Raw genomic sequence first — 55,812 nt, 5'->3', positions numbered from 1 at the left:
GAGGTCGACGAGCACTCCCGGCTCACCGAACGGGCCGAAAGGCGGCAGATAGACGGCATGGCGGACCGTGCTGCCGGTCAAGTCGATCATCTCCCCAACGTCATCGTCGAAGTCCCCGGACGGCCGCTTGTTTACACCGTTCACCCACGTTAACGTCCGGAAGATGGCGGACGACGGTGAACGATCGACGAAGTGGCCGGAGCATCGGAGAAGGTTACGCCGGGTGTTGTCGTCGGTGGTCGCCGTCTCACTATGCGCGACACTTTCTGCCGTGAACGCGTCCGCATCGCAGGATGACGACTGGTCCCGGGACTTCTACTGGGGTGTCGCGTCGTCGGGTTACCAATCCGAGGGCCACGCCCCGGACAGCAACTGGAAGCGGTTCGTGGACCGCTCCGCCGGCAAGGACGGCGTCGACGAGTACCGCGACTCCGTATACTTCCGGCACCGCTACGCCGACGACATCCGTCTCGCCGCCGGTCTCGGCGTCAACACCTACCGCTTCGGTGTCGAATGGGCTCGCGTCGAACCCTCGCCCGGCCGGTGGGACGAGACCGAACTGGCCTTCTACGACGACGTGTTCCGGCAGGTCCGCGCCGCGGGCATGACGCCGATGATCACGCTCAACCACTGGGTCTACCCGGGCTGGGCGCTCGACCAGGGCGGCTGGGCCGAGACGCGGACAGCCGACGCGTGGCTGGAGTTCAGCCGGAAGATCGTCCAGCGCTACGCCGGGCAGGATGTCCTCTGGGTGACGTTCAACGAGCCGCTCATCTTCCTCCGGAACGAGCAGAAGGTCGGCGCCCTGGACGCCACGCGGTACTTCGCGGCGCAGTCCAACGTCGTCCAGGCGCACCGCCGGGCCTACGACCTCATCCACGAACTCGACCCGACCTCGAAGGTCACCAGCAATCAGGCCTACATCACCGGGGTCAACGGAATGGCCGACTGGTTCTTCCTCGACCAGGTCAAGGACAAGCTCGACTTCATCGGCATCGACTACTACTACGGCCTCAGCATCGACAACTGGACGGTGTTCGCCGCCGCCAGCGACAAGTTCTGGGACGTGAAACTCCAGCCAGAAGGCATCTACTACGCGCTGCGCAGCTACCACAACCGCTTCCCGCGCATGCCGCTCTACATCGTCGAGAACGGCATGGCGACCGACAACGGAAAGCTCCGCGACGCGGACTACACGCGCGGCGATCACGTACGCGACACCGTGTACTGGCTCCAGCGGGCGAAGGCCGACGGGATGAACCTCATCGGCTACAACTACTGGAGCCTCACCGACAACTACGAATGGGGCAGCTACCGCGCCCGATTCGGACTGTACACAGTGGACGCCCTCGCCGATCCCGCGCTGACCCGGCGCCCCACGGACGCCGTTCCCGCGTACCAGGATCTGGTGACCGCGGGCGGCGTACCGCAGGGCTACCGGCTCAAGCGCGGGCCCGGACTCTGCTCGCTCGTGGACGGGCTGAACAGTTGCCTCAACCCGGCCAAAGTGGACGGACCGCTCACGCCGCTGAAGTGACCAGTTCCAGCCGCCTGCCCTCGAACGTCCGCCGCATCCGGCGGTCGTGGGTGACGACCACGAGCGCGCCGGCGTACGTCGCGAGCGCCTGCTCCATCTCCTCGACCAGATCCGGGGAGAGATGGTTGGTCGGCTCGTCGAGCAGCAGCAGGTCGGTCCTGGCCGTCACCAATCCGGCCAGTTCCAGCCTGCGCCGCTGCCCGATGGACAGCTCCCGCACCGGTTTGCGCAGATCCGGCGCCCGGAACAGCCCCAGCGACAGCAACCGCTCGGCCGCCTCGTCCTCGTCGCCGTTTCCGGCGAAGACCGTCAGGACGGTCCGCGCGTCGGCGGCCAGCCCGCCGTTCTGGTGCAGGAACCCGACCCGGCCCGCCCGCTCCGCCGATCCCGTCGACGGCGCGAGCTCACCGGCGAGCACCCGCATCAAGGTCGTCTTGCCCGCCCCGTTGGGACCGGTCACGAGGATCCGTTCGCCGGGCAGCACGCTGAGCGACGTCCGCGGCAGACGGCCGTCGACCGACACGTCGTCCGCCTTCACCACGTACTGACCGGCCTCCGTCTCCCCCGCGGCGATCCGCGCGGTGAAGCGGAGCGGCTCCGGCGGACGCGGGACCGGGTTCGTCTCCAGCCGCTGGATCCGCTCGCCGGCCGACCGGATCCGGCTCATCGCCCCGTGCGCCCGGGAGCGGGCCCGGAACGCGCCCGCCCCGCTGAAGGCAGCCGGGGCCTTGCGCGGGATCGCCGAGAACCGGTCGATGTTGACGTCCGCCATCCGTTCGTAGCGGGACTTCTCCAGCCGCCACTCCTCGTATTCGCGGACCCATCGGGCCCGAGCGGCCTCCTTCGCCGCGAGGTAACCCGAGTACCCGTCGCCGTGCCGCTGCACGGAACGACGGTCGGCGTCGACCTCGAGGATCGTCGTGGTGACCCGGCTGAGGAACGTCCGGTCGTGCGTGATCGCGACGATCCGGCCGCGATGCCCGCGGAGATAATTCTCCAGCCAGGCGACGGCGTCGTCGTCGAGATCGTTGGTCGGCTCGTCCAGCAACAGCAGTTCGGGCGACGCGGCCAGGGTGGCAGCGAGCGCCAGCCGGGAGCGCTGGCCGCCGGACAGGCTCCCCAGCGTGCGGCCGCGATCGAGGCCGGGCTGTCCGAGCCCGTGCAGGGCGACCTCCACCCTGGCGTCGGCCTCGTAACCGCCGCGGGCTTCGTACGCGGTCATGAGGTCGCCGTACGCGGCCAGGTCTTCGGCGGTTTCGAGCGACTTTTCCGCCGTCCGCAGCCGGGATTCGAGCTCCCGGATGTCGGCCAGCGCGAGGTCGATCGCGTCGCCGACCGTGGCGGTGGCGGGCAGGTCCAGCGTCTGCGGGAGATAGCCGACGCCTCCGGGCGCGGTGACGGTCACGGTGCCGTTGTCCGCCCGGTCGCGGCCGGCGATCAGCCTGAGCAGGGTCGACTTGCCCGAGCCGTTGTCGCCGATGACGCCCACCTTCTCCCCCGGTTTGACGGTGAAGGAGATCTGGTCGAGCACGACGTGGTCGTCGAAGCGTTTGGTGACACCGGAGAGCACGAGTTGTGTTCCGGGATTTCGATGCGGGGTACGCACAGGGGCGTCCTCCTGATTCTCGCGGGGAAGAAGAGCAGACGAGGAAGGACGCGACCCGGCGGAGCGAAGGCTCTACGCCAGGGCCGCGTCGAAGGCGAGAATCACAGAGTGAAGAAAATCCCCATGCCGAAGACGGTAGCGGGAGAACCCGGACGGGCAAAACGAATAAAAGGTTGTGTACGGGTTCACAGAGTGGTCTGTGTCCCCATACCGCGACAGCGGCGCCCCGGTGAACGAGAATCGACGACGGAGGTATTTCGCGGTCTGAGGGAATGGGGTTCCTCGTGCACGGGTCCAGTGGTCCGATCGCCCGCTTCCGGCGACGGCTCTTCCCTGGTCACAATTCGCTGGCTCGTGGCTCCGACCGGTTCGAAGCCCTCCTCCTCAAGCTCGTGATCCTCGCGGCGGTGCTCGCCATCCCGGTCGCGGCCGCCGTCGGCTCGGCCAACCACGGCAGGCAGGTCGCCGCGGCCGCCGCCGACTCGACCGGACGCACACCCGCCACCGCGTACCTGCTGGAGGCGGCGCCCGTGCGCATCGTCGACAGCGAGAGCGTCGGGACCGACACCTCCACCACCGAGGCGACCTGGACCGACTCGCGCGGCGCCCGGCACACCGGTGGCGTCCTCGCGGCGCCGGGCAGCCCCGCCGGATCGGCCATGCCGATCTGGATCGACGCCCGCGGTGAACTCACCACCGCCCCGAGGAACGCGTCGACGGCCGTGTTCGATTCCGTGCTCGTCGGCCTGTGGCTCTGGTTCGCGGTGGTCGCCGGGCTGGTCCTGGTGCAGCGGGTCGTCCGGCTGGTGCTCGACCGGCAGCGGGCCGCGGCCTGGGAGCGCGCTTGGGCGGCCTACCCGCGTTCCGGTTCCTGGCCCTGATCCCGGCGGCGGGGGCAAAGAGCCTCGGCTAGGGTGCCCCGCATGCGCATCATGATCTCGGCGGACATGGAGGGCGCCACCGGCGTCACCTGGACCGACGACGTCATCCCCGGCACCGAGCAGTGGCAACGATTCCGCCGCCTGTTCACCGGCGACGTCAACGCCACCATCGCGGGCCTGTTCGATTCCGGCGCCACCGACGTGCTGGTCAACGAGGCGCATTCCTCGCAACGGAACCTGCTGCTCGAAGACCTCGACGGCCGGGCGCGCATGCTCACCGGCAGGCACAAGCCGCTCTCGATGATGCAGGGGATCGACAGCGGCGTGGACGGCGTCGTCTTCCTCGGCTACCACGCCGGCGCGGGTTTCGACGGCGTCCTGTCCCACACGTACCTGGAGAACCAGATCACCGGCGTGTGGCTCGACGACGTCCCCGCCAGCGAAGGCAGGCTCAACGCGGCGATGGCCGCCGAGTACGGCGTCCCGGTGCTGGTCGTCTCCGGTGACGACAAGGCCTGCGACGACGCGCAGGACTACGCGCCCGAAGCCGAACTGGTCACGGTGAAGGAGTGCGTCAGCCGCTACGCCGCGATCTGCCTGCCACCCGCCAGGACGGCCGAACTGCTGTCGTCGGCGGCGGCGGACTCGATGAACCGGGCGGGCCGGGTCGAGCGGTACACCACTCCGCACCGGATCGAGGTCGAGTTCGACGCGAGCCATCTCGCGCAGGCCGCTGCGGTGATCCCGACGGTGGAACAGATCGGCGTGCGGCGGGTCGGCTTCGACGCGCCGGACATGACCGAAGCGATGAAGGCGTTCAAGATCGTCACGGCGATCGCGGCAGGGGCGGTGCAGGGTATCTATGGCTGAGCTTGATGTAGTCGAGGTCTGTTCTCGGTTGATCCGGTTCGACACCACGAACCGGGGCAACGGGGACTCCGAGGGCGAGCGTGAGGCCGCCGAGTACGTGGCATCGCTGCTGTCGGGGCTCGGGATCGACTCGAAGATCATCGAGTCCGCGCCCCGCCGCGCGAACGTGATCGCCCGGGTCCCTGGCACCGATCCGAGCCTGCCCGCGCTGCTCGTGCAGGGGCATCTCGACGTCGTCCCGGCGGACGCCGCCGACTGGTCGGTGGACCCGTTCTCCGGCGAGATCCGCGACGGGTTCCTCTGGGGCCGCGGCGCCGTCGACATGAAGGACTTCTGCGCGATGGTGCTCGCCGCCCTCGCCACCGGAGTCCGGCCGCGGCGGGACATCGTCCTGGCGTTCGTGGCCGACGAGGAAGACAAGGGCGAGTACGGCGCGCACTGGCTCGCCGCGGCGCACCGGGACCTGTTCGACGGCTGCGCGGCCGCGATCAGCGAATCGGGCGCGTACACCTACCACATCCCCGCCGCCGACGGCCGGATCGTGCGCCTCTATCCGGTCGCGACGGCCGAGCGCGGCACCGCGCACCTACGCCTGACCGCCAAGGGCCGCGCGGGACACGGCTCGCGGCCCAACGACGAGAACGCGGTCACCCGGCTGGTCACCGCGCTCGGCAAGATCGCCGCGCACCGCTGGCCGGTCCAGCTGACCCCGACCGTCCAGGCCTTCCTCGAACGCACCGGGGAAGCGCTCGGCGTCTCGGTCGATCTGTCCGATGTGGACGGAACGATCGCGCGGCTCGGGCCCGCCGGGGCACTCGTGGTGCCGACGGTCCGCAACAGCACGACGCCGACCATGCTCGACGCCGGCTACAAGGTGAACGTGATCCCGACTTCGGCCGAGGCGCAGGTGGATGTCCGCGTCCTGCCTGGCGCCGAGCCGGAGCTGCTCGCCGAGATCGACGCGATGCTCGGCGAAGGCGTCACCCGCGAGTTCGTCGCGCACCAGCCGCCGGTCCAGGCGCCGGTCGATTCGCCGTGGTTCGACGCGATGGCCGACGCTCTGCGTTCGGAGGACCCCGAAGCCGTCGTCGTCCCGTACTGCATGGGCGGCGGAACGGACGCGAAGGCGTTCAGCCCCCTCGGGATCGACTGCTACGGCTTCGCGCCTCTGCTGCTGCCGGAAGGCTTCCCGTACCGGGCGATGGCGCACGGCGTGGACGAGCGGGTCCCGGTGGAGGGACTGAGGTTCGGCACGCGGGTGCTGCGGTACTTCCTGGAGAACTGCTGAGCCGCAGCTCGGTACCTGGCCGCCTTGGTCGCCAGGCCGTGAAGGCCTCCTTGAGAGACTCTGGGTCTCTCAAGGAGGCCTTCACGGCCTGGTGTGGCGCCACACGAGCCCTATGAAGACCAGCAGTCACAACGGCCGCGCGTGAAGGACCCCTTCCTTGCGCCTGGCGCCTGGGCCCCGGCAAAGTGGTCTATCCACTGGTCAAGCGGGCGGCAGAAGGGCTTGCCAGGTGACCTGACGTCCATGGGGGACACTTTCGGGATGATCGTGCCCGATTCGGGCGTTTCCCGAGGGGGTCGTGAGTGATAAAGAGCGTTCTAACGCTCTTTATCACTCACGACCCCCTCGAAAACCGCACCTATACGCATCAAACGGACACCTACCTGCCAACTTGTGTCCTTTGTGGACCCCGCCTATGCACGCCACCCGACCTTTGCCCCGTTCCGAGATCCAGGCGCAAGGAAGGGGGCCTTCACGTACTTGGCCCGCCCCACGGAGCTTTTCATTCGAATTTCATGAAGGCCGCTTAGCGTCGCGACCGTGAGACCTTCGACTTCGCGCGCCCGCGCGTGCGTGCTCCTGATCGGCCTCGCCATCGCGCTCTCCGCGTGCCGCGGCGGCTTCCCGATCTCCCGTTCCGACCTCCCACCCGAAACGTCTCCCCCGCCAGAGCCGCACACCGTGACCGTGACGACGTCGGCACCGACAACGTCGTCCACGTCCTCCGCTCCGGGCCTCGAACCCGCCGCGATCGACCGCGTCTTCCAGGTCTACATGAACGGGCTGGCCAATCACGACATGACCGCCCTGCGCAGCGGAACCTGCCCGCGCCTGCGGTCGACGCTGCTCGGCTTCGAACTCCACGGGCATTACGTCGAGCGCTGGGAGATGCTGCCGTACTCCGTCCCGTCGGGACAGGAGTTCGTGACGGTCCAGGCCAAGGTCACCCAGCGGAACGCGCGCACCGGCAGACTCGCGGGTGACGTCGTCTATTCCTGGTACGTCGAGCGGAACGAGGACACGAACTACTACGTTTGCGGGTGGCTCGACTACGAATGACCACAGGAGGCCGCCGATGAAAACGGTCGCGCGACTCGCCAGGGACGAGCGGGCGGATTTCGCCGCGTTCCTCCGAACGCTGTCCCCTCGCCACTGGGACGCGCCGACCCTGTGTTCGGAGTGGACGGTTCGCGAGGTGGTCGCGCACGTCGTCGACTACGACGCCCAGCGTTTCCGCGATCTCGCCGGCCAGGCCGTCCGCGGCGGGCTGCGGCTGAACCGGATGAACGCGCTCGGCGTCGCGCGGAAGCCGGACAGGACACCGGAGGAGCTGATCGCGAGGATCGAGCGACACCTCGAACCGCGCGGCCTGACGTCGGCGTTCGGCGGACGGGTGGCGTTGCTCGACGGGCTGCTCCATCACCAGGACATCCGGCGTCCCCTCGGGTTTCCTCGCGAGGTGCCGCCGGAGAGACTGCGTCACGCACTGGCTTTCGCCCGCTACGCGCCGCCGGTCAAGGCGGGCAAGCGCGCACGCGGACTCCGGCTCGTCGCCACGGACCTGGACTGGTCGGCCGGATCCGGGCCGGAGGTGCGCGGCCCCGGCGAGGCGGTCCTGCTGTCGATCGCCGGCCGGGACGTGGCGTTGGACGAACTTTCCGGTCCCGGCGCGGCGATCCTCGCGTCCAGAATGGACGGTTGAGCCGCGGTCAGCCGACGACCGCGACGGGAACCGTGGTGGCCATCCGGCGCCGGACCGCGTTGCCGAGCAGCAGCTGGCCGACGGCCGCGGCCAGGCACAAGCCCAGGCAGACGGTCCACAACACGGGCGCGCCCAGTACCAGCAGCTGGGTGCCGCCGAGCGGGGCGACGAACGCGGCGAGGCCCGCCGCCGTGCCGTACGCGCCGTTGTACCGGCCACGCAGATGCGGAGGGGCGAGCTCGGCCACGATGGCCACGCCCACCGACTGGATGACGATCTCGCCGAGGGTCCAGAACACCGCGCACGCCGCGTACGCCGGTGTCGTCGACGCGAAGGCGGTGGCCCCGAAACCCAGGCCCGTCAACAGGATCCCGAACGTGAGCACCCGCGACGGATCCCACCGGCCCAGCCGATGCCCCACCAGCGGCTGCACGACCACGATGACGATCCCGTTCACCGCCATCACCAGCCCGTACCCCGCCGGGGAAAGACCGTCCTCGCGCATCGCCAGCGGCAACGTGGCCAGGCTCTGCAGGAACACGAACGCGACCACCAGCGAGACCAGCATCAGCCCGGCCATGACCCGGTCGCGCAGCACGACGGTGAAGCCGCCGCGCTCCCTGGGTCCGCCCCCACCGCGGGTCTCCGGCACCGCCCGCCACACCAGCAGCCCGAACAGCACGCACGTCGCCGCGTCGACCCAGAACAGCGTCGTGAATCCCGCGCGGGCCAACGTGCCGCCCAGCACCATCGCGATCGAGAAGCCGAGGTTGATCGCCCACAGGAGCAGCCCGAAAGCCCGGGTGCGATCGGCGCCGGGTACCAGATCCGCCACGATCGACTGGGTGGCCGGACGGAACACGTCGAGCGCCAGCCCGAGCAGCAGCGCGGCCACCGCGATCAGTTCGAGCCGTTCGACGTACCCCAGCACCAGCATGATCGCGCCGGTGGCGAGCATGCCGCCGGTCAGCGTCGCCCGCCTGCCGATGCGGTCGGCCAGCATGCCGCCGATCAGCTGCGAGAACACCTGGCCGATGCCGAGCAGCGCCAGCACGGTTCCCGCCGTCGCCACCGAAAGGCCACGTTCACTGGTCAGGTACAGCGCCAGGAACGGGAGGACCATCGTGCCGAGCCGGTTGACGAGCGTGCCCGTCCACAGCACCCAGAACGATTTCGGCAGCCCGCCGAGCCGGGTCCGCAGGAACCCCGGCGCCGTCATGGTTCGAGCTCGTAGCAGCCCACGCCGTCGAGATACCGCAGCGTGCCGAGATCTCGCTGGACGTACTCCTCGATCTCGTGCATGAACGTGACCACCACCGGGAACGTCGTGTCGTCGACGGTGCGGCGCAACGGTTTCCCCGGCCGGGTCAGCACGAACATCTCGTGGAAACTCTCCAGCCGCTCGATCTCGTCGAGCACCGTGTACCGGCGGAGCGTGCCTTCGACCGGCGAGAGCAGCGCGGACCAGGCGTAATGCCGCCGGATCCGGTAGTCCTCGCCCCACCGTTCGCGGAACCGCTCCGGCCGCAGCACCGCGTCCGCCATCCAGTCCAGCTGCGACTCGCCGATCGCGAGCCGCGCCAGATGCGGCAGGTCGCCGCCCGAGAGGCGGGCCCCCACCTCGATCAGGCGCGGGCCCTGTGGGGTCCGCTTGACCTCGACGTGCGCGGCGCCGTGCCGGATACCGAGCGCGTCGAGCACCGCGAACGCGTAGTTCACCAGTTCGTCGTGGCCCGGTCCGCGCCTCGGCACGATCTGGCAGGCACCGAGCAGGTCGGACACGCCGTTGATGGCGAAACGCGAGGTCTTCCAGATGTCGCACACCTGGTGCAGGCCGTCCATGCTGACCGTGTTGATCATGTACTCGGTGCCCGCGAGGTATTCCTGCGCGATGACGAGGTCGTTGTCCTCGGAGAACACGTTCTGGCGGCCGGTGATCGTGCGCAGCGCCTCGACGGAGCGCTCCGGAGTGTCGCAAAAGGACACACCGTCGCCGCCGGCGCTGCGGTTCGGTTTGACGACGATCCGCCCGCCGACCTGCCGGTGCCATGCGGCGAGTTCGGCCTCGTCGGAGGTCGAGAGCTGCCGCGCGACGGGCAGGTCAGCCGCGGCGACGGCCTCGCCCATGGCGGCCTTGTCGCGCCTGGCGAGGGAAAGCGCGGTTCCGTTCGACGGCACTCCCAGCGCCTCGCTGAGCTCGTCGGTGAACGCGACGGCGTACTCGCCGCCTGCCACGACCGCGACCGGCCGGTGCGCCGCCAGCGCGTCCACGGTCTTCGCGAGGTCGCCGTCGTGGACGATGTTCTCGCGATAGTTGCTCATGGTGGGTGCGGAATTCCGGTACTGCCCCGGTGCGTCGGGCGCGCTCTGCACGCGCACGCACTCCGCGCCCAGCGCCAAGAACGTCGGCGCGATGTGCCGGGCGGTCTGCGGCAACCCGTGGTCGGCCGTTTCGTAGGTGTCCACGAGCACGACACAGGGCTTCGTCGACAAGAGGTTCACCTCTCAACCGGTGGATCGGAACACCGACGGTCCCAGCACCGCGATCACCGGGCATCTCCACGCTTGCGCTCCCGTGCCGGGCTTCTTCCGGCGGGCGATTCAGCGCACGAATGGAGAGGAAATGACCTTTTCGAAGATGCGACGGTTTTCGGCACCCGCCCCCAGTGCCCCAGAACCGAAGTGAGGTCACATGACGTCGACGTCCACCTTGGAACCTTGGGAGAGAAACGCGGTAAAGCACTCCGACGAGCGGCTGAACGGAGCCCGCGATCCACAGTGGTGGTACACCGGGGTCCGTCCCGAACCCGGCCGCTGCCCTGGCGTGGCCGAATCCGGCGAGATCCGAGCGCTGCCGCTGCCCGACCTCTCCGTCTGCAGCCGCGAAGAGGTGCTGGACTACTTCGACAACGCGTGGACGCTGCACGAGGTCCTCTTCGCCGGGTTGAAGGGCGCGGAAGCGTTCTACCGCCCGCCGGACCACAACCTGCGGCACCCGATGATCTTCTATTACGGGCATACGACCGCGCTGTACGTCAACAAGCTGCGGGTCTCCGGACTGCTGGACGCGCCGATCGACGCCTATCTCGAGCACGTCCTGGAAATGGGCGTCGACGAGAACTCGTGGGACGACATGTCGAAGAACGACATGGTGTGGCCGTCGGTTTCGGAAGTGAAGGACTACCGCGCCGAGGTGTACCGGACGGTCGTCGGCATCATCGAGAGCACCCCGTTCGCCCCGGATCTCGGGCGTCCGGTGACGATGGACGACCAGGCCTGGGCCCTGCTGCTGGCGATCGAGCACGACCGCATCCATCTGGAGACCAGTTCGGTGCTGGTCCGTGAGATGCGGTCGAGCCTGGTGGAGCGGCCCGCCGCGTGGCCCGCGCCGTCGCCGCTGCGGCGCACCACCGAGACCGGTAAGCCCGAACAGGGTTCCGTGCCCGCCAACGGAACCGTCACCGTGCCCGGCCGCACGGCCCGGCTCGGCAAACCGCATTCCTTCCCGTCCTACGGGTGGGACAGCGCCTACGGTTCACGCCGTCAAGAGCTGCCGGACTTCGAAGCGGCCCGCTGTCTGGTGAGCAACGGCGAGTTCCACGGTTTCGTCGCCGACGGCGGCTACCGGCGGCCGGAGTTGTGGTCGGCGGAAGGCGAGGCGTGGCGTCGTTTCCGCAACACCAAGTGGCCGCGGTTCTGGGTGCCCACCGGGCCGACCGGCCTGCACGCGTTCCGGCTGCGGACGCTGTTCGACGAGATCGACATGCCGTGGGACTGGCCGGTGGTGGTGAACTACCACGAGGCCAAGGCCTTCGCCGCCTGGCGGTCCGAAAAGGACGGACGGGAGTACCGGCTGCCGACCGAAGCGGAGTACTTCCTGCTGCGCGACCTTCCGGAACGTCCTGGCGTCGCGGACGACGTCGTCATGCGGCTCGACGGCGCACAGCTGCGGGAGACCGGCATCAACCTGGGTCTGGCCTGGGGTTCGGAAGGCCCCGTCGACCACTCGCCGACGACGTCGCAGGGCCTGCACGACGCCGGCGGCAACCTGTGGGCATGGAGCGAGGACACCTTCAACCCGCTCGAAGGTTTCACCCCGCATCCTTACTACGAGGACTTCTCGGTACCCAGTTACGGCGGTCAGCATCAGCTCATCCTGGGCGGCGCCTACATCAGCACCGGCGAGCTGGGCAGTATCTGGGCGCGACACTTCTACCGGCCGCATTTCCTGCAGCAGGCGGGAATCCGGCTGGTCGTCGCGCCGGAGTCCACTCTGGACGGTGAGGCCCGAACGGAGCTCGACCAGGCCCTGCTCAGCCAGTACGGCGCCGCCGAACAGGTCTTCGGCCGGGCCGGTCATCCGCTGGCCGCGACCGTCGGCCATCCGGAGCGGCTGGCCAGGACGCTCTTCGAAGCCGCCGACGAAGCCGGGGTCGAACTGCGGCGGGTCGCCGATCTCGCCACCGCGGCGGGCGGGTTGGCGTTCTCGCTGGCCGGGCGGCCGATCGACGTCGTCGGCCTCGACGACCGGCCGACGTTCGTCGCGACGGCGAAACGGCTGGCCGAGGGCTGGGACGTCGGATACCGGGTGCCGGGGCGCGGGGAGCCGCACGCGCGGCGGCCGTCGATCGCGCCGGACGGCGACGTGTCCTTCACCCTCGCCGAGGCCGGGCGCCCACCCGCCGCGCTCGGCACGTTCGACGGCGTGGTCGTGGCGGACGCCTTCGACCGGCTCGGCGGCGCGGCGGGCTACCTGCGCCCGCTCGCCGGCCCGGAGACTTTCCTGCGCGCCGGAGGGCTGCTGCTCGTGGCGCTCCCCCGGGCGTCGGCCGTCGAGCTCGCGAACGTCCTCGGTGAGGCGTTCGAGCTGCTGTCGGAAAGCACGGAGCCGAGCCTGACCAAGGCCGACGGGCACCGGTACGAGATCACCGACCTGGAGGTCTCCGTCTGGCGCAAACGCTGATTCAGAGGGCGGTGGAGCGGCTAAGCTCTTCCCAGGCGGCCAGTTCCGCCGCCCTCGCCTCGTGCGTGGCACGCAGCCCGTCGACAGCGTCGTCGCCGAGCGCGAGCCGGAGCGGAGCGTCGTCGCTGTCCAGCACCTTCAGGATCGCGGCGGCGGCCTTCGCCGGGTCGCCGGGCTGCGAACCGTCCATCCCTTCGACGAAATCCCGGATTTCGCCCGTGGATTCGCGATAGGCGTCGATCACCCGGGAGCGGTGCAACCGGCTGCCGCCGAACTCGGTCCGGAACGCGCCGGGCTCCACGATCAGCACCTTCACGCCGAACGGTGCGACTTCGGCCGCCAAAGACTCCGACATCGCCTCCAGCGCGAACTTCGCCGAGCAGTAAGCCCCGAAGCCGGGCGGGCTCTGCTGACCGCCCATCGAGCTCATCTGCACGATCGCACCGCTTTCCCGCGCCCGAAGATGCGGCAAGACGGCTTTCGTCACCTCGACGGCGCCGAAGAACATCACGTCCATCAGCGACCGCAGCTCGGCCATGGTCAGTTCCTCGACCGCGCCGACCGAACCGTGGCCGGCGTTGTTGACCAGGACGTCGATCCGGCCGAACCCGGCGAGTGTCGCCTGCACGGCGGCCTCGATCTGTGCCGGGTCGGTGACGTCGAGCGCCGCGGTGCGCACCCGGCCCTGGCCCAGCTCTTCCAGTTCGGCCAGCGTCTCCGGACGGCGCGCCGTCGCCATCACGCGGTCACCGGCGTCGAGCGCGGCCAGCACGAGATGCCTGCCGAACCCGGACGAGCAGCCGGTGATCAGCCAGACGCGGCCGTCGGTTTCCTTCGTCATTCCTGTTTCCTCCAGTGAAGTTCCTACGCCCCATCCTGCGAAGGCCGCGCCCGTCCCGCCAACACCGGTTCCCTGGTGCGGCTACAGTCAGAGCCTGTGACCCCCGAGTTGCGGCAGTTGCGCTATTTCGTCGCCGTCGCCGAGGACGCGAGCTTCACGAAGGCCGCGCGGCGCCTGCACATCGCCCAGCAGTCCCTTTCGCAGCAGATCACCGTGCTGGAACGGGTTCTCGGCGCGACACTGCTGCGGCGCGACAGCCGCGGGACCCGGCTCACCGAAATCGGCTCGCTGTTCCTGCCTGAGGCCCGAGCGGTCCTGGCTCGCAACGACGAGGCGCTGGCGGTACTGGACCGCGCGGTACGCGGCGAACTCGGCACGCTGCATCTCGGCTTCCTCACCACCACGGCCAACTATCTGCTCCCGCCGGTGGTGCGCGCCGTCCGCGAGCGCCTCCCCGGTCTCACCCTCACCACCGACGACACCCAGATCGCGCCGCTCGTCGACGGACTCGGCAGCGGCCGTTACGACCTGATCTTCACCCGGCCTCCACTGATCGAGGGCTTCGAGACCCGCACGCTGATCACCGAGGAGGTCTGCGCCGTTCTCCCGGAGGGACACCGGCTCGCGTCCGCCATCGAGCTGAAACTCTCGGACCTGGCGGACGAGCCGTGGGTGCTCACGCCACGAAGTTCCTGGGAGCCCTGGCATCGCCGCTACGACCACGAATTCGAGGCCGCGGGCTTCACGCCGCGCGTCGTCCAGCGGGCCGCGACCGTACAAGGACTGCTCGGCCTCGTCGCCGCGGGGATCGGCGTGACCAGGCTGGCCCGGTCTTCGCGCAGCCTGCGCCGGAGCGGCGTGGTGTTCATCCCGCTGACGGGCGACACCGCGCGGACAGTGGTGGCCTGGTCGCCGGAAAACGACAAACCCGCGCTGCCCGGTGTGCTCGACATCGTGACGGAGCTGGCGGCCGGAACGGATCTGACGGAGGCAGGCTGACCGGGCATCGCGACCGTCACACCGCCATGATCACCCTCTCGGGCCAAGGGGTCCGTAGAATCCGGTGACGATGCGACGTTTCCGGTGGTGGTGGGGTGCTCTCGCGCTCACGTTCGTGGTGGTTCTCGTCGGGTTCATTGCCTTTACCGGGTCGGAAAGCCGCCCAGGGCAGCCGTCCCCGCGCCAAGGGCCGCCGGGGACGGGGCCGCTGACGGTCGTCTCCATCGGCGACAGCACCGTTTCCGGTGAGGGCGCGGGCGACTACACGCCCACCACCAACGGGCAGGGCGGCAACTGGTGTCACCGCTCCCCCAACGCCTTCGTCGAGCAGATCAAGATCCCGGACGTCACCGCGCGCGTGAATCTCGCGTGTTCGGGAGCGCCCTCGGAGCAGATCGCCTTGGGCGAGGCCAAGCAGTGGACGGAGCCGTCGCAGGCGCAACAGCTCGCGAACCTGATCAAGGATCACCGGGTCGCCGCGGTGGTGATCGCGGTCGGCGCGAACGACGAGCCGAAGTTCTCCGCTCAGGTCAACGAGTGTTTCAAGGCGTGGTTCTCGCCGCAGAACCCGCCGTGCAGCGCGGAGCTTCGCACCACCTGGAAGTCCAAAGTGGACGCCATGGTGCCGAAGGTGACCAACGCGGTCGCCGACGTCAAGAAGGTGCTGGCGCAGGCGGGTTACGTCCCGGCGGACTATCAGCTCGTGCTGATGTCGTACGCCTCGCCTGTCGGCCCGCAGATCCCGGAGGCGCTGCGCAGCCTGAACGGCTGCCCGTTCCGCACCGAGGATCTGGAGTGGATGCGCCGTGACGGCGTCTCCGTCCTGTCGGACGGGCTCAAACAGGCCTCGAGGGCGACCAGCGCGCGATTCCTCGACCTCTCGCGAGCCGGAGCCGGGCACGAGGCGTGCAGCAGCGAACCGGCGAACGAGTGGTTCAGCAGGCTGACGCTGCAGTTGCGCGACCTCGGCCAGGTCGACCGCGCGAGCCACGCGCTGCAGGAGTCCTTCCACCCCAACGCCAACGGCCACGCGCAGATCGCGAACTGCCTCAACGAGTTCCTCGCCGCGCGCGCGGGCAACGCGTCGTGCCTCTCGGGCCCCGACGGCAAACTGCACGCGGCACCCGAGGTGGTCGCTCGCTAGAGATCGAGAGCGGCGCGCAACGCGATGTCGATGCGCTCCTGGACCTCTTGGTCGATCTCCGCGATCTTCTCGTCGAACCACGGCCGGTACAGGCGCGTGAGGTTCAGCGTGGAGACCCAGTACCGCGCGTCGACGGCGACACCGAGGATGTCCTGCGGATCACGGTCCAGCAGTTCGGTGCCGAGCAGCCACGGCCGCTCGGATTCGTTCACCCCGTCCGAGGACAGCAGGACGACGGTGCGCTGCCGTGCCGGTTCGGTCGGGGGGTGGTACGTCCAGACTTCACCCCTGTGCACGCAGATCCTTCTCCGCGGCGGTCAGCTCGGCCTCGTCCGATTCGGCGGACGGTTCGACCGGGGCGCGCTGCGGGGTGTATCCGGTGCGCACGGCCTCCCTGCGGGCCGCTTTGGACAACCACGACGAGACCGAGATCCCGTGTGCCTTCGCGGCCCGCTCGGCGAACTCGAGCGCACCACTGTCGAGTGAGAGAGTGACCTTACGTGTTGCCATACCTTTTATCGTACCATCGCCGCGCAAGCCCACCCGTCATCTCGTCTCACAGGGTGGGCGAGCGCCCCTCGAACGGCGTCGACAGCACCACCGTGGTCCGGGTCGAGACCTTGGCGGACTCGCGGATCCGGCGGAGCAGATCCTCCAGGCCGAGCGGCGACGCCACCCGGACCAGGAGGATGTACGACTCGTCGCCGGCGACCGAGTAACAGGACTCGATCTCCTTGATGTGCTCCAGACGCTGCGGATAGTCGTCCGGCGCGGCCGGATCGTTCGGCGTCAGCGAAATCAGCGCCGTGAGCGGCAGGCCGATCTGCTCGCCGTCGAGCCGCGCCGTGTAGCCGAGGATCACCCCGCGCTGCTCCAGACGGCGCACCCGCTGGTGCACCGCCGACACCGAAAGCCCGACCCGTTCGGCCAGATCGGTGAAACTGCGCCGCCCGTCGGCGGCCAGTTCCTGCACGATGGCCTGGTCCAGCGGCTCCAGGGAACCGGTCATGCGTCGAGCACGATCAGGTCGTGCGGGCGCTGGTTGACCGATTCGACGCCGTCCTCGGTGACCACGACGATGTCCTCGATACGGGCGCCCCAGCGGCCGGGCTGGTAGATACCGGGCTCGACGCTGAAGGCCATGCCCGGCTCGAGCGGCAGCGCGTTGCCCTTGATGATGTAGGGCTCCTCGTGCACGTCGAGGCCGATGCCGTGACCGGTCCGGTGGATGAAGTACTCGCCGTACCCCGCTTCGGCGATGATGTCGCGCGCGGCGGCGTCGATCGACTCGGCGGTGGCACCGGGGCGGACGGCGTCGACGGCGGCCTTCTGGGCGCGCTGCAGCACGGCGTACGTCTCGGCGACGTCGGCGTCACGCGGCTCGCCGACCGCGTATGTGCGGGTGGAGTCGGAGTTGTAGCCCTCGGCGATCGGGCCGCCGATGTCGACCACGACGACGTCGCCGCGCTCGATCACCCGCTCGGAGACGTCGTGGTGCGGGCTGGCGCCGTTGGGGCCGGAGCCCACGATCACGAAGTCGGCGTGGGTGTGGCCCTCTTCGACGATGGCGGCGGTGATGTCCGCGCCGACCTCGGCCTCGGTGCGGCCGGGGCGGAGCCATTCGTGCACGCGGGCGTGCACGCGGTCGATCGCCGCTCCCGCGTCGCGCAGCGCCTGGATCTCGGCCGCGTCCTTGCGCATCCGCAGTTCGCGCACGATCGGCCCGGCCAGCGTCTGGTCGGCGTCGCCGAGCGCGCCGCGGAAGGCGAGCACGTGCAGCGCCGGGGTGAAGTCGCTGACCGCTACGCGGCCGGGCTTGCCCAGCCGGTCGGCGACCAGTTCGTAGGCGTTGTCGCCGTCGACCCAGGTGACGATCTCGATGCCGAGTTCGTCGGCGGGGACGTCGGCGTAGCCGGGCGCCTCCAGCTTCGGCAGGACCAGCGCCGGAACGCCGTCGGCCGGGATCACCAGCGTGGTCAGCCGTTCGAAGGAGCCCCCGGCCTGGCCGATGAGGTAGCGCAGGTCCGAGCCGGGTGCGATCAGCAGGGCGTCGGTGTCGGCGGCGGCCGCCGCGGCGCGGGCCCGGTCGAGGCGGGCGCGGAGGCTGGCGGCGTCGGGGGCTGGGTTGTGAAGGGAACGGCGCGACATGATGGCGAGCCTAGTCGGTCCGCGCCCCTTGGCTCACCGGCCGGTCACCCCCGATCGGGGCGGGATCGTCGAGTCCGCGCCAGACCCGGAAGATCGCCGGGAACGTACCGGCGATCAGGTACAGACCACCGAACACGGCGAGCGCGCCGACGAGCCCGATCCCGTCCAGCAGCAACCCGGCCGCCATCGAACCGAGCGGCATCGCGGCGAGCACGCCGCCCACGAGAAGGCTGAGCACGCGGCCGCGGACTGCTTCGGGAACCCGTTCGTACACCACGGGGAGCAGGATCGGATTGAGCGCGCCCGCCCCGATCCCGGCGACCACCAGACCGGCGAGCAAGACGGCCGGTGCCGGTTCCAGCGCGAGCAAGGCGAATCTCGGCGCGCCTTCGATACCGACGGCGACGATGATCGCCGTCCGCCGCGAAAGGCGGTGGCCCGCCCAGCCGTAGAGCGCCGAGCCGATGAGCGCGCCGACCGCGACCGCCGTGATCATGGCCCCGATCAGCGCGGTGCTGTGCAGGACTTGGTCGCCGTAAGCCGGATACAGGACGCCGAGCAGCCCGAAGTCGAGGCTGTTGGTGAGCATCAGCATGCCGACGATCGCCCGCAGCACCGCGTCGCGTTTGACGTATCCCAGTCCTTCGCGCAGTTGCTTGAGATAGCCGCCCGATGGCGGCCTCGGCGGACCGGCCGCGACCGGGATGAGCGCGAACACCAGCGCCGAGGACAGCACGAGCGTGCCCGCGTCGACGAACAGGACCGGAATGGGCCCGATCAGCGCGATCAAGGCGCCGGCGGCGGGTCCGCCCACCATCCTGCCGGTCCTCATCGCCGCCTCGACGGCACTCGCCGCCCGGCTCACGCGGACATCGCCGAGTTCGGCGACGCCGGGAAGCAGCACCTGCTTGGCCGTGTCGGCGGGGCCGCGGGAAACACCCATCACGAACGACAACGCGATGAGTCCGGGCAGACTGAGGCCGGTGGTGGCTGTCGCGAGCGGGATCAGGAGCACCGTCACGGTGGTCAGCAGATCCGCACCGACGCTGGCCCGGCGCGTGCCGACCCGGTCCACGACCGGCCCGCCCAGCAACGCGGCGACCATCAGGCCCAGCACCTCGGCCGCGGTGACGATGCCGGTCTTGGTGCCGCTCCCGGTGCTCTGCAGGACGAACCAGGGAATCGCGAGCAACGTCATCATCACCCCGGCCGAGGAGAACCCCGACGCCACGACCAGGGCACCCAGTGGCATCCGGCTCATGGCGTCTCCGGCCGGGTTTTCCTCGGGAACGCGGCCCAATGCACCCGGACCGGGGTGTCGCCGTCCTTCTCCGGACGGCGATAGCGGCTGATCACCTCGAGGATTTCGTCGCTCAACGCGGCCGCCTCGCCGGGCGTCAGCGGGAGCGACGAGTCGTGGAAGTTGACCTTGTCGATCCAGTCGTCGGCCCAGTCCCGCACTTCGGCCACGAACTGCGATTCGGCGGCGTAACGCCGCTCGATCATGGTGTGCGCGTACGCGTTGAGCGGACCGGCCAAGTCGGGATCGTCGATGAAATCCGCGGCGCTCATCTGATCGCCTTCGTGCACCGCCTTCCACCACCTGTCGCGCCTGCTGCCGCGTTCGGTGTCCTCGGCGATCAGCCCGGATTCGGCCAGCTGGCGCAGATGCCAGCTCGTGGTCCCGGAACTCTCCCCCACCCGCTTCGCCAGCCCGGACGCCGTCGCCGGACCGTCCTCTCGCAGCAATTCCAGGATCTCGACCCGCAACGGATGCGACAACGCCCGCAAGATGCGGCCGTCGACCCGCGCGAGATAGCGCTCGGTCTTCCCCATACCCGACACCCTACGACCGCAGAGGACTCTTTGCAAAGACTTCTCTGCGATTAGTTCCCAGTATGCGGCGATTCTGGAGTTTGACTTCAACTTAACTCTAGGTTTTACGGTCTGTGCCATGACAACGAACTCGCCTTACCAGCTAACCGTCGTGATCAGCAGCGTCCGCGAGGGCCGCTTCGCCCCCGTCGTCGCGAACTGGTTCCTCGACCGCGCCAAACAGCGCGACGACGTCACCCTGTCCGTCATCGACCTCGCCGAAGCCCCAGGCGACCTCTCCCCCGGCGTCGCCGGCGCGGACGCCGTCGTCGTGATCGTCCCCGAGTACAACCACAGCTACCCCGGCCCGCTCAAGACCGCGCTCGACGCCACCGGCCCCGAATGGCACGGCAAACCGGTCGCCTTCGTTTCCTACGGCGGTATCTCGGGCGGCCTGCGCGCGGTGGAGCACCTGCGCCCGGTCTTCGCCGAGCTCCACGCCGCCACCATCCGCGAGACCGTGAGCTTCCCGTACGCCTGGAACCACTTCGGCCCGGACGGCGCGCACGACGACTTCGAAGGCGCGTCCGCCGCGGCCACCACGCTGCTGAACCAGCTGAACTGGTGGGCCAACGCCCTCCGCGACGCACGCCAGGTGCGGCCCTACGCGGCCTGACGGGGTCCGTGGAGGACTCGGCTGGGGGTCGGGTCCTTCACGGACATCCGGGGCGGAACATGGCACGCTGTCCGCGTGACCGGACCACTCGCTCTCCTCGATTCCGCGAGCCTCTACTTCCGCTCGTTCTACGCACTGCCCGATTCGATGACCGCCCCGGACGGGACACCGGTCAACGCCGTGCGCGGGTTCACCGACACGATCGCCCGGATCCTCGTCGACCGTCGCCCTTCGCGGCTCGTGGCGTGTCTCGACGCCGACTGGCGGCCGAAGTTCCGCACCGATCTGCTGCCCAGCTACAAGGCGCACCGGGTGGCCGAAGAGGTCCCGGAAGGCAGCGACGTCGAGGAGGTGCCGGACACCCTGACCCCGCAGGTACCGATCATCCTCGAACTGCTGGAGGCCTTCGGCATCGCGACGGCCGAGGCGGACGGCTACGAGGCCGACGACGTCATCGGCGCCCTCGCGATCCGCGAACAGGAGTCCCCGGTCGAGGTCATCACCGGCGACCGCGACCTGTTCCAGCTGGTGCGTCACGAGCCGACGTCCACTGTGGTCATCTACGTCGGCAAGGGCTGGAACAAGGCCGAAGTCCTCGGCCCGGACGAGATCGCCGAGAAGTACGGGATCCCGGCCGGGAACGCCGGCCCCGGATACGCCGACATGGCCGCGCTGCGCGGCGACCCGTCGGACGGACTGCCCGGTGTCGCCGGGATCGGCGAGAAGACCGCGGCGAAGCTGATCACCCAGTTCGGTTCGCTGCAGGAGCTGATCGAGGCGTCGAACGCGGGCGACTCGCGGGTTCCGCTCAAGACCCGGCTGCGGCTGACCGACGCCGCGGACTACCTCGCGGTGGCCCCGACCGTCGTCCGGGTCGCCGCCGACGCGCCGGTCGAGCAGTCCCGCCCGGACATCGTCCCGTCCGAGCCAGCCGACCCGGACAAGGTCGCGGAACTCGCGGAACGCTGGAATCTCGGCCGTTCGGTGGAGCGTCTGCTGGCCGCGCTCCCGAAGTCATGAGCAACACCGAGGCCGACCCGGCCGAGCTGCTGTGCCGGGAACGGCCGGGCGAAGGTGTCACCGTGCTGACCCCGCGCGACGTCCCGCTCGGCGGCCCGCGGGCGATCCGGGTCCGCCGCACCCTTCCGCAGCGGCAGCGATCGCTGATCGGCGCGTGGTGCTTCGCCGACCACTACGGTCCGCAGGACGTTTCGGCGTCCGGCGGGATGGACGTCGCACCGCATCCGCACACCGGGTTGCAGACCGCGAGCTGGCTGTTCAGCGGCGAGATCGAGCACCGCGACAGCATCGGCACCCACGCCATGGTGCGGCCCGGCGAACTCAACCTGATGACCGCTGGGCACGGTATCGCGCATTCCGAAGTGTCCACACCGGACACTGCGACCCTGCACGGAGTCCAGCTCTGGATCGCGCTGCCGGACGAACATCGCGACACCGCACGGGATTTCCGGCACTACGCGCCACCGCTGCTCGATCTGCCCGGCGCCACGGCGCGGGTGTTCCTGGGCAGCCTCGCCGGGACCACCTCGCCGGTCCCGGCGTTCACTCCCCTGCTGGGCGCCGAACTCACCGTCGAATCCGGCGCGACCTTGACCCTCGACGTCGATCCGGCCTTCGAACACGGTGTCCTGCAGGACATCGGCTCCGTCACCGTCGCCGGAGTCGCGCTGGACACCGGAGAACTCGCCTACCTCGCGCCCGGCGCCGCGCGGTTGGAGCTGGTGAACCCCGGCACCGAACCGGCTCGGGTGCTGCTGCTCGGCGGGACGCCGTTCACCGAGGAACTCGTCATGTGGTGGAACTTCGTGGGCCGCAGCCACGACGACATCGCCGAGTACCGCGAGGCTTGGCAGGCACAGGCGGACCGGTTCGGCCGGGTGGAGGGCTACCAAGGCGGCACGGCTTGGCTGCCCGCGCCCACGCTGCCGCAGGTGCGGATCAAACCGCGGCGGAATCCGTCCTAGCCCCGTAAGCGGTAAAGACAGTTAGGGCCAAGGCTGCCTTAGGCACCTACTGGATGTGGGTGCCTGGCCGCAGGTCCGTGAAGGCCTCCTTCCCTACCCTGAAGGTAGGCAAGGAGGCCTTCACGGACTACAAGATCGCCACCGCAGCCTCAGCAATAACACCAGCCCCAGCGGCCACAACGGATGCGCGTGAAGGGCCCCTTCCCAAGTACGTGAAAGCCCCCTTCACTGCGTCTAGCGCAAGGAAGGGGGCCTTCGCGTACTTCGAGGGGCGCGCGTGCCTAGAAGAACGTTCCGCACCAAGGCGAGCGCGCGGTGTGGAACAGGGCGTCGGCCCGGGCGACCGCCGCCTCGTCCAGCACCTCGACCCGCCCGGACAGGGCCAGATCGCCGAAGAGCCCGTGGCCGAGGTACAGCGACGACAAGGCGGCCACGTCCAGCCGCAGATCGGCCTCGGCGGTCGTGCGTTCCACGCCGTCCGGGCCGACGGCGTAGCGGCCGTTGTTGTCCGGAAGCTGCTTGTCGTGCACCTCGAGCACCACGGGTTCGGCTGTGCCGTAGGAGCGCGCCCGCAACGCCGCGAGGACGTCGACGAGCCGCAGCCACAGATCGTCGATGATCTCGGTGGTGTTCACCGCGCGCGGATCGGTGAGCAGTTCGGCGATCGGCTCGTCCAGCGGGCGGCCCCGACCGGAGACCTCCGAGACCAAGTCGACCGACAGCAGGAAACGCCACAGCCCCGCCCAGGCCTGTGGCGTGGCGGCATGGAGTTCACGGACGTCCAGGATCGCCCCACGCTCCGGCGCCTGCCGGTCGCGTGCGTCGATGGTCTGGTAGACGACGAAACCGTCGTCACCATTCGGTCCACTGTGGACCGCCACCCGATAGCCGCCGTCCCCCTTCACCACGCGCTCGAAGAAGCCCGGCCACCACGCCGGCGGCCGGGACACGAAGCCCGGTCGTGCTCCCTCGAAGCGTTGGTACAGCGCGGGAACGCGCTCCACCGCTTCGTCGGGGGTGATGAACCTGACCTCGCCGGTCCGGCCGACGCCGTCCCGGAGCCGGGCGCGCGGGCGTTCGATCGACACGCCTTTGCCGAAGGTCGCCGCGCCGTACCCGAAGCGGCCGTAGATGACCGCTTCGGAGGCGTGCAACGCGGCCAGCGGGACACCCCGCGCCGCGAAGTCCTCCAGCTGTACGGCCATCATCGTGGTGAGGATCCCGCGGCGGGTCCAGTCGGCACGGACGCCGACACCGTCGACGGCCGCCGTGACCAGCTTCTGTCCACCCGGGACGGTCAGCTCGACGTCGAACGAACTCGCGATCCCCACCGGGGCGCCGTGCTCGTCGAACGCGGCGAATTTGCCCGCGGCGGTCCAGGACGGAGCCATCTTCGCCCAGACCTCGTCCGTGGCGGGCTTGCCGTGCAACGACTCCGACAGGACGTCGAGACAGGCTCGTTGTTCGCCTTCGGCCACGGCACGCACAAGTAATTCGCTCATACCGTGGATCCTGCCGTCCGGACCGGGGAGCCCCAACCGGTTTTTCAGGCGGGGGCGCCGACTTCGTAGCGGCCGTCTTCACCGGTGACGGTGATCGTGACGGTCTTGCCCTCGCCGGCGACCTGCACGGTGCAGGTGAACGTGCTGCCGTCCTCGACCTTCTGGTTCGACGGGCAGAGCACGTCGCCGACCTCTCGCACCTGATAGGTCTCGGTGAGGATCTTCCGCACGTCCGCCTGCATCGTCCTCGGGTCGAAGACCCTGCCCGGAGCGTTGGAGGACGAACCGCCGGAGGTCGCGGGCGCGCTCGACGAAGCTCTCGACGTCGGCGGTACCGTGACGGTCTTCGTCGCCGGCGCGGGCGCCGGGGTGTCCGAACACGCCACCAGCACCGCGAAAGCGGCACCACACAGACCGACCGTCGCGACGGCTCGCCTGCTCAAGCTTCTGCACCCCCACCGGTGTGATCATCCAACGTCAGAAGAAGGTACCGCACCAGGGGCTCACCCGCGTGCCGAACAGCTGGTCCGCTCGCTCCAGTGCGGTCTCCCCGGTCGCGCGGACGCGTCCGGCGAACGCGAGATCCGAGGGACGCCAGCCGCCGAGGTAGACCATCGACAGGGTGTCGGCGTGCAGTTCGAGATCCGCCGGATCGGCGGTGCGGGCGGCGCCGTCCTCGGAGAGGCGATAGCGGCCGGAGTTGTGCACCAGGAAGGGATCGGTGACCTCGACGACGACCGGCTCGCCCCGGTACGTGCGGGCGCCGAGCATCGTCTCGACATCGACCAACCGGAACCAGCCCTCGTCCTGGACCTTGTTCACCGCCACGTCACGCGGGTCGGTGAACAGCAGCTCGACCGGTTCGTCGAGTGGCCGCTTCTCGGCGGTGATGCGGTCGACCAGGTCCACAGAGAGCAGGTAGCGCCACAGCCCGGCGAACGCGTCCGAGTTCGCGTAATGGAAGGAATGGATCTTCAGCCGTGCCGGGTCGCCGAAGTGGGCTCGCTCGACGGTGTAGGTGACGAATCCGTCGGCGCCGTCCGCGCCGGTGTGCACCGCCGTCGTGACCGGCGTTGTCGCCCGGCGCACTTCGCGTTCGTAGCCCGGCCACAGATGCGGGCTGCGCGCGATCATGCCGGGCCGGGTGCGCGGGAGCGCGTCGAAGAGCGAGGGCCATTGCTCGATGGTGTTCTCGAGATCGAGGAGGGAGATCTGCCCACCGGCGGGCACTTCGGGACGGAACCGGGCGCGGCGCTTGTCGATCTCGATCGACTTGGCACGCACGGCGACGCCGTACCCGAACCTGCCGTAGATGGCGCCCTCGGACGCGTGCAGCATCGCCGCGGGAATCCCGCGCGCGGCGAAATCCTCGAACTGGGCACGCATCAGCGCGGTCAGCACGCCACGACGAATGCGATCGGCGCGGACGCCGACCAGGCTGACCGCGGCTAGCGGCGTGGTGCCGCCACCGGGCAGCGTCACCTCCGAGTCGAAGGACCGGAGGGTGCCGATCAGCTCCGAGTCGAACGCACCGAACCCGCGATCCGGCTGCATCGACGGGGCGATGGCCGACCATTCCTCGTCGGTCATCTCCTTGACGTGCAAGGCCCGCCTGAACAGATCCGTCGCGGCCCGTTCCTCGTCGGACCGCAACGGCCGCACTGAAAAGTCGCTCATGACACGATCATGCAGGATCGACCGTGCCCGGCGCCCGCGGTTTACTTGGTGGTGGCGGGTGGCGAGACCTCGTAGTTGCCGGTGTCACCCTTCACGGTGATCGGCACCTCCTGCGGCTTGCCCTCGATCGTGGCGGTGCAGGTGAACTTCACCCCGTCCTTGACCTCCTGGCCGGAGGGGCAGGTGACCGCGCTGATCTCCTTGATCCCGTAGGTCTCGGTGAGCAGCTTCTGCACGTCGGTCTGCATCTGGGTGTTGTTGAAGACCTGGGTGTTGAACCAGCCCGGCGTGACGAACCCGAGGATGCCGACCGCGGCGATGATCACCACGAGCGCGCCGATGCCGATGAAGAGGCCCTTCTTGGACTTCGGTTTGTCCTGCGCCTCGCCCTGGGTGCCCGGGAACTGGCTCTGGCCGTAGTCGTACTGGCCGGGCTGCTGCTGCCCGTACTGGGGCTGCTGCTGCGGGCCGCTCTGCGGGTAGCCCGGCTGCTGCTGGGGCCCGCTCTGCGGATATCCCGGCTGCTGGCCGTATTGCGGTTGCTGGCCCCACTGCGGCTGCTGTTGCTGCGTCTGGGAGGGATCCTGCTGCGGATACCCGGGCTGCTGCTGGGACGGGTCGTACGGCGCGGGCTGCTGACCCCACTGCGGCTGTTGCTGCTGGGTCTGCGACGGGTCGTACTGCGGCTGCTGGCCCCACTGCGGTTGCTGCTGCGGGCCACTTGGCGGTTGAGCGCCGCCCGGCTGTTGGCCGTAGCCCGGCTGCTGCCCCCACTGGGGCTGCTGCTGCGGGTCGTTGCCGCCATACGGCGTGCTCATCGTTCGCCTCCGCCTGTTCCGCCATCGTCACCGGCCGACCTGCATGGCCGTCGTGGGCGATCCAACCACAGGTCGGCGCCCCTGCCCACTGTTCCCGGCCGGTGTCGGGCCAACTCCCCGCGACCGTGCTCACACCGGAGGCGCGTCCGTTCCGCCGGTCAGCCCAACGCCTCGTGAGTGGTGGGGACGGTTAGAACCGTCCTCACCACTCACGAGGCCGGTCACGCGCCGCCGGCCGCCACGACTCCGCGACGCAACGCCTTCACCGCGTCCGAAGCCGCCGCCCCGACCGGATCCGCCTTGCCGAGGACGTCGCGGATCTGGTCGAGCAGGTCGATGACCTGCCGCGACCACCGCACGAAGTCACCGGCCGAGAGCTCCTGGCCGTTCGCTTCGGCGGCGGTGAGCACCTTCTCCAGCGATTCGCCGCGCGCCCATCGGTAGACGGGCCAGGCGAAACCGGCGTCGGGCTCGCGGGTGCGGTCCAGTTTGTGCCGCCGCTCGTCTTCGGTGAGCTCCATCCACAGGCGCGTGGTCGCCTGCCAGGCGTCGACCACCTTGCCCGCGGGCAGGCGCGGCTCCCCCGCGGTGTCCCGGCGCGCCTCGAAGACCAGCGTCGAGACGACGGCCGCGAGTTCGGCGGGGGCCAGGCCCTTCCAGACGTCGTGCCGGATGCATTCGGCGGCGAGCAGATCCGACTCGCTGTAGAGCCGGGTGAGCCGCTTGCCGTGTTCGGTGACCCGGTCCTCGCCGTCGCCCTTCGACGCGGGGCCGAGGTAGCCGCGCTCGCCGAGCAGCCGCAGGATGCGGTCGAAGGCGCGCGCCAGCGAGTGCGTGGTCGCGGCGACCTTGCGTTCCAGTTGCTCGGTCTCGGCCGTGAGCCGCTGATACCGCTCGACCCAGCGCAGGTTCGCCTCGCGTTCGGCCAGACCGTGGCACGGATGCGCGCGCAGCGCCCGCCGCAGCGCGGCCAGCTCACCGTCCTCATTGGCCCCGGCGCGGCGTTTTTGCCTGCCGGGCAAGGAGATTCCCGCGTTGCGCAGACTGGAGGCGATGTCGCGCCTTGTCTTGGGCGAGCGGAGCTCGATGTGTTTCGGCAGCTTGATGTTCCCCAACGCCTCGACCGGCGACGGGAAGTCCGAGACCGAGAGTGGTCCGGACCAACGGTCCTCGGTGACCACGACGGGCCGCGGTTCGCGGATCGGGTCGAGCCCCGGATCGACGACGACCGCCAGCCCGGCGCGCCGTCCCGCCGGCACGGCGATGACATCGCCCTTGCGGAGCTTCTCCAGCGACTCGGCGGTACCGGCCCGGCGAGCGGAGGTGTTCTGCCGCGACAGCGCCTTCTCCCGCGCCGAGATCTTCGCCCGCAGATCGACGTACTCCAGCATCTCGTCGAAATCGCCGGTGATGGCGGAGGTGTAGCCCCGTAGGGCCTCCTTGTTCCGCTCGATCCGCCGAGCCGTCCCGACCACCGACCGGTCGGCCTGGAACTGTGCGAACGACTGTTCCAGCAGGTCACGGGCAGCGTCGGCGCCGACCTGGGCGACCAGGTTCACCGCCATGTTGTACCCGGGCCGGAACGACGACCGCAGCGGATACGTCCTGGTCGAGGCCAGGCCGCCGACCTGCTTAGGGTCGATCCCCGGCTGCCAGACGACGACCGCGTGGCCTTCGACGTCGATCCCTCGCCGCCCGGCCCGCCCGGTGAGCTGGGTGTACTCCCCCGGTGTCAGGTCGACGTGCGCCTCGCCGTTGTACTTGACCAGCCGTTCCAGCACCACGGTGCGCGCGGGCATGTTGATGCCGAGCGCGAGCGTCTCGGTGGCGAAGACGACCTTCACCAGCCCTTGGACGAACAGCTCCTCGACGGTCTCCTTGAACGCCGGGAGCAGCCCGGCGTGGTGCCCGGCGATACCGCGTTCGAGCGCCTCGCGCCATTCCCAGTAGCCGAGGACGCCGAGGTCGCCTTCGGGCAGGTCCTTGGTGCGCTCGGCGACGATCCGACGGACCTTCTCGACCTCTTCGGGGCCGTTGAGCCGCAGGCCGGACCGGACGCACTGACCGACGGCGGCGTCGCAGCCGGCGCGGGAGAAGATGAACACGATCGCGGGGAGCAGCCCGGCGTTGTCCAGCCGCTCGACCGTGTCCGTGCGGGAGGTCGGCCGGAACCGGGGCATCCGCGACGGCGCGCCTCGCCGCCCGCGTGGTCCGCGCAATCCGGCCGGGGCGAACCGTCCGCCGATCTCCTCGGTGCGGCGCAGCAGGCCGGGGTTGATCCGCAGTTCGGCGCCGGGCGCGTGTTCCTCCTGGCCGGCGAACAGGTCCAGCAGCCGGTTGCCGACCAGCATGTGCTGCCACAACGGCACTGGGCGGTGCTCGTCGACGACGACGGTGGTGTCGCCGCGGACCTCGACGAGCCATTCGCCGAACTCCTCGGCGTTGCTCACCGTGGCCGACAGGCCGACGACGCGGACGTGCTCGGGCAGGTGGAGGATGACCTCTTCCCAGACGGCGCCGCGGAACCGGTCGGCGAGGTAGTGGACCTCGTCCATCACCACGTACGCGAGCTCGCCGATGGTCGAAGACCCGGCGTACAACATGTTGCGCAGGACCTCGGTGGTCATGACCACGACCTGCGCGTTGCCGTTGATCGACGTGTCGCCGGTCAGCAGACCGACCGCGTCGGCCCCGTAACGACCGACGAGATCGGCGTACTTCTGGTTCGACAACGCCTTGATGGGCGTCGTGTAGAAGCATTTGCGCCCCTCGGCGAGGGCGAGGTGCACCGCGAACTCGCCGACCACGGTCTTCCCGGCGCCGGTGGGCGCGCAGACGAGCACACCGTGACCGTCTTCGAGCGCCTCGCAGCCGCGGACCTGGAAGTCGTCGAACTCGAACGACGATTCGGCCGCGAAGCGGGTCAGCTGGGGGTATCGAGCGCGGCGCTGGGAGGCCGCGTAGGCCTCGGCCGGGGTCTGAGAAGGGCTATTGACCACTTCGTCAGGGTTCCATACCCCACCGACAGTTCGCACTCGGTGTGACGATCTCGGGAACGGCCGCCACGCCTCTGTCATCCAAGGGGCGGATTCGTGATCGAGAGGGGACGCCATGGAGATCGCTTGCCCGCAGTGCGCGCAGGTCGACCAGGTGCAGAGCGTGCCGGCGGTGTTCCAGAGCGGGCAGACGACCTACCGGGTGCAAGGCGGTATGACGGCCATCCCCGCCGGTGACGGCGTGGTCTACACCGCGACGACGCACACGGGCGTGTCGGTGACCGCGACCGCGGCGTCGCTCAACCCGTATCCGGTGCTTCGCGGCGGCGGGTGCTTCCTGTCGCTCGCGTTGGTGCTGCTGATCCCCGCGTTCGTGTTCCTCGCCTTCGCCAACGACGTCTTGGACGAGAACGTCGCGCCGACCGCGGACGGCAGGGTCGCGCAGGTCATCGGAGCGTCGATCTTCCCCTTCGGCGCCTTCGCGCTGGTCGCCTTGTTCGCCGTGCTGTTCGTGCTCCGGCTACGGCGCAACGCGCGGATCCGGCGAGGTATCCCGGACGCGCTGGAGTACTGGCGGCAGGCGTGGTTCTGCCATCGCTGCGGTGGGGTGTTCTTCCCGCGCGGCGACCTGATGCCGCCCGCGGCGTTCCGCGGGCAGGTGTGGCGAGCGGGTGACTACGCCGGGCTCACCCGACGACGGTGAGCGCTCCGGGGACACAGGTGACGTCGATCGGCAGCCCGCCCAGCGGCTCACCGTCGGCGTAGACGGGCAAGTCGCTGCCCGCCAAGTGGATCTGGGCGGCCTTGAGGGTCCGGACCGCCGGATGCGCGATGTGCTCGCCGGAGCGGACACCGGGCAGCATGCGGAGCAGATCGCGCCGGGTCGCGTTGCCCACGACGGTGACGTCGAACAGCCCGTCCTCCGGATCGGCTCCGGGACAGATCCGCATGCCGCCGCCGTAGAACGGGGTGTTGCCGACCGCGATCATGGTGGCGTCGAGTTCAAGGGTCTCGACGTCCGTGCGGAGCACCACCGGCCGGGGCCGGAACGCGGCGAGTTCGGCCAGGATCGCGACGTCGTAGCGGCGCGGGCCGCGCGGCCAGGTCAGCCGGTTGGCGCGTTCGGTGACCAGCGCGTCGAAACCGGAGCACAGCACGGTGGCGAACCATTCGCCACCGGCCCGCCCGAGATCGACTCGTCGCCGTTTCCCTTCCGCGATCCGCCTGGCGACGAGATCGACGGCGGCGTGCGGCCGTTCGGGGATGTCCAGCGCCCTGGCGAAGTCGTTGCCGGTGCCCGCTGGGACGAGCCCGAGCGCGACACCGGATTCGGCACAGAACTGAACGCCCTGATGCGCCGCACCGTCACCGCCGAGCACGACGAGGACGTCCAGCCCGGCCGCGCGCGAGTCGGTCATCAGCGCGCGGGATTCCTCGACCGTGTGCGCGACGAGGACGTCGAGCCGGTCGACGACGGGCCGCAGCCGCGCCGCGACCGACTCCATCAACCGTTCCGCGGCCCCGTTACCCGAGGCGGGGTGGACGGCCAGCGCCGCGTGCATCCCCGGCTCAGGTGACGTCGTCGGTGCTGGTGCGCTTGCCGTTCGTGGCGGCCGACGGCTCCTCGTCGATCGTGCTCGGCGTGTAGTCGAACGGCGCGGCCTCGTCGTCGGCGAGCTGGTCCCAGCCCTCGGTGCCGCGTTCCTTGTCGAGCTTGCGGTCGTGGAAGCGCGCGATCTGGATGGACAGCTCCAGGAGCACCACCAGCGCGCCCGCCAGGGCGAGCATCGAGAACGGGTCCGAACCAGGTGTCGCGAAGGCGGCGAAGACGAACACGACCATGATCAGGCCGCGGCGCCATTTCTTGAGCGTCTGGTACTTCAGGACGCCGACGCGGTTCAGCATCACGACGAGCAGCGGGAGTTCGAAACTGACGCCGAAGATCACCAGCAGCGACAGGATGAACGAGACGTACTTGTCCGCGGTGAGCGCGGTGATGAACTGGTCGCCACCGAAGTTCATCAGCAGTTCGAGAGCGTGCGGGACGAGGAGGTACGCCAGCACGGCGCCCGCGGCGAAGAGCGCCGAAGCGAACGCGACGAAGGTGAGCGCGTACTTGCGCTCCTTCGAGTAGAGGCCGGGCGCGATGAACGCCCAGATTTGATAGAGCCACACCGGCGAAAGCAGGACCGCGCCACCCGCGAGACCGACCTTCAACTGCGTCATGAACGCTTCGAAGGGCACGGTCTGCAGAAGCTTGCACTCGCCTTCGCTCCCGCCGAACCGACGGTCCGCGGGAATGGCGCAGTAGGGATCGACCAGCAACTTGCCCAGCGAGGGGACGGGGCCCAGCGTGGTCTGGAACCAGATGAAACCGAAGATCCCGCCGACGACGAGAGCGAGCAGTGCGAAGCCCAGACGGCGCCGGAACTCGTAGATGTGCTCGATGAGCGTCATCGTGCCGTCGGGGTTGCTCCGACGGCTGCGCTTGCGCCGCTTCGTGCCGCGGCGCTCCTCACCGGAGGCGGAATCCGCCACTGGACAGTCCGTTCTCGTCAGGGTCCACCATGAGCGCGCCGGTACGTCGGCGCGCTCATCCGCGAACAGGCTCCGCTTGGCTAACTAAAGACCGCTCAGCTGGCGTTCTTCTGCGCCTGCTCGGCCGGAGCGGGCGTGGCGGCCTGCTGCTTCTTGAGCTCGTCGAGCTGACGCTGGAGGTCGGCGACCTGCTTGTCCTGCGCGCTCGCGGCGGGCGCGGGCGTGGTGGCCTGCGGCAGCTGCTTGGTCTCGACCTCTTCGGTCTCGGCGGCCTTGTCCTTGTCCCCGGCCATGTCCTTGGTCTCGGCCTTGAAGATCTTCATGGACTTGCCGATGGACCGCGCGGCGTCCGGAAGCCTCTTGGCGCCGAACAGCAGAACAACGACGAGCACCAGGATGATGATGTGCCACGGCTGCAGCGCGTTCATCGTTTGCGGCCTCCTTCTCGAGTCTCTCGTGTGTGATGTTACCGGTCTTCGAGCCCACGTCGTTGCGCGATCGCCACGCGGAGCGCGGCCGACCGGGCACGAAGGAGCCCTGTCCGTTTTCGGGTGTTCGTAGCCACCATGCTCACCGTATGGGTGAGCACGCGCAAGACTCTGCGTAATTTGATTAGCAAAACGAAGAGCAGGATCAGCCCGGCGACGGCGAGCGCGATGCTCGGCAGGTACGACACGGCGTCACCCTACTGCTCGTAGGTTGACGTTAGGTGACGAGCCCGGGCCAGTGCGTCGGCCGCTCGCTGACGAACTGCCTCGCCCAGCGCGGCCGGGCTCTCGACCTGCGCGTCCCCGCCGAGGCCGAGGATCAGCCGGACCATCCACGACTCGTCGGCGTAGCGCATCCGGATGCGCAGCCGCCCGCCGTCGAGCTCGTCGAGCTCCTCGCAGGGGTAGTACTCGGCTACCCAGCGTGTGTCGGGATCGAGGACGAGGACGGCTTCCTGCTGATCGGGACGCGGCCGGAAAACACCATCGGAAATGTCAGTGGGCCGGGCGTGTGCCGGTGGGACCGCGGGCTCGTCGAGCACGGTCAGTTCGTCGATGCGGTCGAGCCGGAACAACCGGACGCCCTCGGCGCGGCGGCACCACGCTTCGAGATAGCCGACCGCCTGGACGATGAGCAGCCGCATGGGATCGACGGTCCGTTCGGTGATCTCGTCCTTCGACGCGGTGTAGTAGCGGATCCGCAGCGCACGTTTGGCGGTGAGAGCGGACCGGACGGCTTCGCGCGTCCCGGCGGTCTTCTTGCCTTCGCGCACTCCCCCGCCGACGACGATCCCCGACGGCTGCGCCTGCCCCGCGGCGGCCTCGATCTTCGCGATGGCGCGGCGAACGGCGTCGGCGTCGACCACTCCGGGCGTCTCGGCCAACGCCCGCAGCGCGACGAGCATGGCCGTCGCCTCGCCGCCGGTGAGCCGCAGCGGGCGGTTCATGCCGGCGTCGTGCGTGACGACGATCGTGTCGCCCTCGAAGGAGAGGTCGATCAGGTCGCCGGGCCCGTAACCCGGCAGCCCGCACATCCACAGCAGCTCGAGATCCTTGCGCAGCTGCTTGGGCGTGACGTCGAAGTCGTGGGCGGCGTCGTCGATCTTGATGCCGGGCCGGGCGAGGAGATAAGGCACGAGCGCGAGCAGGCGCGGCATCCGTCCGGTGGCGCTCATCGGGCACCACCCGCGTGCGCGATGGCTTCGAGACGGCTGAAGACCGACTTCGCGAGCACCTCGGGTTCGAGGACGAGGACGTCCGGACCGTGGGCGGTGAGCCAGTCCGCGGCGGATTCCGGGTAGTACAGCTCGATCTCCACGAGGTCGCCTTCTTCTCCCCCGGCGTCGCTGCGGCCGACCACCCGGCCGCGGCGGCGGACCCCGGCGGCCCGGCCGTCGGCGACCCAGACGCTGGCGATGGTCGGCGCGGACGGGTCCTCGCCGCTGCTGGCGGAGACCATCTTCAGCAGGTTGACCCCTTCCGGGCGTTCGACGACGCCGGTTTCCCCGAAGGCGTCGACCTTCCCGGTCACGCGCGAGAGGCGGAAGCAGCGGGACGCGCCACGGTCCCTGTCATGCCCGACGACGTACCAGCGGCCCTTCCACGACACCACGCCCCACGGTTCGAGGGTGCGGATCTTGCGCTCGGCCGAACCACTGCGCCGGTACTCGAAACGCACCGCCTGTCCGGCTTGGACGGCGGCCAGCAGCGGGCCGAACGCCGGCTCGGCCCGGACACGGGGCTCGACGACGGTCGGGGCGTGGTCGTCGACCTCGACCCCGGCGGCGCGGAGTTTCACCAGTGCCCCCTGGGCTTCACCGGTCAGTTCCGGGGAATCCCACAGCCGGACGGCGAGCCCGACCGCGGTCGCTTCGTCGGGCGCGAGGTCGATCTCGCCGAGTTCGTAGTCGCGCCGCGCGATGCGGTAGCCGTCGATCGCGTCGAACGCCGAGTTGCGGCCGGTCTCCAGCGGGATGCCGAGCTCGCGCAGTTCGGTCTTGTCGCGCTCGAACATGCGGAAGTACGCCTCGTCGCTGGCCGCGTCGGCGTACCCGGGCACGATGCCCCGGATCCGCTCGGCGGTGAGGTACTGCCGGGTGGACAGGAGGGCCAGAACCAGGTTGACCAGACGTTCGGCGCGTGCGGTGGACACCCGGCTACCCTAGCCCGCGCCGTCCGACCCGATGGTGACAGCCGCCGATCGCGCGTCGTAGCGATCCCTGGCGCTCTCCACCTCGTCGAACCGGGTCTCGGCCCAGTCCTTGATCCCGGCCAGCAGCTGCCGGAGACTCCGGCCGAGTTCGGTCAGTTCGTAGTCCACGCGCACCGGCACGCACGGAGTGACGGTGCGGGTCAGCAGACCGTCCCGCTCCAGTGTCCGCAGGGTCTGCGTGAGCATCTTCTGGCTGACACCGGCGATCCGGCGGGAGAGGTCGCTGTAGCGCTGGGGCCCGTCGCCGAGCGCCACGAGGACGAGACTGACCCATTTGCCCGAGACCTCGTCGAGCAGTTTCCGGGCGGGGCAGGCCGCGAGATAGGCGTCGTAAGCCCGTTTCTCCTCGTCCCGCCGTTCCTGTGCCGTGCGCGTGACCACGGTGCGCGTACCTCCGTGTGGGTTGGGCACCTCGAAGTGCGTACTTCCCGATGGAGAGTAACTCCCCATACGTTCGCCGGGAACGATCCCTGGAGGAGAAAACGATGCGTGCAGTGGTGGTCCGCCGGTTCGGCGGCCCGGAAGTCCTGGAATTCGCCGAAGTCCCGGTGCCGTCACCGGGTCCCGGTCAAGTGCGGGTGAAGGTGGCCGCGGCCGCCGTCAACCCGGTCGACGCCGGGACCCGGTCGGGTTTCCTGACCGAGGCGGGGATCGTCCCGCCGCGTGAGGCGCTCGGGGTCGGGTGGGACGTGGCGGGCACGGTCGACGCCGTAGGTGACGACGTCACCGGATTCGCCATCGGAGACAGCGTGATCGGCTTGAGGGACCGGCCGTCGGCGGCGCTCGGCACGTACGCCGAGTTCGTCGTCCTCGACGCGGACGCGCTCGCCGCCGCACCGCGGACGGCTTCCCCCGAAGAGGCCGCGACCCTGCCGTTGAACGGTCTCACCGCGGTCCAGGCACTCGATCTTCTCGATCTCCCGCCGGGAGCGACAGTTCTGGTGACCGGCGCGGCGGGGGCCGTCGGCGGCTACGCGGTCACCTTGGCCAAGGCACGCGGTTTCCGGGTGGTCGCGGTCGCCGGCTCCGCCGACGAGGCACTGGTCCGCGGGTTCGGCGCGGAGGTTTTCGTGCCCCGCGGGGATTTCCTCGCCGATCGCGTGCGGGCGGTGATCCCCGGCGGTGTCGACGCCGCACTGGACACGGCCCTGCTCGGGCTCGAAGCCTTGGACGCCGTGGCGAGCCGTGGCCGGTTCGTGGTGTTCGCGGCCGGAGCGGCGCCGATCCCCTTGCGTGGCATCACGGTCGAGCATGTCTGGATCCGCGCCGACGGAACCGCACTCGCCGGGCTGGCGGCCTTGGTCGACGACGGCACGCTCGCTCTGCGGGTCGCGGACACCCTGCCGTTGGGCGAGGCCGCGAAAGCCCACGAACTCCTGGCGGCGGGCGGGCTCCGCGGTCGGCTGGTTCTCATAAGTTGACGCTTAATTAAGTCCACGGTTATCTTCGCGGCATGGACAACGACGTGACCCGGCTCGAACTCCGGCGCGAGTACCCGGACCCGATCGAAGACGTCTGGTCGGCGCTCACCGAACCCGCCCGGACGGCCCGCTGGATCGGCCCGTGGACGGGCGAGGCGGGGGTCGGCAACACGATCATGCTGACGATGACCGCGGAGGAGGGTTCCGAACCGGGACCGGCCGTCATCCGGGAATGCGATCCGCCGAAGCGACTGGTGATGGATCTGGGCGTGACCGATCAGCCCGCGTGGCGGGTCGAGCTGACCTTGACCGAGCGCGGCGAAGGAACGGTGCTCGAATTCGTGCACCTGCTGCCCGAGACCGACTGGGACACCTCGGACATCGTCAAAGGCTGGCATTTCTATCTCGACCGGCTGGGCGCCTCGCTCGTCGGCGAACCGGTGCCGGAGTGGGACACCTACACGCCGCCTAGTTTGGAGGCATGACCGATCGAGTACTGCTGATCACCGGCGCCTCCCGCGGGCTCGGCGAAGCCACCGCACGCCGGGCCGCGGCGGCCGGGTTCCGCCTCGCGTTGCTCGCCCGCGACCGCGAGGCGCTGCTCCCGCTCGTCGCCGAATTCGGCGAGGATCGCGCGCTGGCGCTCGCGGCCGACGTCACCGACTGGACTTCGCTGTCCGCCGCGGTCGAAACGGTGAAGGACACCTTCGGCAAGCTGGACGCGGTGTTCGCCAACGCGGGGCAGAGCGTCGTCGTCTCGTTCTTCGGCGACGGCGGCGCGGACCCCGAACAGTGGCGGGACATGGTGCTGACGAACGTCTACGGCACCGCCCTCACCGCGCGGGCGACCCTGCCGTCGCTCGCGGAGTCGAAGGGGCACCTCGTGCTCACCGGCTCGGTCGCCGGGCGCTACCACCGGCCCGGCAACCTCTACTCGGCGACGAAATGGGCGGTGACCGGCCTCGCCGGCTCCATCCGCGAGGAGGCCGTCGGCACCGGCGTCCGGGTCACGGTCGTGCAGCCGGGCCTGGTCGACACCTCGATGATCCCCGAGGACTCGAAGTCCAAGCCGAAACTGGAGCCCGACGACGTCGCGAGGGCGGTGCTCTACGCGCTGGAGCAGCCGCCCTCGGTCGACGTCAACGAGATCGTGGTCCGCCCGACCGGCCAGCTCCGCTAGCGCGGCAACAGGGACTCGGCCAGCCGCCGCCAGTGCGGCATGGCCGATTCGCCGGGTTCGACACCGATGACCTGGACACCGACGTGGTCGGCGCCGGCGTCGAGATGTCCCTGCAGTTTCGCGACGATGGTGTCGAGGTCGCCCCAGAACACGAGGTCGTCGACGAGCCGGTCGCTGCCGCGGCCGCCGTCGATGTCGGCTTCGGTGTAGCCGAGACGACGGAACTTGGCGACGTTGTACTCCGACGTCAGGTAGTCGTGCAGGTGTTCGCGGGCGATCTCGCGCGCCTTGCCCGGATCGGTTTCGAACAGCACGGCGTGCTCGACGCCGAGGAAGGCCTTCTCCCCCAGCACTTCCCTCGCTTGGGCGGTGTGCGGCACCGTCACGTGGTAGGTGTGCGCACCCTCGGACCGGTCGCGTGCCAGGCCGAGCATCTTCGGTCCGTACGCCGCGAGCAGCCGCCGGATCGGCGCCTCGGGCAACGGGTTCGCACTCGTGACGGTGTCGAGTTCGTCGAGGTACTCGCTCATGGCGTCGAGCGGCTTGACCCCGGGCTGCGCGCCACCGAAGCCGAGCCCCAGGACATGCCTGCCGGGATACGCGTCGGCGAGCAGCAGTGCCGCGCCGTGGGTCCAGCGCGCGCCGCGGGAGCCGATGCGCGCGATCCCGTTGACCACGGCCATCCGCTCGGTGGACGCGAGCAGGAATCCGGCGTGGGTCAGCGCTTCACGCCCGTCCCGTTCGGGGATCCAGATCGCGGGCCAGCCGAGTTCTTCCAGTTCCTGTACGGAATCCCGCAGCATGCTCGCGGGCTGATCCTCGAAGTCGAACGTCCAGATCCCGAAACGCCCCAGTTCCATCTGTCTCTCCTCAGGTCGAGTCCAACATATCGAAGTATCGCAGATTCTCGATATGTTATTCCCGGTGCGGTCAGATGGAGCGCCCCAGCAGGTCGACGAGCTGCGCGATCCGCCGCTCGTCGCGGCGGTAGTGCGTCCACTTCCCCACCCGCGTGGACTCGACGAGCCCGGCGCGCTGCAGCAACGCCATGTACGCGGACACCGTGGACTGCGCGAGCCCCAGCTTGGCCTGGAGATGACTGACGCAGACGCCGACCTCGTTCTGGTCGGCGATCGCCTTCTCCGGCGGGAAATGACGGTCCGGCTCGCGCAGCCATCCGAGCACCTGGAGCCGGATCGGGTTGGCGAGCGCCTTCAGCACCTCGACCAGCTGCTCGGTGGTCTGCGGGACCGGTTCGGCTTGTGCGGTCATAGTCCTTCGAGCTTAGGCCGTCCCGAGGCGAGCGGCCCGCCCCTTCGCCCCACTCGCCCAGCACGCACCGCGGGCACAGTCGACGGAGTCCAGCGATCCGGTGTCGAACGACTTCCAGTGCCGCCCGCCGTCCGGGCTCACGTCGCTTCCGCCGGGGCCGACGGCGAGCACCGTGTTCCCCAGCCACGCCAGACCCGAGCGGTAGCCGACCGGCGCCTCGGACGGCGTCCGCCAGGTGCGGCCCTTGTCCGCGCTGAGCGCGACCGCCGGGCCGGGCGCGTTCGGCGCCGCGTAGTCGCCACCGATCGCCACACCGTGCCGCGGATCCCGGAAGGTCACCGAAAAGACGCCCGCGGATGCGCCGCTGGGCAACGGGGTGTCGGCCGCCTCCCAGGTCTTCCCGCCGTCGCCGGAATGCAGAACCCGGGCGCGGGCACCGCCGCCGGTGGCGATCCACGCGTCACGCGGCCCCGACGTCGTGAGGCACTGACCGCTGGCGGCGAAGCCGAACTCGCCGTCGAGCGCGGGGACCATGCCCTCGGCGGGGATGGGCTTCCAGGTGCGGCCGCCGTCCGAAGTGGACTGCAGCCGGAACTTGCCGTCCACCGGGTCGCTCATCGCGAGACCGCGCCGGTGGTCGAAGAACGCGAGACAGTCGTAGAAGGCGGCGGGCTCGCTGTTCTGGAAGGACAGTCGCCAGCTCGCGCCGCCGTCGTCCGTGCGGTAGATCCGGGACGCGTCGCCGGGACCGATCGACAGGGCGACCGCGTGCTCGGCGTCGAAGGCCTCGATGTCGCGGAAGTCGAGCGCCTCGGTACCGGCCGGAGCGACAGGCTTCCACGTGCGGCCGCGGTCGGTGGTGCGCAGGATGGTGCCCCTGCTGCCGCTGACCCACGCCGTACGGGAATCCACCGCGGACAGCCCTCGAAGCTGGGCGTCCGTGCCCGTCGGGGTCTCCACCCACGCGGGATCGGGACACTCCGGCGCGGCGTGCGCGACGCCGGTGAACGCCAGCGGGACGACCGCTCCCAGCAGGACCAGCAACGCACGGCGCATCGGCGCACCTCTCCCTCGAAGATCCGTGAAGGCCACCTTAGAGCGCGCGGCGCCCTCCGAGATGGCCTTCACGGAGTAATTCAGAGCGAGGAGATGAGCCTCTCGACGCGTTCGTCCACCGAGCGGAACGGGTCCTTGCACAGCACGGTCCGCTGCGCCTGGTCGTTCAGCTTGAGGTGCACCCAGTCCACGGTGAAGTCGCGCCCGGCGGCCTGCGCGGCGGCGATGAAGTCACCACGCAGCTTCGCCCGCGTGGTCTGCGGCGGGGTGTCCTTGGCCAGTTCGATCTCGCCGTCGTCGGTGACCCGCCGCACGAGCCCCTTCCGCTGCAGCAGGTCGAAGATGCCGCGGCCACGGCGGATGTCGTGATAGGCCAGGTCGAGCTGGGCGATCCGCGGGCTCGACAGATCGAGGTCGTGCTTGTTGCGGTAGCGCTCGACCAGCCGGTGCTTGATCGCCCAGTCGATCTCGGTGTCGATCTTGCTGAAGTCCTGCTGCTCGACCGCCTCCAGCGCCCGGCCCCACAGCTCGACGACGCGCTCGGACTGCGGCGACGAACCCGTCTCCTTGACGTGCTGGACGGCGCGGGCGTGGTACTCGCGCTGGATGTCCAGCGCCGACGCCTCGCGACCGCCGGCGAGCCGCACCTGGCGGCGGCCGGTGAGGTCGTGGCTGATCTCGCGGATGGCCCTTATCGGGTTGTCCAGCGTGAAGTCGCGGAACTGGACGCCCGCCTCGATCATCTCCAGCACCAGGTTCGCCGAGCCCGCCTTGAGCATCGTGGTCGGCTCGGCCATGTTCGAGTCGCCGACGATCACGTGCAGGCGCCGGTAGCGCTCCGCGTCGGCGTGCGGCTCGTCGCGGGTGTTGATGATCGGCCGCGAACGCGTGGTGGCGCTGGAGACGCCTTCCCAGATGTGTTCCGCTCGCTGGGACAGGCAGTACACGGCGCCACGCGGCGTCTGCAGCACCTTGCCCGCGCCGCAGATCAGCTGCCGGGTCACCAGGAACGGCAGCAGCACGTCGGCGATCCGCGAGAACTCCCCGGCACGGGTCACCAGGTAGTTCTCGTGGCACCCGTAGGAGTTGCCCGCCGAGTCGGTGTTGTTCTTGAACAGGAAGATGTCGCCGCCGATGCCCTCGTCCGCCAGCCGCCGCTCGGCGTCGACCAGGAGGTCCTCGAGGATGCGCTCACCGGCCTTGTCGTGCGTGACGAGCTGGACGAGGTCGTCGCATTCGGCCGTCGCGTACTCGGGGTGGGAGCCCACGTCGAGGTAGAGCCGCGAGCCGTTCGACAGGAAGACGTTCGACGAACGCCCCCAGGACACGACACGCCGAAACAGGTAACGCGCCACCTCGTCCGGGGAGAGCCTGCGCTGCCCGTGAAAGGTGCACGTGACCCCGTACTCGGTCTCGATGCCAAAGATCCGCCGCTGCATCCCACCAGAGTAGGCGGTGAGGACCCACTGACGGTGCGCCGTTCGGGCGGCGACACGCGGTCGGTACGTTGCATTCGGTGAAAGGTGTGCGGGAAGTCCCGATCGGGTATCACGCGCATGACGTCCCGGCCCGGAAGTGGGGAACCCGTGTTAAAGCAGCTCAAACGCCCTTTCCGCAAGGTCGGACGGACCGATCGGCGGTTGATGGCCCGCAGTGCGGCCCTGCCGAGGACCAGGGCCGACGACGTGATCACCTCACTCTCCAAAAGTGCGGACAAGTCCAAGCTCTGGTGGTGTGTCGCGATCGCCCTCGCGGCGAAGAAGGGCCCAACGCGCCGGGGCGCGCTCCGCGGCGTGGCCGCCATCGCCGGGGCCAGCGCGGCGGCGAACCTGATCGGCAAGCCGCTGTTCCCGCGCCGCCGTCCCGCCGCCGAGGAGGTGCCGATGCACCGGCGCCTCGTCCGGCGCCCGACGTCGTCCTCGTTCCCGTCCGGGCACTCGGCGTCGGCGGCCGCCTTCGTCACGGCTGTCGCGATGGAATCGCCCAAGGCGGGTGCCGCCCTCGTGCCGCTGGCCGCCGCGGTCGCCTACTCCCGGGTCCACACGGGCGTCCACTGGCCCAGTGACGTCGGGGTGGGGATCGGCATCGGCGTCGGCGCGGGCCTGCTGACGCGGCACTGGTGGCCGCTGAACGACGACGTCCCCGGCCGCACCGCGCACACCGCCGAGGCGCCGGAGATGCGCGACGGCGAGGACATGCTCGTCCTGGTCAACCCGCATTCGGGGATCGACGGCCAGGACCCGACCGAGGAAGCCCGCTTCGCCTGGCCCAAGGCCACCATCCTGTACCCGGACGCGAAACGGGACCTGCGCGATCAGCTCTGCGACGAGATCGCCGCCCGCGACAACACCGTGCGCGCGCTCGGTGTCGCCGGTGGCGACGGGACCGTCGCCGCGGTGGCCGCCGTCGCGGCCGACCACGACCTCCCGCTCGCGCTCATCCCGGCGGGCACCCTCAACCATTTCGCCCGCGACGTCGGCATGCGTTCGATGCCCGACGCGGACGCCGCGACCGAAGCGGGCAACGCCGTCGGAGTCGACCTCGGCGAGGTCGAAATCAACGACGACGATGACCACCGCTACTTCGTCAACACCGCCAGCCTCGGCGGCTACCCGGAGATGGTCCGCATCCGGGAAAAGCTGCAGAAGCGGCATCCGAAGTGGCCGTCCGCGGCGATCGCGCTCGCCCGCACCCTCCGGCGCGCGAAGCCGCTCGAAGTGACCCTCAACGGCAAGCACACCAGCATCTGGCTGCTGTTCGTCGGAAACGGCACCTACTCGCCGAAGGGTTTCGCGCCCTCACGTCGCCCTGCCCTCGACACCGGGCTCCTCGACGTGCGCTACCTGCGCGCCGACGTGCCGTACTCGCGGGCGCGGTTCATCCTCGCGACGATCACGAACAGCCTCAACGCCAGCCACGTCTACCAGGAACTCGATGTCCCGGAGCTGCACGTCCGGCTGCTCAACGGCAACCGCCGGGTCGCCACCGACGGCGAGGTCGGCCCGCTCGGCAACGACTTCCGCTTCCGTTCGCGGCCGAGCGCGCTCACCATCTACCGGCTCTAGTTACCCAAAAGCGCGGTGCCCAGCGGCGTCAGCGCGTGCAGCACGGCGTTGCGGTCCCGTTCGGTGGTGATGAGCCCCGCGCGCCGCAACACGGCGGCGTGCTTGCTGGCCGCCGACGGGGTCACGCCCAACCGGGCGGCCAGCTCCGACGTGCTGCAGCCGACCCCCAGGACCGCCAGCGTCGCCGCCCTCGTCGGGCCGAGCAGGTCGGCGAGGGCGGTGTCCGGCGATCTCCGCACGTCGCGGCCGTAGCCGGTCGACGGGGCCGCCTGCCGCACCGAGGGGTAGAGCAGCCGGACTGGTGCTCGTCCCGCTGCCGGGACGATCACCGGGCACACCGCGAAGTACGTCGGCGAGATGATCAGCCCGCCGCCGTCCGTGCCGCAGGAACCGACGATCCCGTCGCCGACCTCCAACACCGGCGAAGACCAGCGCACCAGCGGCCGCAGACTGGTGAGCATCGCGTCGGCGCCGTCGTGCAGAAGCAATTGCGCCCGCATCCCCCGGTCCGCGTCCACCTGTGCCCGTGCCGGCTCCCAGCCCGGCGCCAGCGACAGTTCGAAGTAATCCTGCATCGCCTGGACGAGCTTCGGCAGCCCGGCCGTGTCCCCGTCCGGTAATCCCGCCGCCCACGACGGCAGCTCCCGGTTCACCGGGAAATCCCGCAACGCCGATTTCAAGCACAGCGGGTCGGTGCGGGCGACTTCCGCGAGCCCCGCCTCCAAACCGCTTTCGTCCACGCCCGGCACGAGGAACGCGGGAATCGGCGCATACGGGCGGCACAACCACAACAGCACCGAAGCCGACTCCCCCAGGCCGAGCCGGACCCGATGCCGCCATCGGTTGAACAACGCCGAACCCGCGTCGCGCCGTTGCAGGATCTGCAGACTCGAAACCAGCTCGGCCAAGGGATCGGCTTCGGGCGCGAGCCGAACGCGCGTCAGGTCCTGCAACGTCAGCTCGATGCGCACGGATGTCCTCGCCTTGCTCGAAGTCGTCGCCGTGTGATCGCGAGGCGGGCCATTCCGTTACATCGCTGAACAGCCTTATTGCCGCTATCGGAAATCTCCTCGACGACCGTGGTTCAGACCTGAATGATGTTCGGAGAAGGCCCGCTTCTCGGGGGTTTACGCGGAGCCTTCCACGAGGGGGATTCACCGGCTTGGCCTGCGGGCCGCGTTTCGTCGCGGCCTGTCGTCTTCCGCCGTTCCCCTTCGCTCACTGGGAGAAAACGCTTTCCACAAAGGGGAAAGAAAATGACGAAAATGAAGCGCCTGGCGGGAATCATCGCCGCCGCCGCGGGTGTCCTGACCCTGGTCACCGCTCCGGCCGCGACCGCGGCCCCGAAGCCCACCGGCGACGGGTTCAACACGGTCACCGTGCACGGCATCAAGCTCATCCCGGTCAAGCGCACCTCGACCGGTGCGCGCACGCAGGCCGCGGGTGTCGCCGACGCGGACATGTACCTCATCCCGTCCGGGCTCAACCCGAACAAGTGCTGGGACGCCGACCTCAACACCATCAACCGCAACGGCACCAAGATGCAGCTCTGGGACTGCAACCTGAACGCGGACCACCAGGCGTTCTACATCACCGACAACCCCGAGGGCTACTCCCGCTTCCAGAACGTGGCCAGCGGCCGCTACCTGGACGCGGACCTCAACAGCATCAACAAGAACGGCACCATCGTCCAGCTCTGGGACTTCATCGCCGGTGCCAAGAACCAGTGGTGGGGCGGCACCGTCAACCCCGAGGGTTACGTCCGCTTCCAGAGCCCGGCCAGCGGCCGCTACCTGACCGCTGAAGGCAACTCGTCGACCAACGGCACGCGGCTCCAGCTGTGGAGCTTCATCGCCGGCGGCCGCAGCCAGTGGTGGGGCGACACCCCCGCCTGATCTCGGCTGATCGCTCCGTGAAGGCCTCCTTCCCTACTCTCAAGGTAGGGAAGGAGGCCTTCACGGCTTTCTGGCGTCCACGTCGCCCAAGTGATCCTTGAGTCGGCCCCCGGCGCCGAGGGCGGTTTGTCACGGAAGTCGTGAGTGGCATTTCGGGTTCTAACCCGAATCGCCACTCACGAGGCGACACCTGCGACCGAACCGCCGCTCCCGTAGCCATCGCCTCCGTGAAGGCCTCCTTGAGGGACTCTGGGTCCCTCAAGGAGGCCTTCACGGCGTTCCACTGTGTACAAACGTCGGGCGAGAACGCGAAGGGCCCCTTCCCAACGCGGGAAGGGGCCCTTCGCGTACAGAGAGGCTCAGTCCTTCTTGGACTCACCTTCGGGCTTGTCGCCGTCGGCGTCGTCCTTCTTCGGCTCTTCGGGCTCGGCGGGCAGCAGCGCCTCCAGTGCCGCACCGGCGACCCGGCGGAACTTGCGGCCACGCCGCTCCCGCTCCAGGACGGCGACCTCGAGCTTCACCGGGTCCGAATCGCCGTTCGCGGGTGTGGGAGTGTTGTCGCGCAACGCCTTCACCGCGACACCGAGCGCCGCGCCCAGCTCCATGTCCGGCTCGAAGCTCTCCTTCAGCTTCGTGGTGAGCGTGTCGGCCTGACCGCCCATCACGACGAACTTCGGCTCGTCGAAGATCGAACCGTCGTAGGTCAACCGGTACAGCTGGTCCTCGGCGGCGGTCGCGCCGACCTCGGCGACACAGACCTCGACCTCGAACGGCTTCAGCTGCTCGGTGAAGATGCTGCCCAGCGTGGCGGCGTACGCGTTCGCCAGCGCACGCGCGCTGACGTCCCGCCGGTCGTACTGGTAGCCCTTCAGATCCGCGTGCCGGATACCGGCGACACGGAGGTTCTCGAACTCGCTGTAGCGGCCGACGGCCGCGAAACCGATCCGGTCGTAGATCTCCGACACCTTGTGCAACGTCGCCGAGGGGTTCTCGGCCACGAACAGCACGCCACCGCGGTACTTGAGCACGACCACGCTCCGGCCACGCGCGATGCCCTTGCGCGCGATCTCGGAACGCTCCCGCATCAACTGCTCGGGAGAGGCGTACAACGGCATCGTCACTGTGGTGCTCCGCTCTTTCGGGCTCTCATCGGGAAGGGGACAGGGAGAAGGGCTAGCGCCCGCGCTCGGCTCGTCCGGCCACGACCGCCTCGGCCACCGCGGTCGTCTGCTCGACCGGCAACGCCACCGCACCCTGCTCCGCGGTGACCGTCACGATCGTCGGGAAGATCCGGCGCACCAGATCCGGTCCGCCGGTCGCGCTGTCGTCGTCCGCCGCGTCGTACAGGGCCTCCACCGCCGTCCGGATCGCGCCTTCGGCGTCCGCGTCGGGGTCGTACAGCTTCTTCAGCGAGCCCTTGGCGAACAGCGAACCCGAACCGATGGCGTGGTAGCCGGCGTTCTCCTCGTAGCGCCCGCCCGTCACGTCGTACGAGACGATGCGGCCCGCGTGCTTCGCGTCCTCGGCGTCGAGGTCGTATCCGACGAACAGCGGCAGCACGGCCAGCCCGGCCATCGCCATCTCGAGGTTGGACTTCACCAGCCCCGCGAGCTTGTTCGTCTTGCCGTCGAGCGAGAGCGAGACACCCTCGATCTTCTCGTAGTGCGCCAGTTCGACCGCGTACAGCCGCACCATCTCGATCGCCAGCCCGGCCGAGCCCGCGATGCCCACCGCCGAGTACTCGTCGGTGACGTGGACCTTCTCCATGTCGCGTGAGGCGATCAGGTTGCCCGACGTCGCCCGCCGGTCACCGGCGATCAGCACCCCGCCCGCGAACTTGACCGCGACGATCGTCGTGCCGTGCGGCGCGTCCAGCCCGCCCGCGCCCGTCGCGACCCGCCGCTCCGGGAGCAGCTCGGGCGCCTGCGCCCGAAGGAAGTCCGAGAACGACGAGGTCGCCGACGAGAAGTACGCGGCGGGCAGCGCCGACTTACCCGAGGTGTGTTCCATACGTGCTCAAAGTTCCAATCTGTGTGATCCGCCGGCTCCGCACAGGCGGCCCCGGCCCGGGGCCGCCGGAAAACGAGCTACTCGCCGCCCTTTTGCACGTACGCGCGCACGAAGTCCTCGGCGTTCTCCTCGAGCACGTCGTCGATCTCGTCGAGGATCGTGTCGACGTCCTCACCGAGCTTCTCGCGCCGCTCCTGGCCCGCCGGACCGCCGCCCTCGAACTCTTCGTCCGAGTCGCCTCCGCCGTGCTTTTCGATCTTTTCCTGAGCCATCTCGCCTCCCGGTGTGGCCGATGTTTCCTAGCCTACCCAGCGGTCCCGACATTCCGTGGGATCCGTGATCGCTTAACCCCGATGAAAGGAAATCCCGCTAGTCCGAACCGGTGAGCGCCTCCACCAGCTCCTCGGCGGTCGCGGAGTCGTCCAGCAACTTCCCCACGTGGGCCTTCGTGCCCCGCAACGGCTCCAACGTCGGGATCCGCACCAGCGATTCCCTGCCGACGTCGAAGATGACCGAATCCCAGGACGCCGCGGCGATGGAGTTGGCGTACTTCTCCAGCGTGCGGCCCCGGAAATAGGCCCTGGTGTCCGAAGGCGGGGTCGTGACCGCCTCCAGCACCTCCTCCTCGGTCACCAGGCGTTTCATCGAGCCCCTGGTGACGAGCCTGTTGTACAGGCCCTTGTCCAACCGGACATCCGAGTACTGCAGGTCGACCAGCCGCAACCGCGGCGCGCCCCAGGCCAGCTGGTCCCGCGCGCGGTAGCCCTCGAGCAACCGCAGCTTCGCCGGCCAGTCCAGCCTGTCCGCGCATTCCTGGGGGTCCCGTGCCAGCGCGTCGAGGATCTCGCCCCAGACCCGCAGGACCTCCTTGGAGGCCTCGTCCGCGCCGGTGCGCTCCAGGTTCGCCGACGCGATCTCGTGGTAGGCGAACTGCAGGTCCAGCCCGGTGTACTTGCGCCCGTTGGCCAGCGACACCTTGGCCTTCAGCGTGGGGTCGTGGCTGATCTGGTGCACGGCCCGCACCGGCTCGTCCAGTTTCAGGTCGTCGAACCGGATACCCGCCTCGATCAGGTCCAGCACCAGCGCCGTCGTGCCGACCTTGAGATACGTCGAGTACTCGGCCAAATTCGCGTCGCCGATGATGACGTGGAGACGGCGGTACTTGTCCGCGTCGGCGTGCGGCTCGTCGCGGGTGTTGATGATGCCGCGTTTGAGCGTCGTCTCCAGGCCGACCTCGACCTCGATGTAGTCGGACCGCTGCGAGAGCTGGAAGCCCGCTTCCTCGCTCTGCTGCCCGACACCGACCCGGCCGGAACCCGTGATCACCTGACGGGAGACGAAGAACGGCGTCAGCCCCCCGATCACCGCGGTGAACGGGGTCGACCGCTGCATCAGGTAGTTCTCGTGCGTGCCGTAGCTCGCGCCCTTGCCGTCGACGTTGTTCTTGTACAGCTGCAGCGGGGGCTGCCCGGGGACGGTGGCCGCCTTGCGCGCCGCCTCCTCCATGACCCGTTCGCCCGCCTTGTCCCAGATGACCGCGTCACGCGCGTTCGTCACCTCGGGCGCCGAATACTCCGGGTGAGCGTGGTCGACGTACAACCGCGCCCCGTTGGTCAGGATCACGTTCGCCGCGCCGAGGTCCTCGACGTCCGGATCGTGCCCTGGGCCGCTCGGGCCGGTCAGGTCGAACCCGCGGGCGTCGCGCAGGGGTGATTCCACCTCGTAGTCCCAGCGTGCCCGCCTCGCCCGCGGGATGTCCGCCGCGGCCGCGTAGGCGAGCACGACCTGGGTCGAGGTGAGTACCGGGTTCGCCGTCGCGTCGCCCGGCACCGCGATGCCGTACTCGACTTCGGTTCCCATGATCCGCCGCATACCCACCACCCTACGGGGTCGGAGCCGTGCGACGATGCCCCCCATGTCAGGCAGTGACGAACTCGTTGCGCTCTATGACCTCGACGGAACCGCGGTGGGAGCGGCCACGCGCTCCCGGGTCCGCGCGGAGGGGCTCTGGCACGCCGCGGGCGTGGTGTTGGTCCGTTCGAGTGACGGAGAGCGTGTCTACGTGCATCTGCGTACCGCCACCAAGGACGTCTATCCCTCCACATGGGACTGCTGGGCGGGCGGCATCGTCGCCGCGGGCGAGACCCCGGAGGAATGCGCACGCCGGGAACTGGCCGAAGAACTGGGTGTTCACGGAGTGGAACTACGCCCGCTTTTCGTCCACGTCACCGACGACGACACGATCCGTGCCCACAACTTCGCCTTCGAAACGCGCTGGGACGGCCCTTTCGTGCATCAGCCGTCCGAAGTGGTCGAAGGACGCTGGCTGACGCTGAGCGAGTTGCGTTCGTGGCTCGACGATCCCGAGAGCCGGTTCATCCCGGACGGCCGGCTGGGCGCCCTGGAATGGTTTCGGCGACGAGACTCGCGCTAGGCCGAACGGAGGCGCTGCGCGACGATCGGCAACAACCGCTTCGCCGCGTCCGTCGCCCGCGCTTCGGTTCCGGCGGTCACGCTGAGGGCGGAGACGAGGTTCCCCTTGGCGAGCAACACCGTGCACGTCTTGTCCTCGCACCAGGCGCGCTGGACCTCGACGCCGGTCTGCTTCGCCAGGGTGAGTTTCCTGCCTTCGCAGTCCGCCTGGGTGACGACATCCGACGCGTCCCGGTCGGTGTACGCGGTGACCTGGTGTTCCAGCGTCGAACCGCTCGGGTACGACCACGACGCCGAACGGCTCGTGCCGCGGGTCAGACCGGTCAGACAGCCGGACACCTTGCTCTCGCCGGGAACGACCTCTTCCTCGGCGACGTCCTCGTCGGTCAGCAACGCGGCGGAGACGGCGGCGGGGACGGGAGCCTGGGTCGACGGCGGCGGAACCGGGTTGGCCTGCGGCTTGACCGAAGGCTGCGCGGGCTCGACCGTGGGCGTCGGTGTCGGGTCGTCGTAGTAGGTGTCGAGGTCGTTGGGACGGTCGGCGCATCCCGACAGACCGAACAGCGCGACCGTCGCCACCGCGAGTACCTGCCGATGACGCACTCTCGAGTCCTCCCCGATGTCCCGCCTGACGTTTGCCGCGAGACTAGTCCAGCCCTTCACCGCCAGCCGAGGCAGGACCTGTGCCGCCAGTACGCGGACGGCTCCTCGGCGAGCGTGGCGAGTTCCGCGAGTTCGTCGGCGGTCGGCTTCACCTTCGCGGCAACGAGATTCTCCCGCAGCTGCGCCGTACTCGACGGGCCGATGACCGCGACCGGCCGCCAGTCCTGCGCGAGCACCGCCGCGATGGCCACCGCGTCCGGCCCCGTCCCGTGCTCCCGCGCGATCCGCGCGAGCGGTGACGGCGGCTCGACCACGAGCCGTCCGTTCGCGACGGTTTCCTTGACCAGCACCCGTTTCCCGGCGGCGTGCGCTTCCGCGAGCGCCGAACCGACCGAGGGTTCGAGCAGGTTCCACGTCGACTGCACGGCGCTGAACACCGGCGTTCCGGCCACTTCCAGCTCGAACGCCCGCCGCACCGCGTCCGCCTGGGCGGGCCCGGACGTGGAGAAGCCCACCGGGACACCGTCGGCGGCGAGTTCGGCGAGCGCGCCGATCAGCCGGTCGTCGGTGAACAGTGGACTGTCCACAGTGAGCGAGTGGACCTGGTAGAGCGAGACCGCCTTCCCCAGCAGGTCAACGGTTTCCGCCCACTGCCCGGCGAACCGCGCCGCGGTGTGCTCCTTGACCTCGTGCACCGGCGCGTCGAGCTTCCACTCCCCCACGTAGCGGTAGCCCCATTTGCTCGACACCGTCACGTCCGCGTGCCCGCGGTCGGCGAGCCAGCCGGCCAGGAACTCCTCCGAAGAACCATACGAACGGGCGACGTCGATCCAGCGGACGCCCGCGCCGTACGCGTCGTCCAGCACCGCGTAGGTCGCCGCGCGCATCGCCTCGAACTCGCGTCCCGGCGGCAACACCTCGGCCCGGCCGAGGTTGATGTAGGCGGGCCTGCCGAGTGCCGCCAGCCCGACGGCGACCCGGTCGCCGACGGGGATTTCCGTGTCCGTCACCGGGCTCCTTCGTTCTTGTGGCGGAGGATCGCGAGCCACTGGCTCGAATTCTGCGCCTGCCGGTGCAGCTTTTCGAGGCGGGCCGCCGGGGCCCGAACGTAACCCTTGCCGAACACCGGCGCGATCTGGCGGAGGCTGGCGCCCTCCTCCCGCGCGGCGAGCAGTGCCCAGTCGGAGGCGTCGGCGCAAGCCGCGGAGGCGCGGCGCAACTCGCCCAGCAGCTCGATCAGTTCGGGCGCGCTCACCTCGCCCGCCCGGACGGCGGCGGCCGTGGTTTCCAGCCAGGCCAGGACATCGGCTTCGGTGATCGGCGCTCGCGGGCGCCCGGAGGATTCGCTCACGGCCCGGAAGTATAGGTCGTTATACGGACGATCCGGCCGAGCGCCACGCGGGAGGCGTCGGACACAACGTCCGAAAACCGCTGGAGCGCAAGGGGGATGCCGGGATTCACTGGGCGCGGACTTGCGGAATCAGGAGAAGGACAATTGGGACGTTTCAGTATCGCGATCCGGTTCGCGGCGCTCGCGATCGTATGGGGTGCGAGTTTTCTGTTCATCAAGGTCGGCCTCACCGGCCTGTCGCCCGCCCAGGTGGCGCTCTCCCGCGTCTGCCTCGGCGCCGTGGCGTTGACAGCCATCGCCGCCTGGCGTCGTAAGCCGCTCCCCCGCGATCCGGCGCTCTGGGGCCATCTCGCGGTCGTCTCCGTGCTGCTGTGCGTCATCCCGTTCCTGTTGTTCTCCTGGGCCGAGCAGTACATCTCCTCCGGGCTCGCCAGCATCTTCAACGCGACGACACCGCTGATCACCATGCTCATCGCCGCCGCGGCCCTGCCGTCGGAACGGTTCACGAAGGCCCGCACGACCGGGCTGATCCTCGGATTCCTGGGAGTGCTCACCATCGTCGGGGTCTGGCAAGGGATCGACATCTCCCACGAGCTGACCGCGCAGCTGGCCTGTCTGGGTGCGACGACCTGCTACGGGATCTCGTTCGTCTACGTGCGACGGTTCATCTCCTGGCGGAACCTCGACGCGCCGACCATCGCGCTCGGGCAGGTCTGCTGCGGCGCCGTCGTGATGCTGGCGCTGGCGCCGTTCATCGCGACGACGCCGGTACGTCTCGACACGCCGATCGTGCTCAGCATGATCGCGCTCGGGGCGCTCGGCACCGGACTGGCGTACGCCTGGAACGCGTCGATCATCGCGGCGTGGGGCGCGTCGAACGCTTCGGCAGTGACCTACCTCACACCCGCTGTGGGTGTCCTGCTCGGTGTTCTCGTGCTCGACGAACCCCTGGCGTGGAACCAGCCCGTCGGCGCGCTGCTCGTCGTCCTGGGCATTCTGGCCGCGCACGGGCGGCTGAGCCCGCGCAAGAAGGCCGAAGAAGCCGTAGCCGTGTGACGCGAAGGGGCCCTTCACCGCAACGCATGCGGTGAAGGGCCCCTTTGGCTCGTACTACAGGTACTGACCGGTGTTCGTGGCGGTGTCTATCGCCCGCCCCGAATCCTGGTTCTTGCCGGTGACGAGCGTGCGGATGTAGACGATCCGCTCGCCCTTCTTGCCGGAGATCCGGGCCCAGTCGTCCGGGTTGGTGGTGTTGGGCAGATCCTCGTTCTCCGCGAACTCGTCGACGATCGCGTCCAGCAGATGCTGCACGCGCAGGCCGGGCTGCTTGGTCTCCAGCACCGACTTGATGGCCGACTTCTTCGCCCGGTCCACGATGTTCTGGATCATCGCGCCCGAGTTGAAGTCGCGGAAGTACAGGACTTCCTTGTCACCGTTGGCGTAGGTGACCTCGAGGAACCGGTTCTCGTCCGTCTCTTCGTACATCCGCTCGACGGTGTGCTGGATCATCGCGTCGAAGGTCGCCTTCACGTCCCCGCCGAACTCGGCGAGGTCGTCCGCGTGGATCGGGAGACCGTCGGAGAGGTACTTGGAGAAGATGTCCTTCGCGCCTTCGGCGTCCGGACGCTCGATCTTGATCTTGACGTCGAGCCGGCCCGGCCGCAGGATCGCCGGGTCGATCATGTCCTCGCGGTTGGAGGCGCCGATGACGATGACGTTCTCCAGGCCCTCGACACCGTCGATCTCCGAAAGCAGCTGCGGGACGATCGTGGTCTCCACGTCGGAGGACACGCCCGAACCGCGGGTGCGGAAGATCGAGTCCATCTCGTCGAAGAACACGATCACCGGGGTGCCTTCGGAGGCCTTTTCCCGAGCCCGCTGGAAGATCAGGCGGATATGCCGCTCGGTCTCCCCGACGAACTTGTTCAGCAGTTCCGGACCCTTGATGTTCAGGAAGTAGGACTTCCCGTCCGCCGAGTCGCCGCGGGCTTCCGCGACCTTCTTGGCGAGCGAGTTGGCCACCGCCTTGGCGATGAGGGTCTTTCCGCAGCCAGGAGGCCCGTAGAGCAGCACGCCCTTCGGCGGACGCAGCTGGTACTCCTGGTACAGATCCGCGTGCAGGAACGGAAGCTCGACGGCGTCGCGGATCTGCTCGATCTGCCGGGTGAGGCCACCGATGTCCTCGTAGCGGACGTCGGGCACCTCCTCCAGCACGAGATCCTCGACCTCCGCCTTCGGCACGCGCTCGTAGGCGTAACCGGCCTTCGAGTCCACCAGCAGGGAATCGCCCGGCTTGAGGGGCTGTTCGGCCAGAGGGTCGGAGAGCAGGACGACCCGCTCCTCGTCCGCGTGACCGACCACGAGCGCACGGGGGCTGCCGCCCTCGACGTCCGGGGCCAGCACCTCGCGCAGCGCGCAGACCTCGCCGATCCGCTCGAAGTCACCGCCTTCGACGACGGTGAGCGCCTCGTTGAGCCGCAACGCCTGGCCGCGCTGCAGCGACGAGACCTCGACCGCGGGTGAGACCGAAACCCGCATCTTGCGGCCCGCGGTGAACACGTCCACCGTGTTGTCCTCGTACGCGGTCACGAACACGCCGTAACCGCTCGGAGGCTGGGCCAGCCTGTCGACCTCCTCCCGCAACGCGAGCAACTGGCCACGCGCCTCGCGGAGCGTCTCGACCAGTTTCGTGTTGCGTTCCGTGAGTTGGCTCACGCGTTCCGACGCCTCGGCGAGTCGCTGCTCCAGCACTCGGTTCTGACGTGGGGAATCGGTGAGCTTCCGGCGCAGCAGGGCGACTTCCTCCTCGAGGAAGCGGATTTGACGTGCCTGCTCGTCGGACGTGGTTCCAGCTCCGGTCGTTTCTGAAGGGTCGGCCTCCTCGCGCCGACCTCCGGGAAGGTCATGATGCATCGGGCACCTCCTCGGAGTGCTTTTCATTCCACGGTACCGGCGATCACCGACAATAAAAGGCCTTTCCGCATCACAAGATCGGCGCGTCGCGTTCCGGACGACCCGCCAGCACGTACCTTCGCGACGCGCAAGGGGCCATCCCGGTGCCGGGTCCGGCGCACTCATGGTCACAATCCGTCCACCTGGCCTGACCTGCGACGGAATACCCGGCTCCGTCCGGGTGCAAACGGGTTTCCGGTCTCAGTTCGGCCCTAATCGAGCGGCGATCCGGCTCGATGGCTAGCATCGGGCGACGTTCGCCGGGGAGGCGGACCCGCAGGTCATGTTGAGCATTTTCGCAGAACAGCTAGGGGGCACCAGCCATGACATACCCGCCGCAGCAGCCCGGCGGCTACGGACAGGATCCGTACGGCCAGCAGGGCGGGTACCCGCAGAGCGGCCCCCAGCCGCAACAGGGATACCCCGGCGCCGGTCAGTACGGACAACAGGACCCGTACGGCCAGCAGCAAGGTGGTTACCCGCAGAGCGGTCCTCAGCCCCAGCAGGGATACCCCGGTGGCACGCAGCAGTTCGGCCAGCCGGATCCATACGGGCAGCAGGGCGGCTTCAACGCGTACCCGCAGGAAGGCGGTTACGGCGGCGGAGAGCCACCCAAGAAAAAGAAGACCGGCCTGATCGTCGGCATCGCGATCGGCGCGGTCGTGCTGGTCGGTGGCGGTGTCACCGCACTGGTCATCGCGTTGAACTCCGGCGACGACAACCCGGTCGCCGCGCCGCCCTCCAGCAGCGCCGCACCGTCGGAGACCCCGTCCTCGTCGCAGAAGCCGAGCTCGACGCGCACCAGGTCCAGCTCGCCGAGCACGTCGTCGACCAAAAGCTCCGGTCCGGCGCCGGGCGGCAAGGCCACGCCGCAGGAGGTCTTCGAAGGCGCCGCGACTTCCTATAGCGCGGGTGACAAGAAGACGTTCCTCGACCTGATCTGCCGTAGCGAGAACACCAAGGACGAGGGCAAGCCGCTCGACCCGATCAAGCTCGAGATCATCGAGCCCGCCAAGGAAAGCGGCGACCGGGCGACCGGGCGTTACCGCGCCACCCAGGGCACCAAGACCGCGGAAGGCACCATCACCGCGGCCAAGGAATCGGACCTGTGGTGCCTCAAGGACATCAAGGCCGACAAGAAGTGACCTACCCGTGACGGTGAGCCACAAGCTGACCGCCGTCGCGGTGGTTTGCGGCGCGGTCGTGGCCGGGGTCGTGGTGGGGCTGCTGCTGGTGGCCCCGTCCGGCTCCGACCCGGCCGCGTCGAGCAGTGTCACGCCCGAGCCGCGGCCGGGTTCGTCCCGGCCGGTGCCGGTGGATCCGGACGTGGCCGCGGTCGAGGTCGTCGGCAAGGCGATCGCCGCGGCCATCGTCAACCACGACGCGACCGCGTTCGGGAAGCTGACCTGTGTCCAGCAGTCCTCGGCCGATCTGGCCGAACTCGGCCGGAAGTGGGCGGCCGCGGGGAAGGTCACCGCGACCGTCCCCGATCCGCCGTCGGTCAGCGGCGACTCCGCCTCGGTGACCGTTCACGTCGAGGGCGCGGGCGGCCAGAAGGACACGCCCTTCCCGCTGAAGAAACGCGACGGCAAGTGGTGTGTGCCGTAGGCATCGGCCCGCGATCCGTGAAGGACCCCTTCCTCGCGCCTAGTGTCCTGCGTCAGAAGTTCGTGCCTTAAGTCCGTATCGGTGTCCAGTCGTGATGCGTGTGGGCTGGGTCGTGAGTGATAAAGAGCGTTCTAACGCGTTTTATCACTCACGACCCCTTCGACAAATCGGGCATGTAGACATCAATCGGATATTCAGCCGGCGAAGAGCGTCCCTGCGGGCATTCACGGCACATCCCCCTCATCGCATGCGACGAAGGGCGCTTTACCCTCGCCCCATG

General features: G+C 69.3%; 58 protein-coding genes (1 of these 58 only partly in view). 22 read left to right on the top strand and 36 right to left on the bottom strand.

Annotated elements, in window-relative coordinates:
- Window positions 1-90, bottom strand: partial view of an LLM class flavin-dependent oxidoreductase gene (locus ED92_RS13520; RefSeq protein WP_037337610.1) — the 5' portion only. Its footprint begins 756 nt before the window's first position; the window shows 90 of its 846 coding nt (coding positions 1-90); it begins with the start codon at window positions 88-90; its stop codon lies off the left edge, out of view.
- A gap of 181 nt (window positions 91-271) precedes the next feature.
- Between ED92_RS13520 and ED92_RS13515 the strand changes: the two genes are divergently transcribed.
- On the top strand, window positions 272-1,537 hold the full coding sequence (locus ED92_RS13515) for a family 1 glycosylhydrolase (RefSeq protein WP_081975780.1): 1,266 nt from the start codon (window positions 272-274) through the stop codon (window positions 1,535-1,537).
- Here the strand turns inward: ED92_RS13515 and abc-f are convergent.
- Window positions 1,521-3,143 (bottom strand): ribosomal protection-like ABC-F family protein, encoded by a 1,623-nt coding sequence (gene abc-f, locus ED92_RS13510; RefSeq protein ID WP_037337608.1) that lies wholly within the window; start codon window positions 3,141-3,143, stop codon window positions 1,521-1,523. The genes ED92_RS13515 and abc-f overlap by 17 nt on opposite strands.
- A 284-nt stretch (window positions 3,144-3,427) precedes the next feature.
- Here abc-f and ED92_RS13505 point away from each other — a divergent pair, with 284 nt between their 5' ends.
- From ED92_RS13505 to ED92_RS13485, 5 genes are all read left to right on the top strand, one after another.
- A complete protein-coding gene (locus ED92_RS13505; RefSeq protein ID WP_235213263.1) occupies window positions 3,428-4,024 on the top strand; it encodes a hypothetical protein in 597 nt (198 codons plus the stop codon).
- A 42-nt stretch (window positions 4,025-4,066) separates the two neighbouring features.
- Window positions 4,067-4,894 (top strand): M55 family metallopeptidase, encoded by an 828-nt coding sequence (locus ED92_RS13500; protein ID WP_037337603.1) that lies wholly within the window; start codon window positions 4,067-4,069, stop codon window positions 4,892-4,894.
- Window positions 4,887-6,182, top strand: a complete 1,296-nt coding sequence (locus tag ED92_RS13495; protein ID WP_037337600.1) for a M20/M25/M40 family metallo-hydrolase — start codon at window positions 4,887-4,889, stop codon at window positions 6,180-6,182. Before ED92_RS13500 ends, ED92_RS13495 begins: the two co-directional genes overlap by 8 nt.
- A 540-nt stretch (window positions 6,183-6,722) precedes the next feature.
- Window positions 6,723-7,241, top strand: coding sequence for a hypothetical protein (locus ED92_RS13490; RefSeq protein WP_235213262.1), 519 nt, complete (start codon window positions 6,723-6,725; stop codon window positions 7,239-7,241).
- Window positions 7,242-7,257: 16 nt separating this feature from the next.
- Window positions 7,258-7,884, top strand: a complete 627-nt coding sequence (locus ED92_RS13485; RefSeq protein ID WP_037337595.1) for a maleylpyruvate isomerase family mycothiol-dependent enzyme — start codon at window positions 7,258-7,260, stop codon at window positions 7,882-7,884.
- A 7-nt stretch (window positions 7,885-7,891) separates the two neighbouring features.
- Here the strand turns inward: ED92_RS13485 and ED92_RS13480 are convergent, their stop codons facing one another.
- Together ED92_RS13480 and ED92_RS13475 are read right to left on the bottom strand one after the other, a co-directional pair.
- Window positions 7,892-9,103: an MFS transporter gene (locus tag ED92_RS13480; RefSeq protein WP_037337593.1), complete on the bottom strand. Its 1,212-nt coding sequence runs from the start codon at window positions 9,101-9,103 to the stop codon at window positions 7,892-7,894.
- Window positions 9,100-10,386, bottom strand: coding sequence for an ATP-grasp domain-containing protein (locus ED92_RS13475; protein ID WP_235213261.1), 1,287 nt, complete (start codon window positions 10,384-10,386; stop codon window positions 9,100-9,102). The genes ED92_RS13480 and ED92_RS13475 overlap by 4 nt, the downstream gene beginning before the upstream one ends.
- A 190-nt stretch (window positions 10,387-10,576) precedes the next feature.
- Here ED92_RS13475 and ovoA point away from each other — a divergent pair, with 190 nt between their 5' ends.
- Window positions 10,577-12,847 (top strand): 5-histidylcysteine sulfoxide synthase, encoded by a 2,271-nt coding sequence (gene ovoA / locus ED92_RS13470; RefSeq protein WP_037337592.1) that lies wholly within the window; start codon window positions 10,577-10,579, stop codon window positions 12,845-12,847.
- Window position 12,848: 1 nt separating this feature from the next.
- Here ovoA and ED92_RS13465 read toward each other — a convergent pair whose 3' ends face one another.
- Window positions 12,849-13,688: an oxidoreductase gene (locus ED92_RS13465; protein ID WP_037337591.1), complete on the bottom strand. Its 840-nt coding sequence runs from the start codon at window positions 13,686-13,688 to the stop codon at window positions 12,849-12,851.
- Window positions 13,689-13,784: 96 nt separating this feature from the next.
- Here ED92_RS13465 and ED92_RS13460 point away from each other — a divergent pair, with 96 nt between their 5' ends.
- Together ED92_RS13460 and ED92_RS13455 are read left to right on the top strand one after the other, a co-directional pair.
- Complete coding sequence (locus tag ED92_RS13460) at window positions 13,785-14,687, top strand: LysR family transcriptional regulator (RefSeq protein WP_037337589.1); 903 nt, start codon at window positions 13,785-13,787, stop codon at window positions 14,685-14,687.
- A 70-nt stretch (window positions 14,688-14,757) separates the two neighbouring features.
- Entirely contained in the window at window positions 14,758-15,831 is a 1,074-nt protein-coding gene (locus ED92_RS13455) for a GDSL-type esterase/lipase family protein (RefSeq protein WP_081975849.1), read from the top strand.
- Here ED92_RS13455 and ED92_RS13450 read toward each other — a convergent pair.
- The 6 genes from ED92_RS13450 to ED92_RS13425 are packed head-to-tail and all read right to left on the bottom strand — an operon-like array spanning window position 15,828 to window position 19,815.
- Entirely contained in the window at window positions 15,828-16,127 is a 300-nt protein-coding gene (locus tag ED92_RS13450; protein WP_005150941.1) for a hypothetical protein, read from the bottom strand. The genes ED92_RS13455 and ED92_RS13450 overlap by 4 nt on opposite strands.
- Window positions 16,114-16,341 carry a hypothetical protein gene (locus ED92_RS13445; protein WP_007035425.1) on the bottom strand — a complete coding sequence of 76 codons (228 nt, stop codon included), beginning with the start codon at window positions 16,339-16,341 and terminating at the stop codon, window positions 16,114-16,116. The genes ED92_RS13450 and ED92_RS13445 overlap by 14 nt, the downstream gene beginning before the upstream one ends.
- A 46-nt stretch (window positions 16,342-16,387) precedes the next feature.
- Window positions 16,388-16,840, bottom strand: coding sequence for an Lrp/AsnC family transcriptional regulator (locus ED92_RS13440; RefSeq protein WP_016334198.1), 453 nt, complete (start codon window positions 16,838-16,840; stop codon window positions 16,388-16,390).
- Window positions 16,837-17,979 carry a Xaa-Pro peptidase family protein gene (locus ED92_RS13435; RefSeq protein WP_037337587.1) on the bottom strand — a complete coding sequence of 381 codons (1,143 nt, stop codon included), beginning with the start codon at window positions 17,977-17,979 and terminating at the stop codon, window positions 16,837-16,839. The genes ED92_RS13440 and ED92_RS13435 overlap by 4 nt, the downstream gene beginning before the upstream one ends.
- Before the next feature lie 10 nt (window positions 17,980-17,989).
- Window positions 17,990-19,240, bottom strand: a complete 1,251-nt coding sequence (locus ED92_RS13430) for an MFS transporter (protein WP_037337585.1) — start codon at window positions 19,238-19,240, stop codon at window positions 17,990-17,992.
- Entirely contained in the window at window positions 19,237-19,815 is a 579-nt protein-coding gene (locus ED92_RS13425) for a transcriptional regulator (RefSeq protein WP_037337583.1), read from the bottom strand. Before ED92_RS13425 ends, ED92_RS13430 begins: the two co-directional genes overlap by 4 nt.
- 118 nt (window positions 19,816-19,933) lie before the next feature.
- Between ED92_RS13425 and ED92_RS13420 the strand changes: the two genes are divergently transcribed.
- From ED92_RS13420 to ED92_RS13410, 3 genes are all read left to right on the top strand, one after another.
- Window positions 19,934-20,470: an NADPH-dependent FMN reductase gene (locus ED92_RS13420; protein WP_037337581.1), complete on the top strand. Its 537-nt coding sequence runs from the start codon at window positions 19,934-19,936 to the stop codon at window positions 20,468-20,470.
- Window positions 20,471-20,545: 75 nt separating this feature from the next.
- Window positions 20,546-21,490 (top strand): 5'-3' exonuclease H3TH domain-containing protein, encoded by a 945-nt coding sequence (locus ED92_RS13415; protein ID WP_037337579.1) that lies wholly within the window; start codon window positions 20,546-20,548, stop codon window positions 21,488-21,490.
- Window positions 21,487-22,455: a pirin family protein gene (locus tag ED92_RS13410; RefSeq protein WP_037337576.1), complete on the top strand. Its 969-nt coding sequence runs from the start codon at window positions 21,487-21,489 to the stop codon at window positions 22,453-22,455. The genes ED92_RS13415 and ED92_RS13410 overlap by 4 nt, the downstream gene beginning before the upstream one ends.
- Before the next feature lie 281 nt (window positions 22,456-22,736).
- On the opposite strand, the gene ED92_RS13405 is transcribed toward ED92_RS13410, so the two are convergent.
- The 5 genes from ED92_RS13405 to ED92_RS13385 form a co-directional block, all read right to left on the bottom strand.
- The gene (locus ED92_RS13405) at window positions 22,737-23,957 is read right to left on the bottom strand and encodes a GNAT family N-acetyltransferase (protein ID WP_037337572.1); all 1,221 of its coding nucleotides are present in this window, start codon (window positions 23,955-23,957) and stop codon (window positions 22,737-22,739) included.
- A gap of 44 nt (window positions 23,958-24,001) precedes the next feature.
- Window positions 24,002-24,400 (bottom strand): DUF4333 domain-containing protein, encoded by a 399-nt coding sequence (locus ED92_RS41875; RefSeq protein WP_081975779.1) that lies wholly within the window; start codon window positions 24,398-24,400, stop codon window positions 24,002-24,004.
- Window positions 24,401-24,434: 34 nt separating this feature from the next.
- Entirely contained in the window at window positions 24,435-25,634 is a 1,200-nt protein-coding gene (locus ED92_RS13395; RefSeq protein WP_037337569.1) for a GNAT family N-acetyltransferase, read from the bottom strand.
- 41 nt (window positions 25,635-25,675) lie between these two features.
- Complete coding sequence (locus ED92_RS13390) at window positions 25,676-26,452, bottom strand: DUF4333 domain-containing protein (RefSeq protein WP_037337566.1); 777 nt, start codon at window positions 26,450-26,452, stop codon at window positions 25,676-25,678.
- Window positions 26,453-26,673: 221 nt separating this feature from the next.
- Entirely contained in the window at window positions 26,674-29,451 is a 2,778-nt protein-coding gene (locus ED92_RS13385) for an RNA helicase (RefSeq protein ID WP_037337564.1), read from the bottom strand.
- A gap of 112 nt (window positions 29,452-29,563) precedes the next feature.
- Between ED92_RS13385 and ED92_RS13380 the strand changes: the two genes are divergently transcribed.
- Window positions 29,564-30,151 carry a hypothetical protein gene (locus ED92_RS13380; RefSeq protein WP_037337561.1) on the top strand — a complete coding sequence of 196 codons (588 nt, stop codon included), beginning with the start codon at window positions 29,564-29,566 and terminating at the stop codon, window positions 30,149-30,151.
- Here the strand turns inward: ED92_RS13380 and ED92_RS13375 are convergent.
- The 7 genes from ED92_RS13375 to ED92_RS13345 form a co-directional block, all read right to left on the bottom strand.
- Window positions 30,135-31,010 carry a diacylglycerol kinase family protein gene (locus tag ED92_RS13375; RefSeq protein WP_037337558.1) on the bottom strand — a complete coding sequence of 292 codons (876 nt, stop codon included), beginning with the start codon at window positions 31,008-31,010 and terminating at the stop codon, window positions 30,135-30,137. The two genes, ED92_RS13380 and ED92_RS13375, sit on opposite strands and share 17 nt — an antisense overlap.
- A 7-nt stretch (window positions 31,011-31,017) precedes the next feature.
- Window positions 31,018-31,986 (bottom strand): twin-arginine translocase subunit TatC, encoded by a 969-nt coding sequence (gene tatC / locus ED92_RS13370; protein WP_037337555.1) that lies wholly within the window; start codon window positions 31,984-31,986, stop codon window positions 31,018-31,020.
- A 95-nt stretch (window positions 31,987-32,081) separates the two neighbouring features.
- Window positions 32,082-32,414 carry a Sec-independent protein translocase subunit TatA gene (tatA, locus tag ED92_RS13365; protein ID WP_037337552.1) on the bottom strand — a complete coding sequence of 111 codons (333 nt, stop codon included), beginning with the start codon at window positions 32,412-32,414 and terminating at the stop codon, window positions 32,082-32,084.
- A 38-nt stretch (window positions 32,415-32,452) separates the two neighbouring features.
- Window positions 32,453-32,662, bottom strand: a complete 210-nt coding sequence (locus ED92_RS13360) for a bacteriophage holin (protein WP_037337549.1) — start codon at window positions 32,660-32,662, stop codon at window positions 32,453-32,455.
- Window positions 32,663-32,671: 9 nt separating this feature from the next.
- Complete coding sequence (locus ED92_RS13355; protein WP_037337547.1) at window positions 32,672-33,649, bottom strand: YafY family protein; 978 nt, start codon at window positions 33,647-33,649, stop codon at window positions 32,672-32,674.
- A complete protein-coding gene (locus ED92_RS13350) occupies window positions 33,646-34,626 on the bottom strand; it encodes a YafY family protein (RefSeq protein WP_016334181.1) in 981 nt (326 codons plus the stop codon). The genes ED92_RS13355 and ED92_RS13350 overlap by 4 nt, the downstream gene beginning before the upstream one ends.
- A 9-nt stretch (window positions 34,627-34,635) precedes the next feature.
- Complete coding sequence (locus ED92_RS13345; protein ID WP_037337545.1) at window positions 34,636-35,067, bottom strand: helix-turn-helix domain-containing protein; 432 nt, start codon at window positions 35,065-35,067, stop codon at window positions 34,636-34,638.
- 104 nt (window positions 35,068-35,171) lie between these two features.
- On the opposite strand from ED92_RS13345, the gene ED92_RS13340 reads away from it, so the two are divergent.
- The 3 genes from ED92_RS13340 to ED92_RS13330 are packed head-to-tail and all read left to right on the top strand — an operon-like array spanning window position 35,172 to window position 37,287.
- Window positions 35,172-36,107: an NADP-dependent oxidoreductase gene (locus ED92_RS13340; protein WP_037337542.1), complete on the top strand. Its 936-nt coding sequence runs from the start codon at window positions 35,172-35,174 to the stop codon at window positions 36,105-36,107.
- A 32-nt stretch (window positions 36,108-36,139) separates the two neighbouring features.
- A complete protein-coding gene (locus ED92_RS13335; protein WP_037337539.1) occupies window positions 36,140-36,592 on the top strand; it encodes an SRPBCC family protein in 453 nt (150 codons plus the stop codon).
- Window positions 36,589-37,287 (top strand): SDR family oxidoreductase, encoded by a 699-nt coding sequence (locus ED92_RS13330; protein ID WP_037337536.1) that lies wholly within the window; start codon window positions 36,589-36,591, stop codon window positions 37,285-37,287. Before ED92_RS13335 ends, ED92_RS13330 begins: the two co-directional genes overlap by 4 nt.
- On the opposite strand, the gene ED92_RS13325 is transcribed toward ED92_RS13330, so the two are convergent.
- The 4 genes from ED92_RS13325 to pafA form a co-directional block, all read right to left on the bottom strand.
- Window positions 37,284-38,147 carry a TIGR03620 family F420-dependent LLM class oxidoreductase gene (locus ED92_RS13325; RefSeq protein ID WP_037337533.1) on the bottom strand — a complete coding sequence of 288 codons (864 nt, stop codon included), beginning with the start codon at window positions 38,145-38,147 and terminating at the stop codon, window positions 37,284-37,286. The genes ED92_RS13330 and ED92_RS13325 overlap by 4 nt on opposite strands.
- Window positions 38,148-38,217: 70 nt before the next feature.
- Window positions 38,218-38,559 carry a helix-turn-helix transcriptional regulator gene (locus tag ED92_RS13320; RefSeq protein WP_037337530.1) on the bottom strand — a complete coding sequence of 114 codons (342 nt, stop codon included), beginning with the start codon at window positions 38,557-38,559 and terminating at the stop codon, window positions 38,218-38,220.
- 12 nt (window positions 38,560-38,571) lie between these two features.
- Entirely contained in the window at window positions 38,572-39,615 is a 1,044-nt protein-coding gene (locus ED92_RS13315) for an oxidoreductase (protein WP_037337527.1), read from the bottom strand.
- Window positions 39,616-39,695: 80 nt separating this feature from the next.
- The gene (gene pafA / locus ED92_RS13310; protein WP_037337524.1) at window positions 39,696-41,054 is read right to left on the bottom strand and encodes a Pup--protein ligase; all 1,359 of its coding nucleotides are present in this window, start codon (window positions 41,052-41,054) and stop codon (window positions 39,696-39,698) included.
- Between the two features lie 147 nt (window positions 41,055-41,201).
- On the opposite strand from pafA, the gene ED92_RS13305 reads away from it, so the two are divergent.
- Entirely contained in the window at window positions 41,202-42,680 is a 1,479-nt protein-coding gene (locus ED92_RS13305; RefSeq protein ID WP_037337521.1) for a bifunctional phosphatase PAP2/diacylglycerol kinase family protein, read from the top strand.
- Here the strand turns inward: ED92_RS13305 and ED92_RS13300 are convergent.
- Window positions 42,677-43,651, bottom strand: a complete 975-nt coding sequence (locus ED92_RS13300; RefSeq protein ID WP_037337518.1) for a helix-turn-helix transcriptional regulator — start codon at window positions 43,649-43,651, stop codon at window positions 42,677-42,679. The two genes, ED92_RS13305 and ED92_RS13300, sit on opposite strands and share 4 nt — an antisense overlap.
- A gap of 285 nt (window positions 43,652-43,936) precedes the next feature.
- Here ED92_RS13300 and ED92_RS13295 point away from each other — a divergent pair, with 285 nt between their 5' ends.
- Window positions 43,937-44,575 (top strand): RICIN domain-containing protein, encoded by a 639-nt coding sequence (locus ED92_RS13295; RefSeq protein WP_037337515.1) that lies wholly within the window; start codon window positions 43,937-43,939, stop codon window positions 44,573-44,575.
- Window positions 44,576-44,934: 359 nt separating this feature from the next.
- On the opposite strand, the gene prcA is transcribed toward ED92_RS13295, so the two are convergent.
- The 4 genes from prcA to dop all read right to left on the bottom strand — a co-directional run bounded on the left by prcA (window position 44,935) and on the right by dop (window position 48,457).
- Complete coding sequence (prcA, locus tag ED92_RS13290; RefSeq protein WP_037337513.1) at window positions 44,935-45,696, bottom strand: proteasome subunit alpha; 762 nt, start codon at window positions 45,694-45,696, stop codon at window positions 44,935-44,937.
- 52 nt (window positions 45,697-45,748) lie between these two features.
- On the bottom strand, window positions 45,749-46,585 hold the full coding sequence (gene prcB, locus ED92_RS13285) for a proteasome subunit beta (protein WP_037337508.1): 837 nt from the start codon (window positions 46,583-46,585) through the stop codon (window positions 45,749-45,751).
- Window positions 46,586-46,662: 77 nt separating this feature from the next.
- The gene (locus ED92_RS13280; RefSeq protein WP_005150863.1) at window positions 46,663-46,857 is read right to left on the bottom strand and encodes a ubiquitin-like protein Pup; all 195 of its coding nucleotides are present in this window, start codon (window positions 46,855-46,857) and stop codon (window positions 46,663-46,665) included.
- 97 nt (window positions 46,858-46,954) lie between these two features.
- The gene (dop, locus tag ED92_RS13275; RefSeq protein WP_016334163.1) at window positions 46,955-48,457 is read right to left on the bottom strand and encodes a depupylase/deamidase Dop; all 1,503 of its coding nucleotides are present in this window, start codon (window positions 48,455-48,457) and stop codon (window positions 46,955-46,957) included.
- Between the two features lie 43 nt (window positions 48,458-48,500).
- Here dop and ED92_RS13270 point away from each other — a divergent pair, with 43 nt between their 5' ends.
- Window positions 48,501-49,019 (top strand): NUDIX hydrolase, encoded by a 519-nt coding sequence (locus tag ED92_RS13270; RefSeq protein WP_037337505.1) that lies wholly within the window; start codon window positions 48,501-48,503, stop codon window positions 49,017-49,019.
- Here the strand turns inward: ED92_RS13270 and ED92_RS13265 are convergent.
- The 3 genes from ED92_RS13265 to ED92_RS13255 are packed head-to-tail and all read right to left on the bottom strand — an operon-like array spanning window position 49,016 to window position 50,972.
- Complete coding sequence (locus ED92_RS13265; RefSeq protein ID WP_037337503.1) at window positions 49,016-49,621, bottom strand: hypothetical protein; 606 nt, start codon at window positions 49,619-49,621, stop codon at window positions 49,016-49,018. The two genes, ED92_RS13270 and ED92_RS13265, sit on opposite strands and share 4 nt — an antisense overlap.
- Window positions 49,622-49,677: 56 nt before the next feature.
- Entirely contained in the window at window positions 49,678-50,631 is a 954-nt protein-coding gene (locus tag ED92_RS13260; protein WP_037337500.1) for an aldo/keto reductase, read from the bottom strand.
- Entirely contained in the window at window positions 50,628-50,972 is a 345-nt protein-coding gene (locus tag ED92_RS13255; protein ID WP_037337498.1) for a hypothetical protein, read from the bottom strand. The genes ED92_RS13260 and ED92_RS13255 overlap by 4 nt, the downstream gene beginning before the upstream one ends.
- 144 nt (window positions 50,973-51,116) lie before the next feature.
- Here ED92_RS13255 and ED92_RS13250 point away from each other — a divergent pair, with 144 nt between their 5' ends.
- Complete coding sequence (locus tag ED92_RS13250) at window positions 51,117-52,028, top strand: DMT family transporter (RefSeq protein WP_037337495.1); 912 nt, start codon at window positions 51,117-51,119, stop codon at window positions 52,026-52,028.
- Between the two features lie 54 nt (window positions 52,029-52,082).
- Here the strand turns inward: ED92_RS13250 and arc are convergent, their stop codons facing one another.
- A complete protein-coding gene (gene arc / locus ED92_RS13245; protein ID WP_037337492.1) occupies window positions 52,083-53,885 on the bottom strand; it encodes a proteasome ATPase in 1,803 nt (600 codons plus the stop codon).
- 362 nt (window positions 53,886-54,247) lie between these two features.
- Here arc and ED92_RS13240 point away from each other — a divergent pair, with 362 nt between their 5' ends.
- Window positions 54,248-55,069: a hypothetical protein gene (locus ED92_RS13240; RefSeq protein ID WP_037337488.1), complete on the top strand. Its 822-nt coding sequence runs from the start codon at window positions 54,248-54,250 to the stop codon at window positions 55,067-55,069.
- Between the two features lie 7 nt (window positions 55,070-55,076).
- Window positions 55,077-55,532: a hypothetical protein gene (locus tag ED92_RS13235; RefSeq protein WP_081975778.1), complete on the top strand. Its 456-nt coding sequence runs from the start codon at window positions 55,077-55,079 to the stop codon at window positions 55,530-55,532.
- The last annotated feature ends 280 nt before the right edge of the window (window positions 55,533-55,812 follow it).

Origin of the sequence: Amycolatopsis sp. MJM2582 (assembly GCF_000754115.1) — a bacterium.
GTDB classification, from domain to species: domain Bacteria; phylum Actinomycetota; class Actinomycetes; order Mycobacteriales; family Pseudonocardiaceae; genus Amycolatopsis; species Amycolatopsis japonica.
Note: the sequence above shows the minus strand (reverse complement) of the source record. Positions and strands in the feature narration are given on the sequence as shown.

Coding starts and splice junctions, on each gene's coding strand:
- ED92_RS13500 (WP_037337603.1), top strand. CDS start 4,067: ATGCGCATCATGATCTCGGCGGACATGGAGGGCGCCACCGGCGTCACC.
- ED92_RS13495 (WP_037337600.1), top strand. CDS start 4,887: ATGGCTGAGCTTGATGTAGTCGAGGTCTGTTCTCGGTTGATCCGGTTC.
- ED92_RS13485 (WP_037337595.1), top strand. CDS start 7,258: ATGAAAACGGTCGCGCGACTCGCCAGGGACGAGCGGGCGGATTTCGCC.
- ED92_RS13480 (WP_037337593.1), bottom strand. CDS start 9,103: ATGACGGCGCCGGGGTTCCTGCGGACCCGGCTCGGCGGGCTGCCGAAA.
- ovoA (WP_037337592.1), top strand. CDS start 10,577: ATGACGTCGACGTCCACCTTGGAACCTTGGGAGAGAAACGCGGTAAAG.
- ED92_RS13465 (WP_037337591.1), bottom strand. CDS start 13,688: ATGACGAAGGAAACCGACGGCCGCGTCTGGCTGATCACCGGCTGCTCG.
- ED92_RS13455 (WP_081975849.1), top strand. CDS start 14,758: ATGCGACGTTTCCGGTGGTGGTGGGGTGCTCTCGCGCTCACGTTCGTG.
- ED92_RS13445 (WP_007035425.1), bottom strand. CDS start 16,341: ATGGCAACACGTAAGGTCACTCTCTCACTCGACAGTGGTGCGCTCGAG.
- ED92_RS13440 (WP_016334198.1), bottom strand. CDS start 16,840: ATGACCGGTTCCCTGGAGCCGCTGGACCAGGCCATCGTGCAGGAACTG.
- ED92_RS13435 (WP_037337587.1), bottom strand. CDS start 17,979: ATGTCGCGCCGTTCCCTTCACAACCCAGCCCCCGACGCCGCCAGCCTC.
- ED92_RS13430 (WP_037337585.1), bottom strand. CDS start 19,240: ATGAGCCGGATGCCACTGGGTGCCCTGGTCGTGGCGTCGGGGTTCTCC.
- ED92_RS13425 (WP_037337583.1), bottom strand. CDS start 19,815: ATGGGGAAGACCGAGCGCTATCTCGCGCGGGTCGACGGCCGCATCTTG.
- ED92_RS13420 (WP_037337581.1), top strand. CDS start 19,934: ATGACAACGAACTCGCCTTACCAGCTAACCGTCGTGATCAGCAGCGTC.
- ED92_RS13410 (WP_037337576.1), top strand. CDS start 21,487: ATGAGCAACACCGAGGCCGACCCGGCCGAGCTGCTGTGCCGGGAACGG.
- ED92_RS13405 (WP_037337572.1), bottom strand. CDS start 23,957: ATGAGCGAATTACTTGTGCGTGCCGTGGCCGAAGGCGAACAACGAGCC.
- ED92_RS13395 (WP_037337569.1), bottom strand. CDS start 25,634: ATGAGCGACTTTTCAGTGCGGCCGTTGCGGTCCGACGAGGAACGGGCC.
- ED92_RS13390 (WP_037337566.1), bottom strand. CDS start 26,452: ATGAGCACGCCGTATGGCGGCAACGACCCGCAGCAGCAGCCCCAGTGG.
- ED92_RS13380 (WP_037337561.1), top strand. CDS start 29,564: ATGGAGATCGCTTGCCCGCAGTGCGCGCAGGTCGACCAGGTGCAGAGC.
- ED92_RS13375 (WP_037337558.1), bottom strand. CDS start 31,010: ATGCACGCGGCGCTGGCCGTCCACCCCGCCTCGGGTAACGGGGCCGCG.
- tatA (WP_037337552.1), bottom strand. CDS start 32,414: ATGAACGCGCTGCAGCCGTGGCACATCATCATCCTGGTGCTCGTCGTT.
- ED92_RS13355 (WP_037337547.1), bottom strand. CDS start 33,649: ATGAGCGCCACCGGACGGATGCCGCGCCTGCTCGCGCTCGTGCCTTAT.
- ED92_RS13340 (WP_037337542.1), top strand. CDS start 35,172: ATGCGTGCAGTGGTGGTCCGCCGGTTCGGCGGCCCGGAAGTCCTGGAA.
- ED92_RS13335 (WP_037337539.1), top strand. CDS start 36,140: ATGGACAACGACGTGACCCGGCTCGAACTCCGGCGCGAGTACCCGGAC.
- ED92_RS13330 (WP_037337536.1), top strand. CDS start 36,589: ATGACCGATCGAGTACTGCTGATCACCGGCGCCTCCCGCGGGCTCGGC.
- ED92_RS13325 (WP_037337533.1), bottom strand. CDS start 38,147: ATGGAACTGGGGCGTTTCGGGATCTGGACGTTCGACTTCGAGGATCAG.
- ED92_RS13320 (WP_037337530.1), bottom strand. CDS start 38,559: ATGACCGCACAAGCCGAACCGGTCCCGCAGACCACCGAGCAGCTGGTC.
- ED92_RS13315 (WP_037337527.1), bottom strand. CDS start 39,615: ATGCGCCGTGCGTTGCTGGTCCTGCTGGGAGCGGTCGTCCCGCTGGCG.
- pafA (WP_037337524.1), bottom strand. CDS start 41,054: ATGCAGCGGCGGATCTTTGGCATCGAGACCGAGTACGGGGTCACGTGC.
- ED92_RS13295 (WP_037337515.1), top strand. CDS start 43,937: ATGACGAAAATGAAGCGCCTGGCGGGAATCATCGCCGCCGCCGCGGGT.
- prcB (WP_037337508.1), bottom strand. CDS start 46,585: ATGGAACACACCTCGGGTAAGTCGGCGCTGCCCGCCGCGTACTTCTCG.
- ED92_RS13280 (WP_005150863.1), bottom strand. CDS start 46,857: ATGGCTCAGGAAAAGATCGAAAAGCACGGCGGAGGCGACTCGGACGAA.
- dop (WP_016334163.1), bottom strand. CDS start 48,457: ATGCGGCGGATCATGGGAACCGAAGTCGAGTACGGCATCGCGGTGCCG.
- ED92_RS13270 (WP_037337505.1), top strand. CDS start 48,501: ATGTCAGGCAGTGACGAACTCGTTGCGCTCTATGACCTCGACGGAACC.
- arc (WP_037337492.1), bottom strand. CDS start 53,885: ATGCATCATGACCTTCCCGGAGGTCGGCGCGAGGAGGCCGACCCTTCA.
- ED92_RS13240 (WP_037337488.1), top strand. CDS start 54,248: ATGACATACCCGCCGCAGCAGCCCGGCGGCTACGGACAGGATCCGTAC.